The sequence below is a fragment of the Candidatus Alkanophaga liquidiphilum genome (assembly GCF_053996935.1).
In genome coordinates this window covers 1-46,944 of sequence record NZ_JBMXYC010000054.1, presented here as the reverse complement: position 1 = coordinate 46,944, position 46,944 = coordinate 1, and the positions used below count along the sequence as shown (strand labels likewise).

At 51.1% G+C, this 46,944-nt stretch carries 41 protein-coding genes, 2 pseudogenes and 1 CRISPR repeat array; of the genes and pseudogenes, 34 read left to right on the top strand and 9 right to left on the bottom strand.

Annotated features, from left to right (window positions below; genetic code table 11):
* From ACXJJA_RS07410 to ACXJJA_RS07325, 18 genes and pseudogenes are all read left to right on the top strand, one after another.
* Positions 1-326: hypothetical protein (locus tag ACXJJA_RS07410; RefSeq protein WP_456487573.1), on the top strand; the 326-nt coding region annotated here is incomplete at its 5' end.
* 288 nt (positions 327-614) lie between these two features.
* Positions 615-1,433 carry an acetoacetate decarboxylase family protein gene (locus tag ACXJJA_RS07405; RefSeq protein WP_456487572.1) on the top strand — a complete coding sequence of 273 codons (819 nt, stop codon included), beginning with the start codon at positions 615-617 and terminating at the stop codon, positions 1,431-1,433.
* Positions 1,434-1,556: 123 nt separating this feature from the next.
* On the top strand, positions 1,557-3,389 hold the full coding sequence (locus tag ACXJJA_RS07400) for an aldehyde ferredoxin oxidoreductase family protein (RefSeq protein WP_456487571.1): 1,833 nt from the start codon (positions 1,557-1,559) through the stop codon (positions 3,387-3,389).
* 350 nt (positions 3,390-3,739) lie between these two features.
* Positions 3,740-6,160: a type III-A CRISPR-associated protein Cas10/Csm1 gene (gene cas10, locus ACXJJA_RS07395; protein ID WP_456487570.1), complete on the top strand. Its 2,421-nt coding sequence runs from the start codon at positions 3,740-3,742 to the stop codon at positions 6,158-6,160.
* Positions 6,157-6,525 (top strand): type III-A CRISPR-associated protein Csm2, encoded by a 369-nt coding sequence (gene csm2 / locus ACXJJA_RS07390; protein ID WP_456487569.1) that lies wholly within the window; start codon positions 6,157-6,159, stop codon positions 6,523-6,525. Before cas10 ends, csm2 begins: the two co-directional genes overlap by 4 nt.
* Positions 6,526-7,344: pseudogene (gene csm3 / locus ACXJJA_RS07385) on the top strand (type III-A CRISPR-associated RAMP protein Csm3).
* The gene (csm4, locus tag ACXJJA_RS07380) at positions 7,341-8,396 is read left to right on the top strand and encodes a type III-A CRISPR-associated RAMP protein Csm4 (RefSeq protein ID WP_456487568.1); all 1,056 of its coding nucleotides are present in this window, start codon (positions 7,341-7,343) and stop codon (positions 8,394-8,396) included. Before csm3 ends, csm4 begins: the two are co-directional and overlap by 4 nt.
* The gene (gene csm5 / locus ACXJJA_RS07375) at positions 8,383-9,612 is read left to right on the top strand and encodes a type III-A CRISPR-associated RAMP protein Csm5 (protein WP_456487567.1); all 1,230 of its coding nucleotides are present in this window, start codon (positions 8,383-8,385) and stop codon (positions 9,610-9,612) included. The genes csm4 and csm5 overlap by 14 nt, the downstream gene beginning before the upstream one ends.
* A 2-nt stretch (positions 9,613-9,614) precedes the next feature.
* On the top strand, positions 9,615-10,832 hold the full coding sequence (locus ACXJJA_RS07370; RefSeq protein ID WP_456487566.1) for a TIGR02710 family CRISPR-associated CARF protein: 1,218 nt from the start codon (positions 9,615-9,617) through the stop codon (positions 10,830-10,832).
* A complete protein-coding gene (locus ACXJJA_RS07365) occupies positions 10,832-11,488 on the top strand; it encodes a CRISPR-associated endonuclease Cas6 (protein ID WP_456487565.1) in 657 nt (218 codons plus the stop codon). The genes ACXJJA_RS07370 and ACXJJA_RS07365 overlap by 1 nt, the downstream gene beginning before the upstream one ends.
* Positions 11,489-11,536: 48 nt before the next feature.
* On the top strand, positions 11,537-12,529 hold the full coding sequence (gene cas1, locus ACXJJA_RS07360) for a CRISPR-associated endonuclease Cas1 (protein ID WP_456487564.1): 993 nt from the start codon (positions 11,537-11,539) through the stop codon (positions 12,527-12,529).
* Between the two features lie 5 nt (positions 12,530-12,534).
* The gene (gene cas2 / locus ACXJJA_RS07355; protein WP_456487575.1) at positions 12,535-12,816 is read left to right on the top strand and encodes a CRISPR-associated endonuclease Cas2; all 282 of its coding nucleotides are present in this window, start codon (positions 12,535-12,537) and stop codon (positions 12,814-12,816) included.
* Between the two features lie 121 nt (positions 12,817-12,937).
* Positions 12,938-13,771: direct repeats of the CRISPR family, unit length 35 nt; unit sequence GTTGCAGAAAAGTCCAAAAAAACAAGGATTGAAAC.
* 67 nt (positions 13,772-13,838) lie between these two features.
* Positions 13,839-14,924: an AAA family ATPase gene (locus ACXJJA_RS07350; RefSeq protein ID WP_456487563.1), complete on the top strand. Its 1,086-nt coding sequence runs from the start codon at positions 13,839-13,841 to the stop codon at positions 14,922-14,924.
* Between the two features lie 147 nt (positions 14,925-15,071).
* On the top strand, positions 15,072-15,323 hold the full coding sequence (locus ACXJJA_RS07345) for a hypothetical protein (protein ID WP_456487562.1): 252 nt from the start codon (positions 15,072-15,074) through the stop codon (positions 15,321-15,323).
* A 568-nt stretch (positions 15,324-15,891) separates the two neighbouring features.
* The gene (locus ACXJJA_RS07340; RefSeq protein ID WP_456487561.1) at positions 15,892-16,083 is read left to right on the top strand and encodes a 4Fe-4S binding protein; all 192 of its coding nucleotides are present in this window, start codon (positions 15,892-15,894) and stop codon (positions 16,081-16,083) included.
* Positions 16,084-16,137: 54 nt separating this feature from the next.
* Positions 16,138-17,094: an orotidine-5'-phosphate decarboxylase gene (pyrF, locus tag ACXJJA_RS07335; RefSeq protein ID WP_456487560.1), complete on the top strand. Its 957-nt coding sequence runs from the start codon at positions 16,138-16,140 to the stop codon at positions 17,092-17,094.
* 28 nt (positions 17,095-17,122) lie between these two features.
* Positions 17,123-17,671, top strand: a complete 549-nt coding sequence (locus ACXJJA_RS07330) for an AAA family ATPase (protein WP_456487559.1) — start codon at positions 17,123-17,125, stop codon at positions 17,669-17,671.
* 1 nt (position 17,672) lies between these two features.
* A complete protein-coding gene (locus ACXJJA_RS07325; protein WP_456487558.1) occupies positions 17,673-19,040 on the top strand; it encodes a replication factor C large subunit in 1,368 nt (455 codons plus the stop codon).
* A gap of 78 nt (positions 19,041-19,118) precedes the next feature.
* Here ACXJJA_RS07325 and hisF read toward each other — a convergent pair whose 3' ends face one another.
* Positions 19,119-19,958, bottom strand: a complete 840-nt coding sequence (gene hisF / locus ACXJJA_RS07320; protein WP_456487557.1) for an imidazole glycerol phosphate synthase subunit HisF — start codon at positions 19,956-19,958, stop codon at positions 19,119-19,121.
* A gap of 96 nt (positions 19,959-20,054) precedes the next feature.
* Between hisF and ACXJJA_RS07315 the strand changes: the two genes are divergently transcribed.
* From ACXJJA_RS07315 to ACXJJA_RS07285, 7 genes and pseudogenes are all read left to right on the top strand, one after another.
* A complete protein-coding gene (locus tag ACXJJA_RS07315) occupies positions 20,055-23,483 on the top strand; it encodes an FAD-dependent oxidoreductase (RefSeq protein ID WP_456487556.1) in 3,429 nt (1,142 codons plus the stop codon).
* Positions 23,480-25,135, top strand: coding sequence for a hydrogenase iron-sulfur subunit (locus tag ACXJJA_RS07310; protein ID WP_456487555.1), 1,656 nt, complete (start codon positions 23,480-23,482; stop codon positions 25,133-25,135). Before ACXJJA_RS07315 ends, ACXJJA_RS07310 begins: the two co-directional genes overlap by 4 nt.
* 449 nt (positions 25,136-25,584) lie before the next feature.
* Positions 25,585-25,869: pseudogene (locus ACXJJA_RS07305) on the top strand (transposase); the annotation flags it as partial.
* 157 nt (positions 25,870-26,026) lie between these two features.
* Positions 26,027-29,128: an FAD-dependent oxidoreductase gene (locus ACXJJA_RS07300; RefSeq protein WP_456487554.1), complete on the top strand. Its 3,102-nt coding sequence runs from the start codon at positions 26,027-26,029 to the stop codon at positions 29,126-29,128.
* A 16-nt stretch (positions 29,129-29,144) separates the two neighbouring features.
* Positions 29,145-29,888, top strand: a complete 744-nt coding sequence (locus tag ACXJJA_RS07295) for a class I SAM-dependent methyltransferase (RefSeq protein WP_456487553.1) — start codon at positions 29,145-29,147, stop codon at positions 29,886-29,888.
* A 68-nt stretch (positions 29,889-29,956) separates the two neighbouring features.
* On the top strand, positions 29,957-30,706 hold the full coding sequence (locus ACXJJA_RS07290; protein ID WP_456487552.1) for a proteasome assembly chaperone family protein: 750 nt from the start codon (positions 29,957-29,959) through the stop codon (positions 30,704-30,706).
* Positions 30,707-30,752: 46 nt separating this feature from the next.
* Positions 30,753-31,112 carry an Hsp20/alpha crystallin family protein gene (locus ACXJJA_RS07285; RefSeq protein ID WP_456487551.1) on the top strand — a complete coding sequence of 120 codons (360 nt, stop codon included), beginning with the start codon at positions 30,753-30,755 and terminating at the stop codon, positions 31,110-31,112.
* A gap of 38 nt (positions 31,113-31,150) precedes the next feature.
* Here the strand turns inward: ACXJJA_RS07285 and ACXJJA_RS07280 are convergent, their stop codons facing one another.
* From ACXJJA_RS07280 to ACXJJA_RS07270, 3 genes are all read right to left on the bottom strand, one after another.
* Positions 31,151-33,022, bottom strand: a complete 1,872-nt coding sequence (locus ACXJJA_RS07280) for a threonine--tRNA ligase (protein WP_456487550.1) — start codon at positions 33,020-33,022, stop codon at positions 31,151-31,153.
* Positions 33,023-33,026: 4 nt separating this feature from the next.
* A complete protein-coding gene (locus tag ACXJJA_RS07275; protein ID WP_456487549.1) occupies positions 33,027-34,085 on the bottom strand; it encodes an RRXRR domain-containing protein in 1,059 nt (352 codons plus the stop codon).
* A gap of 238 nt (positions 34,086-34,323) precedes the next feature.
* Positions 34,324-34,980, bottom strand: coding sequence for an MBL fold metallo-hydrolase (locus ACXJJA_RS07270; protein WP_456487574.1), 657 nt, complete (start codon positions 34,978-34,980; stop codon positions 34,324-34,326).
* A 184-nt stretch (positions 34,981-35,164) separates the two neighbouring features.
* Between ACXJJA_RS07270 and ACXJJA_RS07265 the strand changes: the two genes are divergently transcribed.
* The 8 genes from ACXJJA_RS07265 (at position 35,165) to ACXJJA_RS07230 (ending at position 42,720) form a co-directional block, all read left to right on the top strand.
* On the top strand, positions 35,165-35,422 hold the full coding sequence (locus ACXJJA_RS07265; protein ID WP_456487548.1) for a hypothetical protein: 258 nt from the start codon (positions 35,165-35,167) through the stop codon (positions 35,420-35,422).
* 34 nt (positions 35,423-35,456) lie between these two features.
* Complete coding sequence (locus ACXJJA_RS07260; protein WP_456487547.1) at positions 35,457-36,530, top strand: (Fe-S)-binding protein; 1,074 nt, start codon at positions 35,457-35,459, stop codon at positions 36,528-36,530.
* A gap of 413 nt (positions 36,531-36,943) precedes the next feature.
* A complete protein-coding gene (locus ACXJJA_RS07255) occupies positions 36,944-37,369 on the top strand; it encodes a hydrogenase iron-sulfur subunit (protein ID WP_456487546.1) in 426 nt (141 codons plus the stop codon).
* Complete coding sequence (locus ACXJJA_RS07250) at positions 37,366-38,358, top strand: 4Fe-4S dicluster domain-containing protein (RefSeq protein WP_456487545.1); 993 nt, start codon at positions 37,366-37,368, stop codon at positions 38,356-38,358. The genes ACXJJA_RS07255 and ACXJJA_RS07250 overlap by 4 nt, the downstream gene beginning before the upstream one ends.
* Before the next feature lie 21 nt (positions 38,359-38,379).
* Complete coding sequence (locus ACXJJA_RS07245; RefSeq protein WP_456487544.1) at positions 38,380-38,976, top strand: 4Fe-4S dicluster domain-containing protein; 597 nt, start codon at positions 38,380-38,382, stop codon at positions 38,974-38,976.
* Positions 38,973-39,812 (top strand): CoB--CoM heterodisulfide reductase iron-sulfur subunit B family protein, encoded by an 840-nt coding sequence (locus ACXJJA_RS07240; RefSeq protein WP_456487543.1) that lies wholly within the window; start codon positions 38,973-38,975, stop codon positions 39,810-39,812. Before ACXJJA_RS07245 ends, ACXJJA_RS07240 begins: the two co-directional genes overlap by 4 nt.
* Positions 39,809-42,364, top strand: a complete 2,556-nt coding sequence (locus ACXJJA_RS07235; RefSeq protein WP_456487542.1) for an FAD-dependent oxidoreductase — start codon at positions 39,809-39,811, stop codon at positions 42,362-42,364. Before ACXJJA_RS07240 ends, ACXJJA_RS07235 begins: the two co-directional genes overlap by 4 nt.
* A 32-nt stretch (positions 42,365-42,396) precedes the next feature.
* Positions 42,397-42,720: a DUF6951 family protein gene (locus tag ACXJJA_RS07230; protein WP_456487541.1), complete on the top strand. Its 324-nt coding sequence runs from the start codon at positions 42,397-42,399 to the stop codon at positions 42,718-42,720.
* Positions 42,721-42,746: 26 nt separating this feature from the next.
* Here ACXJJA_RS07230 and ACXJJA_RS07225 read toward each other — a convergent pair whose 3' ends face one another.
* The 3 genes from ACXJJA_RS07225 to ACXJJA_RS07215 are packed head-to-tail and all read right to left on the bottom strand — an operon-like array spanning position 42,747 to position 43,946.
* A complete protein-coding gene (locus ACXJJA_RS07225; RefSeq protein WP_456487540.1) occupies positions 42,747-43,148 on the bottom strand; it encodes a DUF61 family protein in 402 nt (133 codons plus the stop codon).
* 5 nt (positions 43,149-43,153) lie between these two features.
* Complete coding sequence (locus tag ACXJJA_RS07220) at positions 43,154-43,768, bottom strand: RlmE family RNA methyltransferase (protein WP_456487539.1); 615 nt, start codon at positions 43,766-43,768, stop codon at positions 43,154-43,156.
* Between the two features lie 22 nt (positions 43,769-43,790).
* A complete protein-coding gene (locus ACXJJA_RS07215; RefSeq protein ID WP_456487538.1) occupies positions 43,791-43,946 on the bottom strand; it encodes a hypothetical protein in 156 nt (51 codons plus the stop codon).
* Positions 43,947-44,261: 315 nt separating this feature from the next.
* Between ACXJJA_RS07215 and ACXJJA_RS07210 the strand changes: the two genes are divergently transcribed.
* On the top strand, positions 44,262-44,753 hold the full coding sequence (locus ACXJJA_RS07210; RefSeq protein ID WP_456487537.1) for an HIT family protein: 492 nt from the start codon (positions 44,262-44,264) through the stop codon (positions 44,751-44,753).
* A gap of 286 nt (positions 44,754-45,039) precedes the next feature.
* Here ACXJJA_RS07210 and ACXJJA_RS07205 read toward each other — a convergent pair whose 3' ends face one another.
* Together ACXJJA_RS07205 and ACXJJA_RS07200 are read right to left on the bottom strand one after the other, a co-directional pair.
* Positions 45,040-45,624, bottom strand: coding sequence for a methyltransferase family protein (locus ACXJJA_RS07205; RefSeq protein WP_456487536.1), 585 nt, complete (start codon positions 45,622-45,624; stop codon positions 45,040-45,042).
* Entirely contained in the window at positions 45,611-46,822 is a 1,212-nt protein-coding gene (locus ACXJJA_RS07200; RefSeq protein ID WP_456487535.1) for a hypothetical protein, read from the bottom strand. The genes ACXJJA_RS07205 and ACXJJA_RS07200 overlap by 14 nt, the downstream gene beginning before the upstream one ends.
* Positions 46,823-46,944 lie beyond the last annotated feature (122 nt).

Below are 46,944 nucleotides of genomic sequence, written 5' to 3'. Positions count from 1 at the left end.
TGGAGTTGAGCGGTGCCGTGCCACCGACTTCTTTCTTGAGTTCAACCATGCAAGAAAAATTCGCCATTCTTTATAATGAGTTTAGAACCGCAAATTTCCCACTCCTCGAAGTTGAAAGGTTGATGGGGCTAATGCGACCCGCCTCTAACACCGTGAACGGGAATGCGAGCCCAATACTTGGCGAGTTTGTTATCTGTTTTCCGAATATCCATCAGGTCTTTTCGAATTACAAGAGGATACTCCTTATCAGGGTCAATCTTCCGATAAGTTCTCTTTCCTTGTTGCTTTGTTACAGAATAAACCCCTCTATCTTCCCCTGTCTTTAAGTAGTGTTGAAAATTATCGTATTCCCGATTAAGTAGCTCTAACTTTCGCTTCGTCAATCCTACGAGCCTTGCATCTGATTGTCTTTGTTATTTCCATACATTCTTTATACCGACTTTGAAGTATAATAAATTAATTACCTCTTCGGACAGAACCTTCTTTGCGACTGTAGGTAAACCCTTCAGCATCATCAAATTTTTTAATGAAATATTCTTCGGAATTGTAGAAGTTTGCACGATCATGCCAACTTACCAAAAAATTTTTAAAATATTTGATCATTACAAAACAGCATGAGCAAAGAATTTGAAAGCATAGATATAGCAACTCTGAGGTCTTTTCCGCCAACTTGCCCCGCATTCACAGACAAAGATATCCCGTTAAGGCGCTGGAACTCTCGTTGGTATATATTCTTCTACAGAACTGATAAGGACGCTGTTCGCAGAGCACTCCCACCACCCTTAGAGTATGTAAGCGATATTGTAGAGTTTTGGTGGTCTTGGAATCCTGTTACTACTTGTGCTGCACCAAACGGTATCACGGAAGTAGTAACTCCATTTGGTGAAGCAGGGATAACAATTCCAGCAAAATACAAAGATTATAAGGGCGGGTATTTCGCGTACATGTGGCTGAATTCCGATTTAGCTTTGATTCGCGGAAGAGAAGTCTGGGGGTATCCAAAGTATTTTGCTCAGGTGGATGTAGTTGAATACTCCGATAATTTTTGGATGAACATTGTTCACAACAGATGCTTAGTTGCATCAGCTAAGGGAAAATTCACGAACAAAGATTTTCCAAAACCATTTTGGTTAGAAGACCCTGAATGGGGGAGATTTGTATGGAGGACAATAACAGAACCCGATGGTAGTAAAACTCAGCATGTCTTGGCTTTTCAAGAACCAACATATAAAGGGGGGAGAAGAATTAAAGTTAAACCAGATTCAATAAGAACAGCCGCCCCCGAAGATTTTGATCTCTTGATTCAAGACACACCCTATGATAACCCCGCAACAGTATTGCCAGTACGAGAAATAATAGGGTTGTTTAGTTTTGAGTGCGATCTTGTTGTTCCGTATTCTAAGGTTGTTTGGTCACAACAATTTGAGTTTTAATATTTTTAGACTCCATAACTTTAAATTTTATTTTATAGATAAGATTGTCATTTTTTGGTATCGTCGCAGGACTTAGACAGATTTGGAAAAAGCTTAAAATAGTTGTATGCTATATCGTATCCAATGAATTACACTGGAAAGCTTTTAAGAATTAATCTGACTAAGGGGAAATCCTACGTTGAAGAATTGCGCGAGGACATTTTAAAGCAGTATCTGGGCGGCAAAGGATTAGCGGCGTATCTGCTTTTTAGGGAGCTTAGTAGAGGTATACACCCCTTCAGTCCAGAAAATAAAATCGTAATATCAACTGGACCCCTGACAGGAACTCACGCCCCGAGTGCAGTTAAATTTTGTGTTGCAACTAAATCACCTGCAACTTACGGCTGGACTGATGGTCATGCAAGCGGAACGTGGGGAATTGAATTAAAAAAAGCGGGGTATGATTGTATAATAATAGAGGGTCGGGCGAATAAGCCATCCTATGTGTTAATCAGAGATGGAAAAGTATCAATTATCGATGCCTCAATCGTATGGGGGGCATCGACCTTTGAAACAATGAGAATTCTAAAAGATAGGCACAGCACTACTGGACAGGCAAGAGTACTTTGTATAGGACCTGCAGGAGAAAAGCTATGCACCTTAGCCAATATATTTGCTGAGGGCAGGTCTGCAGGACGAGGTGGTGTCGGGGCGGTTATGGGTTCAAAAAACCTAAAAGCGATAGTAGTAACTGGACACAAAGAAAGAGTCGAACTGTACGATGAAGATTCATTTAACGAAGCAAGAAAAGAAGCCTTTCGAATTCTGTCTAAGCATCCCGTAACAGGTAAAATCCATCCTGAAATGGGGACCGCAAATATTCTTTTAAGTGTGAACGAGGCCGGAGGGTTGCCAACATATAATTTTAGACAAGGAGTTTTTGAATATGCTGACGAAATCTCTGGAGAGGCTTTTAAAAAGCATTTATGGCTGGATGGCAAAAGAAGAAAAGCCTGCCCTTTGTGTGTGAACAAATGCTCACATCTTGCAATAATTGAAAAGGGAAAGTGGAGAGGAGTTGTTGATGAGGGTCCAGATTATGAGAACATCGCAATGTTTGGTTCAAACTGTGGTGTTGCCGAAAGAGAGGCTATTGCTGTAGCAGAATACCTATGCGATTACTACGGCTTGGATGGCATCTCCGTTGGAAATACAATAGCTTTTCTTATGGAGTGTTATGAGAGAGGATTGATAGATAAACATGATACAGGGGGGCTCGATCTCAAATTTGGTAATGCTGATGCTATGGTTGAGGCGGTGATGATGACTGGGACATTTACCGGAATCGGTAAATTGAGTTCTCTTGGAGTAAAAAAAGCTGCAGCAAAGATTGGTAACGGTTCAGAAAATTTTGCAATTCATGTTAAAGGGCTGGAGGTCCCCGCATATGACCCAAGAGCGGCTTTTGGCATGGGACTCGCGTATGCGAGAGCTGATAGAGGTGCTTGTCATCTTCGGCCATTCACTTTTGGTATTGAAATTTCGTCCGAACCATACACAACTGAGGGCAAAGCAAAACTAGTTAAAAAGTTAGGTGATGCTAATGCAGCATTTAACAGTCTCGGACTTTGCTTGTTCGTAACTCTCGCATTAGAAACGGACTTAATTATTCAAATGTTGAACTTTGCAACCGGTATGAATTTATCTAAAGAAGATTACATTAGAATCGGAGAGAGAATTAACAATCTAACCCGAGCTTTTAATGTAAGAGAAGGTTTAGATAGAAGATATGACACCTTACCCAAACGTTTTACTAAAGAGCCAGCTCCTATGGGACCGAATAAGGGAAAAGTAGTTCCACTCGACCCAATGCTTGATGAATATTACCAACTCTATGGATGGGACTCACAGGGAGTACCTAAGAAAGAAACACTTTTAAGGCTTGATCTTGACTTTGTTGCTAGAGAGTTAGGATAAACTTTTTCTCCATTCAATGTATTGTTTGGTTACTGGGCTTGGTATTCTTTTTATCTTCCCGTTGCTTCCAAGACCCCATGGGGATACGGCAAGGGAGGCGGGCGGGTAGTTAAGTTTAAATACTTTGAAGTTGTGTGGTATAACGACCTCGTAACAGCCGTTAAGGCTGGGCAGCCATAAGGCGGGTGTGAAAGTAGCCCGTGAGTCCCGAAGGGGATAACGGGTAGTGGCGGCGTGAACCCGCCTGTGGGGATAAGGCAGCAACGACCTGCAAACTCCCCACGAAGCCCATTGCTAAGCGAGGGGTAGTTCACTAAGCAGCCCTTGTAAGGAAGCAAGGGGGTTGAGACGTGGAAAGCAGGATGGGCGGCGATGAGATTAAATTGATGCTTAGCGCCCTACTGCATGATGTGGGCAAGTTCTGGCAGCGTGCCGGCGGGAGAGGGAAACACTGGGATTTGAGCGATTCATTTATCAACACACACGTCCCGGAGCGTTGGCGGAGCACACTGGCGAAACAGCATCATGACTACGAAAAGTTTCGCTCTACGGGTTATGTGCCGCTTAAACGCTTGATCGTGGCGGACTGGCTCTCCGCTGGCGAGCGTGCCGCTACTGAGGAAGAAGTGGGCAGTAGGGGCGTGAGGGAGACGCCGCTCGTCTCCATTTTTTCTAAGATTGACATCAAAAGGGGGTCTCTGCCCCCAAAGCGATATTATAACGTCGAAAAGCTGACGCTTGACGAGAGCATATTTCCAAGCGAACACGTCACAGACTTGCCTTCCCGCTATGAGGCGCTCTGGAAAGAGTTTGTTGAAGAAGTAGAGGCAATAAAGTGGGTTCCTGACTTTGAAGCTTATTTTAACACGCTGCTTTTCATTTTGAGGAAATATACGTGGTGCGTGCCATCGGCGGTATGGCGGACTGAGCCTGATATTTCCTTATTTGACCATTTGAAGATGACGTGCGCGATAGCCTCTTGTTTAGATGACGTGGATGAAGAATACTGCCGAGCTTTGTTTAAGCGGGAGAAGAAGGAATTAACCAACGAGGAACGAGGTTTGCTCGATGAGAAAAAGTTCATGCTCGTCGCTGGCGATATTTCAGGCGTGCAAAGGTTTATATACTCGATAACCACTAAGGGGGCGGCGAAGGGGCTGCGTGGCAGGTCGCTCTACTTACAACTACTCTCAGAGAGCATGGCGGGATTCATATTGAAAAAGCTGGGCTTACCGCTCACGAACTTACTCTTCTGCGGCGGCGGGCACTTCTACATCTTGGCGCCTTCAGAGGCAGAGAAGCAGCTTGCGAGCGTGCGGGCGGAGGTTGCGGGTAAGTTGCTGGAGGCGCACCGTGGCGAGCTTTATCTGGCGCTGGCAGGCGTCTCATTTTCGACACTTGATATGTTAGAGCGGTTCAACGAGGTCTGGCAGAAAGTGGGCAAGATGCTGGCGAGGGAGAAGCGGCGGAAGTTCGCAGAAATCCTCGACGAGCATAAACGCATCTTTGGACCCGGCGGTGAGACAGGAGCGATATGCGACGTCTGCGGCGGTGAGGGGGGTGTGCGTGAAGAGACCGAGCGAAAAATATGCGAGTTCTGCTGGAGCTTGGAGGAACTGGCGAGAGAACTTCACAATGCGAAATACCTCGTTGAAATAAGAAAGGAAGGCATCATAGCGAGGAAAAAGTGGGAGTCCGTGCCGGCAGATTTCGGTTATAAATATGTGTTTTGCAGGGACGTCGGAAAAGCTAAGCGCATCGTGGAGAGCGAAGGGAAGGACGCCGAACACGTCTTTATTTACAAGTTGAACGAAACCGCAACGGACGAGCTTCGGGAAGCCTTTAGAGACGTGGAAATTCCCGTATCGTTCGGGTTCAAGTTCTTGACGCTGGCGACGCCGTTGAAAGAAGAGACGATAAGAGACGTAGAAGGCAGGGCTTACAAGCGTGAAATAAAGGATTTTGACGGCATTGCGGAAGGGGCGGACGGCGTGCGGAGGTGGGCGGTGCTAAGGGCGGACGTTGACGACCTCGGCATGATATTCTCAGCAGTTGGCAAGGAAGGCGTCTCACGGGTTTCTACGCTTAGCTCCATGCTCTCGTTGTTTTTCGGCGGCTGCGTCGAGAAAATATGCTCGCAAGGAGGCTACAAGGACATTTACGCCATTTATTCCGGCGGAGACGACCTCTTCATCGTCGGTCCTTGGAGCGAGCTGCCAAAGTTGGCTTGCCGCATCTACGAGGACTTTAGAAAGTTCACCTGCGAAAACCCGAACGTAACGCTGTCGTCGGCAATCAGCATGGCGCCAGCCGTGAAATACCCGCTGTATAGGGTTGCGAGAGATGCTGGCGACGCCTTAGACGATAAGTCGAAGCGCATTGAAAACAAGGACGCCATCACATTTCTGGAAATGCCAATGAAATGGGAGAAGTTTAATGCGGTGACGGGCTTAAAGGACGAAATTATAGCTCTATTGGGCTTGGGCGTCTCTCGTTCCCTGCTTCAGAGGTTATACAATGTTTATGCAGAGTTTAGAAGGCAAAGCGAGAAATATGGAGAAGTATTGGCGAGGCATGATGACAGATATGGGCGGTGGAGGTGGCTGCTTGCTTATTCAATAGCGAGAATGCGAAGCGGCAATAGGCATGCGAATGAAAAGCTGGAGGAGTTGAAGATGGGAGTTTGTGAGAACATTGAATATTTAGCTGTAAGTGTGCGATGGGCAGAATTACTAACGAGACGTGAGCGTGTGGAGGAGGTGACGCCGTGAGCATTGTGGATGAAATAAAAAGAGATTTGGACGCAATCTTGGGAGGGGACAGCAAGAAACTCGTGGAGACTGCGGATAAATTTGGAAAGCACTTAAAAAATAAAGGGCTTAGCACGTCGCAAATACGAGCGATATTCACGAGGGTGCAGCGGTTACGGAGGTTTGACGAAAACACGCTGAACGAGCTAAATTTACTGCGCCCTAAGATGGCGTATGCCGTAGGGCGGCACAAGGGAAAGGTAAAAGACCTTCAAGACGTTTTAGATGAAGCGATTCAGAAAATCGACAACGAAACGAAGTTTAAGAACTTCAAAGAGTTTTTCGAGGCTATATTGGCATACCACAGGTATCATGGAGGTGACTGAATGGAAACGCCGCGTCTGCTCGGCAAGATCATAATAAAAGGAATAATAGAGGCGAAAACCGGGCTGCACATCGGCGGGTCGCAGGTGAAATTGGAAATAGGTGGTGTGGACTTACCTGTCGTGAGAGATTCACTGTCCAACAGACCTTACATCCCCGGCTCCTCGCTGAAGGGGAAAATGCGGAGCCTGCTTTAGAAGGCGAAGGGCAAAACGCCCACCGAGAACCTCGCAACTGAGGAGCATCCCATACGGATTCACCTGTGCAAGAGTCCCGAGGAGCTTCAGAAATGCGAGGTGTGCAAGATTTTCGGGATGCCTTCCAGCTCCCCTGAAAAAGGGCAAAAAGCGTTTAACGAGCCGACGAGGCTGATAGTGCGGGATGCGCCGCTGACCGACGAAATCGCTGTGGAGTTAGAGGGTTTGGAGTTGCCATACAGCGAGGTGAAGTGGGAGAACGCCATAGATAGGATAACATCGGCGGCGAACCCGAGGCAGGTGGAACGGGTGCCCGCAGGCGCCGAATTCGAGTTCGAGCTTGTTTACAACGTGTTTGAGGAGGCGGATTTGGAACTTCTTAAACACGTTTGCGAGGCGCTTTCGCTCGTCGAGCATGACTACCTCGGCGGGCATGGTAGTCGTGGCTACGGACAGGTCGTCTTTAAGGACATTAAGATGTGGTGGAACTCAAGAGAGGATTATGAAAGCGGGAACATTGACGTTGCGGAAAAGTCGCCCATAAACGAGGACTACAACACGCCCTCTGCGATTTTAAAGAATTTTGACGGGATTAGAGAGAAAATCGGGATAGGCGGGGCATGACGAGCTTCATTCTGTGCAAACTCGTCCCAGACGCTCCGATGCATCTGGGCGAGAAAGAGGGAGTGCTGGAGGAGACTTTTGAGTACATTCGTTCAGACACGCTATTTAGCGCTATCTGCAATGCGTATCTGCTTCTTTACGGCAGGGAGGAGCTTGAGAGCTTGTTAGAGGGCTTCAAACTCGAACGCCCGCCGTTTTTGATGTCGTCAGCGTTCCCATACGCTGCGGACGTGCTCTTCTTCCCGCTGCCGAAGAACATAGACCTCTCCCCACATATTGACGTGAAAAAGGCGAAGCGTGTAGAACTCGTGTCTGAGAACATTTTTAAAGCCGCTCTGAAAGGGGATGTGGAGGATGTCATCAAAAAGGGCTACTGTTTGATGCAGGGCGGGCGTGTTCTGGTGACGAAGGAAGAGGCGGAACGTCTTAGGGATTATCTCGGCGTGCGAGTCGCTGAAGAAATAAGGATATGGAGGAAGAGAGAAGTGCCGAGGGTCGCACTAGACAGGAAGACCAACGCCTCCAACATCTATTACTTCGGCGAGGTGAAATTCGGCGAGAGCTGCGGGCTTTTCTTCCTGATGAAGGAAAGAAATGGCTTCAAGGGTGTAGAGAAGAGAGTGAAGGCAGCCTTGCGCCTCTTACGAGACGAGGGTATAGGCGGCGACAGAACCTATGGGAAAGGCATGTTCGAAGATGTTCGCTTTGACGGTATTTCGTTCGAGTGTGGGAGAAAAGATTTCTTCGTTACGCTTTCGCTGTATTATCCGAGGAAGGATGAGATTTCTTGTTTAAAAGATGCTTTCTACGATCTTGTGACGAGAGGGGGCTGGATATTTTCATACAGCGGTGTGAGTATGCGGAGGAGGTCCGTGCGAATGCTGGCTGAGGGTTCGGTGGTGCGTTTTGCAATGACGCATGAAGGTGGTGAAGATTTGCTGCACGGCGCCCTCGTTGACGTTACGCCTGCGGACTTCGGCTGGCATCGCATTTACAGGTATGGCTATGCGTTTCCCATACCTTTAGAGGTGGGCGGGCGTGAGCGACTTTAAATACGAGTTAGAGGTGCTTTCGCCGCTGCACGTCGGGAGTGGCGACCTGATAACGCCACTGGAGTATGTTGTAGTGGATGACAAGTTCTATCGAGTTGATATGAGCGCAGTATTCAGGGACGAGGAATTCAACGTTGAGGCTTTCATGGAGGCGGTGGGACGAGATGAGGAGCGCCTTCGCTTTTCAGACTTTTCATCACCTGAGTTAGGAAAGAAGTATGAAAGATATGCGTTAGCGTTGTCTGCCGCTACGAGAAAAGACCTTGAAAGTAGAGCTGGCGACGTTAGGGAGTTCATTAAGACCAAGGAAAGACCTTACGTCCCCGGAAGCTCGATAAAGGGAGCGATAAGGACGGCAATGTTATGGAATGCGTTAAAGGAAGACCCAGGAAAGCTCAGAGCGCTGAAAAATCATTTGCGAAGGCTAATGCGGCAGGACAAAGTAAACAAAAAGAAAGTGGGCGAATACATAGAAAAGCTGGTTTTCGGGAAGGAGCCGCATTGCGAAGTTCTGCGTGCGTTGCAGGTCTCAGATACCGAAGCAGCATCTATAGGGCGTTTAGAAGTATACGAAGTCAGGACGCTGACGACAACACCGAACGGGCACAGGTGGAAGGGTTTTTACACGTTTGTGGAGGCGTTGAAGCCGGGGAGTCGGCTGACGCTGCGTCTGAAGCTTGACGACTTCCTCATGCGAAGGGAAGTTGCAAGCGTGTTGGAAATCGAGGACAAGCTCTGGATGCTTGAAAAAATCCCGCAGGCGTGCAACATGCTCGCAAAATACACAATTGACGGCGAACTATGGTTTTTCAGGAAGTATGCACGTGAGCTTGCTGGCGTTTTGAGATTTTATGAAGATTTGCGCTCAAAAGTTGAGGCGTTGCTTTCGTCAAGCGGCGATGAGCGCTCTTTTCTATTCCATCTGGCATGGGGCGTGGGCTGGCACGGGATGACCGTCGGAAGCCTCCTAAAAGACGATGCCGTATTCTTCTTAAACCTTAGGAAGGCTTTCGAGTTAGGAGAAATTAGACTTTGCGGAAACTGCGGGGGTAAGATCAGAGGGAACTATTGCAGGAGATGTAGGAAAAAGCTAAGCCCCAGAGAAGTCAGGAAGATATATGTTCCAGAATTCCCGAAGACTCGCCGCATAGTGTTTGAAGGCGGAAAGGCGAGATATCCGCTGGGGTGGGTGGAGTTAAGAGTTCGTGATGGGTGAGGATGATGCGGAAGGCGCTTTTAATAACTGTTGGGACGGGGGTTGGAAACGACAAAGAGAAGGCAGTAGAGAGTTTGGCGAGAGGCATCGCTTACTCCATAAAAATTCACAATCCTGATAAAGTGGTGTTTGTTACGACTGCGGAGAGCGAGAGGGACACTCTGCCGAGGGTTTTGAGAGAAGTGGAGCTAGATAACTATGCGGTCAAGCGTCTGAGGGACTTCAGCGACATTGAGAGCATTTATGAGGATATTGTGAGCATCATGCGTGAGTTGCAGGATGAAGGTTTTGCGAGTGAGGACATAGTCGTGGATTATACGAGTGGGACGAAGGCGATGTCTGCAGGCGCTGCGATTGCAGGGGCGTTGTCCGAGGTGGAAACACTAAGCTACATCAATGGGAAAAGGGAAGGGGGGATAGTGGTGCGAGGGACGGAGAAACTGCTTCCAATAAGACCTTACAAGATTTTGATAGACAATAAGCTGAAGACGATAAAAGAGCTGTTCAACACGCACCAATTCGATGCATGTCTCAAGCTAATCGAGGATTTAAAGGCGAAGACCGCAAACAGCGAGGTTCAAGAGAAGTTGGCGTATTACGAGGCGGTGTGCTCTGCTTATTCCGCATGGGACAAGTTCGAACACGAGCGGGCATCTGAAATTTTAAAGGAAGTAAAAGGCGAGTTCGCAGATAACAAGAAATTTCTCGGAAAGATGCTGAAATCAGAAGATAGGGAGCCATTTTTGATAGCTGACCTTTTGAACAATGCAAGGAGAAGGATGGAGGAGGGCAAGTATGACGACGCCGTCGCTCGTCTTTACAGGACGATGGAGTTAATAGCGCAATATGCGCTAAGGAAGAAATACGAAATTGACAGCTCAGACGTGGACACGTGGCATTTGAAGACGCTCGGTGTAGGGCGGCGTGTTATGGAGAAGTATGAGGCATTAAAGGGCGAAGACGGCAGGATAAGGCTCGCCCTGAGACAGGACTATGAGCTGTTAAAGGATTTGGGGGACGAGCTGGGGCAGAGGTTTTCAGAGGACAATGAGATGCAAAATCTGCTCGGCAAGCGGAACGCCTCGATACTGGCGCACGGGCTGGAGCCTGTGAGCAGGGAGGACGCAGAGAGGTTGCTTTTGCGGGTTAAGGAGTATGCGGGCGTGGTTGTAAGCGATTTAGAGGGGCTGAGCACGCAGGCTGAGTTTCCGAGGCTGTAATGCAAGTGAGGATACTCGTTCTGACCATAGAGACCACGAAGCCCATAAAAGAAGACGGTAGCAAGCTTAGAGGGTTCATAGCGAACAAATTCAGAGAATATCCTTTATTGCATCACCACGTAAGCGAGGGGCATATCTACACATATCCAAAGGTGCAGTATAAGGTAATAGAGGGGAATGCTATTATTTTGGGCATTGGGGAGGGCGTAGAGATTCTAAAGAGAATATCAGGGGAGATAGAAGAATTGCAGCTTGGTAAGAGTGCGTATGGAGTGGCGGGCGTGAACATGATGCAAAGGCGTGTAGATTTTGGCGTCAGTCGAAGGAGCAACCAGTATAGGTTCATAACTCCGTGGCTTGCGCTGAGCCCTAACAATTACAGGAAATATAAAACAATAAAAGGGTGGAAAGAGAGGAAGGAATTTTTGAATGGGATTCTTGTTGGGAATATACTTTCTATGTGTAAAGGTCTTAATTACGTGGTGCGGAGGAGATTAGAGGCGCACTCACGCTTGGAAGAGCGTGTAGCGTATTATAAAGGGATACCTCATATCGGTTTTGCTGGCGAGTTTAGGGTAAACTTCAGGATGCCTGACTTCTTTGGTCTCGGGAAGGGCGTCTCCCAAGGCTTCGGCGTGGTGAAGGCGTTTAAATAATTTTACTCGTAGCAAACGTTTTTCAGAGTTTTTAAGGACGAAAGACTTATGATAGAGCGGCGGCTTCGCAATATAGTTATCTCAAGGTTTGGGACGAGCAAGGAGGGGGGATTAATAAAAATAACGACGAGCGACGGTGCGCACGTGCTCGTGTCACCGAGAGAGGTAGAGCAGATAATCATCGCAGGCGAATCCTCAATAACGAGCGGCGTGGTGCGGCTGATGTTGGAGAACGGAGTTGATTTGGTATTCGTCGAACATAAGCCCACAAACTTCTTTGCGAGGGTCGTAAGGAGCGATTATAACATGATAACCGCCCTCTGGAGGAAGCAAATAGCGATGAGTAAGGAAAAACGTCTGGAGATAGCGAGAGAGATCATAGACTGCAGCATATACAACAAAATACGGCTGTTGCAGAGCGTCGCAAAGAACAGATGTGTGGACTTTGAGGGAGAAATTGCGCATCTGGATAGCATGCGTGGTGCTTTACAGGACGCGGATAATGATGGTGCGCTGATGGGCATAGAAGGACGCGCTGCTCGTGCGTATTTCGAGTGTTTGCGGCAGTTATTTCCTGAAGAGTTCGGATTTAGGGCGAGGAGCAAGCATCCCCCCTTGGACCCTATCAATTCGATGCTGAGCTATGGCTACACCGTCCTTCTGTCAAGGGTGGAGTATGGGCTGATGCTGGCGGGCTTGAACCCCTACGAGGGCGTATTGCACGTGGCATACCGGAACAGGCGGGTGCTGAGCTTCGACCTCATAGAAGAGTTCAGGCAGCCGATTGTGGACCGTGTCGTGATAACTCAGGTCGGGCAGAGGAAAATAAAGGTGGAGGACTTTGAGAGACGTCCTGAGATGTGTTACATGAAGGATGGGACGAAACGCAACTTTTTAGATGCTCTCTATCGGCGGTTGGAGGACCAATACACATACAAAGGGAGACGTATGGAGTTTCTGGATATAATCTTCGAGCAGGCGAAGGCGTTAGCGAGGGCGATAGGGGACGATGAGCGTTATGAGGGCTTCAGATATAGGTGAAACGTATGCGGCGACGCCCCATCTATGTGGTCTATGACATAAGGGACGATAAGTTACGAAACGAGCTTGCGAGACGGCTTAGGTATTATGGACTGCACAGGGTGCAGTATAGCGTGTTTGCCGGCGCCGTTCCCCGAAGCGACAAGAACAGGCTCGTGGAGGAGGTGCGTAACATGGCGTTGGACGCTGATGACAAAGTGCATATCCTTGAAATCTGCGAGAGGTGCAAAAAACGAGCCGTGAGCATAGGAAAAACGATGGAACAGCAGGAACATCTCATACTCTGATTGGCTGCTCACCCCGAATCCGGCTAAAATCCGAGCGGTTTGGCGCGCAGCCAACCGCATTCACGATGCGGAAAAGCGAAAATTATAAAAGTAATGGCAAAAAGAAGGATTCTTAGGTAGCGTTGCAGAAAAGTCCAAAAAAACAAGGATTGAAACGTGATACGCTGCTGAGTGCCGTATTGCCTCGACAGTCCCGTTGCAGAAAAGTCCAAAAAAACAAGGATTGAAACACAAAGACGGCGTAAGCTTCCAATGCGGGTTTTCTGTTGCAGAAAAGTCCAAAAAAACAAGGATTGAAACACGAAGATGCCACCGCTCTCTGCGAACACGTCCATTAGTTGCAGAAAAGTCCAAAAAAACAAGGATTGAAACAGTTATAGACGAGCCACCGACCACGCCTGTTCTTTTTTAGTTGCAGAAAAGTCCAAAAAAACAAGGATTGAAACAGAGCAAAAAGGCATATCGGCGGTGGCTACGGTATGGGCACGTTGCAGAAAAGTCCAAAAAAACAAGGATTGAAACAAGGAGCCACTGGCAGCACAGCTCATAAGAACCGCGTTGCAGAAAAGTCCAAAAAAACAAGGATTGAAACGGATGAGAATGAAGGGCGGTGCCAGAATATAAACCAGGTTGCAGAAAAGTCCAAAAAAACAAGGATTGAAACGCGATTAACAAGTCCCTCGAATATCCGCAGAGCCGTTTTGGTTGCAGAAAAGTCCAAAAAAACAAGGATTGAAACGAAGAACTTACCCTCATAGCTCGCGATGCCACCAGAGTTGCAGAAAAGTCCAAAAAAACAAGGATTGAAACTTCATGAGAGGATGAGCATAACAACATGGTTAAACGTGTTGCAGAAAAGTCCAAAAAAACAAGGATTGAAACGAAGCATGAGCGAAGAAGAGCTTAGACCCCCTTCCCCAGTTGCAGAAAAGTCCAGGAAAACAAGGATTGAAACTTGGGATTCCGGCCTCGGAGCGTCGCAAGCAAGTTAAGTAATGGTGCCGTTACCTGGTAACGGGGGCATGATACTAAACCCGAGACCCAAGGAGCGGAGGGAGGACCTCTTCGACAGGGAGGGCGAGAGCGAGGCGCTCAAGAGCGCAATCGGCAAGTTCCCACTTACGCTCCTCTTGGGCATGAGGCGGGTCGGGAAGACGTCCGTGCTCAAGGTGGTGCTCAATGAGGTCGGAGGGGTTTACATCGACGCGAGGGCGCTTTACTTCGCCTCCGGCGGCTGGATCACGAGCGAAGCTCTAACCAACGCCTTCGAGAGGGCTCTGAACGGCTTGAAGTCCCCGCTCAGGCAGGGGGCGGCTGAGGTTTTGAGAAGGGTAAAGGGCGTGAGCGTGGCGGGAGTCAGCATCTCCTTCGATAGTAGTGCGCAGCTTCCGGACGTGCTGGCGGCGCTCAACGACCTCGACGCCGAGGCGGTCATCGCCTTCGACGAGGCACAATATCTCAGGTATTATGGCGGCAGAGGGGGCAGAGCCGTCCTCGCGATGATAGCGTTCGCCTATGACAACTTAGAGAACGTGAGGTTCGTGCTTTCAGGCTCGGAGGTGGGGTTGCTCCACGACTTCATCGGCGTTGATGACTATGAGTCCCCGCTTTACGGTAGGGTTTACGGGGAGGTCACGATTGAGCCCTTTTCACGGGAGCTGTCGAAGGAGTTCCTCGCCGCAGGTCTGAGAGAGGCAGGAGTCGAGATGAGCGAGGGCGAGCTTGAGAGAGCTACGGAACTCCTCGACGGAATTCCGGGCTGGCTCGTCGAGCTCGGCTGGAGATACGTCGAGACGAGAGACCTCGAAAGAGCTTTGCAGGACGTCATCGTGAAAGCGGAGAAGTTCCTCAAAGGGGAGCTGAAGGAGCTTGAGCGGCGGAGTAGGCGTTACGTGCTCATACTGAAGGCGATAGCACGGGGCGTGGACAGGTGGGAGATGATAAAGGACTTCGTGAGCGTGAGGGGAGGGAAGATACAGAACGCAAGGCTCGCAGAACTGCTCAGAAACCTCGAGAAAATGGGCTGGATAAGAAAGATCTACGAAAGGGATGTGCGGAGATACGAGGTCGTGGACCCCGTGGTGCTGAGGGTTCTGAGAAGGCTGTAAGTGCGGCTTTTGCGCTCTTCCTGCACGCGGGCTACTGCGTGCGTTTGAGATGATTTAAGAGAGCAAACTCGGGGGCTCCTAAGCCCGCTCACACGACCGCCGCCGCCGACGGTCTGCGCTTAGCTCCTCTGCTGAATAAGGAGGCTGGTGGCACCGGGGAGACCTGTCGCCGTTGACGAGCGAGGGCGGAAGGCGCTCTTCGTCGAAGTGAAGTGGAGCGAGCTGAACGAGAGGGAAGTCGAAAGGCTGCTCGCAGAACTGGAAAGAAAGGCTGAAGAAACCGGTCTCAACGGATACGAAAAGTTCTACGGCGCCGTCACCAAGGAATCATCGTCCGACTTGGGCGTGGGTCTTAAACGGCTTAGAAAAATACTTTCCGCCAAGAGGCTTGCGCCGTGAACGGCAATCTGGAACTGGATGAACTACAACTTTGTAATGCCATACGAGCTTGTAGTCGGTCGCATAGAAGTGTGGACGAGCGGGAACATTTAAGTAGCCTGCTGCCGTGCGGGATTCTTGGCTCAGCCTCGATTAGGAAAATCTGATTGCGCTCTCGGGCAGAGCTGCTATCGCTTTTGACTCAGATGTTTTTCGCAGGGGTATTGGTAAGCGGCTGCACTTTTAAAATATAAGGGCGTTTGGCATTGTGACCTCCTCCCTCCATTGAGGGCATCCACCGGATGCGCGATGGGGAGTGTGCCAGATACGGCGCTCCCCTCCGGGCGGGCGGGTCACGACGCCCCTGACCGCAGGTATACCCACAGCCTCGTCATATATTCATACGTAAGTATAAATACTTTTTCCCACCTCCCCTGCCCACCTTAAGGAGGGGATTAGCAGCCACATCATTCTAAAGTTGCAGAAACGTCTAGGAAAAGGATTGAAAGCAGGACTGCTTGTCCCTCCTGCAGCGTCACGAGTTTAAGAAGTTAAAAGCGAAATATGCGCCTAAGGGCTATCGACTTAAATGATTGCAGAGATAAGGGTCAACTACGAAAGATGCACTGGTTGTAAGGAGTGCGTCAAAGCCTGCACTTATGGAGTTCTGGAGTGGTTTGAAGACAGGCCCATAGTGGCAAATCCTAATAATTGCGGTGGGTGCAGGGAGTGCCAAAAAAGCTGCCCGCAAGATGCGATTGTGATTATAAGTAAGAAATAAGTCCAACAGCACGTCTCGGTAAAAAGCTTTAAGGATGAGATTTCCGATTATGTTATGCGTAACTTTGCGGACCGTCTAATCGAGCTCGTGGATGCGCTTGAAAATCCTTCATGCGTAGGTTTGGACCCTCGCATCGCTGACATCCCCGCAGCTATAAAGGCTGAAGCCGTCGCCACATGCGGCAACACGCTGGAAGCCGTAGCAAGGGCTTTTCTCGAGTTCAACAAGCGTCTCGTAGATGCTACTTACGACATCGTGCCCGCTTATAAGCTGCAAGCGGCTTTCTACGAAGCTTACGGCGCCCACGGGCTCGACGCCCTCGGAATAACAATCTCGCATATAAAAAAGCGTCGTCGCCTCGTAATTCTCGATGCGAAGCGTGGCGACATCGGCAGCACCGCACAGGCATACGCCGACGCCTACTTGGGCACGGTGGAACTCTGCGACCGTTCGAGAATTTCGGGATTCATAGTCGCCGACGCCATGACCGTAAACCCTTACTTCGGCTACGACGGCGTAAAACCCTTCTTGGACGCTTGCGAGCGGGGGCATGGCGTCTTCATCATCGTTAAAACCTCAAACCCCTCCTCAAAAGAACTTCAGAGCTTGCGGCTTGCAGGCGGCGGCGAGTTCTACGAGGCGGTTGCGCGGAAGGTCTCGGAGTGGGGCGCTTCAGAGCAGGCGCTCGGCAGCAGCGGATACTCTGCCGTCGGTATGGTCGTCGGCGCAACGTTCCCAGCAGAGGCGAAGAGATGCCGGGAAATAGCTAAAAACGCCATCGCCCTCGTGCCCGGCTACGGATACCAGGGAGGACGTGCCGAGGACGTCGTTCCGCTCTTCAACAACGACGGCCTCGGGGCGATAATAAGTTCTTCAAGAAGAATAATTTTTGCATATAAGGACGAGCGGTTCAAGGCTGAAAGCTTTGAAGAATCGGCAAGACGAGCTGCGATGACGATGCGGGAAGACCTCGTGGCGGCGCTGCGGGACGCTGGCATCTGCAGGTGGTAGCCGAGCGGCTGAAACGAGGCTGGAGCTCATGAGGATAATAGCCTTTGTCGGCGCCCCTGCATCCGGGAAGACCGAGGCGGCGAGCGTCGCCCGAGAGCTTGGCATCCCCGTCATCTCAATGGGCGACGTGATAAGAGCGGAACTAAAACGGCGAGGGCTCCCCTTAACCGACGAGAATGCTGGAAAAATGGGCAACGAGCTCAGGCGAAAAGAGGGGATGGATGCGGTGGCGAGGCGTTGCGTCCCTTTAATAAAGGCAGCTAACGCCGATATTGTCGTCGTTGAGGGCGTAAGGGGCATCGCCGAGGTCGAAGCATTCAAAAAGGAGTTTGGCGGCGATTTCCTGCTCGTGCGGGTCGAGGCGTCGTTCCCGACGAGATACGAAAGGATAAGGCGGAGAGGGAGGGGTGACGACGCTCTCCGCCCTGAGGAATTTAAAAGAAGAGAGGAGCGTGAGATGGGCTGGGGCATGGCGGAAGCCATGAGAATTGCTGACATCGTCGTTGAGAACGAGGGGAGTCTTGAAGAGTTTAGGGAAAGGATAAAGGAGCTTTTGGGGAATTTAATGCGGAGTTGAGATGGCGGCTGGAGCAGGAGGAGTAGGAATAGAAGAAAAATGGACCGAAAAATACCGCCCAAGGAGCTTGGCGGAGGTTGTTGGCAACAGGAAGGCGGTGGAAGAGTTGCGGAAGTGGGCGAAGGACTGTGTCGAGCAGCCTGCTATCCTTTACGGACCGCCTGGCTGCGGGAAGACGTCAGCGGCGCACGCACTTGCGGCGGAGCTTGGTTGGGAGGTCATCGAGCTTAATGCCAGCGACCAGCGGAGTGCGCCCGTCATAAAAAGCGTCGTCGGGACGGCGTCCGTGAGCGGGACGTTCAGCAAGAAAAAACGGCTCATCATCCTCGACGAAGCTGACAACATACACGGCAGGGAAGACTACGGCGGCATGCGGGCGCTCTCTGAAGTTTTAAAGAGGACAAGACAGCCCATCATACTCATTGCAAACGACGTTTACAAGCTGCCCAGACCCCTAAGAGACCGCTGCAAGCTCATCCGCTTTTACAGGATAAGAACGGATACAGTCGTAAAATTACTGCGGCGGATTTGCGAGCGTGAGCATCTCGATATTAACGAGGAGCTTTTGCGAGAAGTCGCAGAGAACTCGAACGGCGACCTGCGGTCTGCGATTAACGACCTGCAGGCAGTCGCCGCAGTCAAAGAGATGACTGTCGGCAGGCGGGACGTGCGGGTAACAATTTTTGACGCTCTAAAGAAGATTTTTCACGGAGAAGACCTGCTTACGGCATTGTATGCGCTCTACGACGCCGATGAGAATCCTGAGGACGCCATAATGTGGGTCTATGAGAACATGCCCTTAGAATACGAGGGGAAAGAGCTTCTGAAAGGCTTGCGCAGGCTTAGTCGAGCAGATGTTTTCCTGTGGCGTGCTCGGCGTGTCGGCTATCGGATGTGGAGATATGCATCCTTTCTCATGTCCGCAGGCGTGCTTGCTGCGAAGAGTAGGGAAAAGAAGTATAGGCGCAAGCGGCGTGGCGGCGGCTACGGCGTCCCGTGGCGTGCGAGAGCCGTGAAATTCGAGCATGTTGTGGGGAAAATAGGCGAGCAATGCAACGTCTCAAGGGCTTATGCCCGCCAATTCTTAATTCCACCTCTCAGGGTCATGTTTGAGGACGAAAAAATGGCAGCAGAGGTCTCTGCGGCACTCAGCTTGGACGCTGAGGACGTAGCTGCACTTACGGGCATGAGCGTGGAAGCGGCGAAGAAAATAATTTCCCATGTTGGCGGCGGCAGCGTGGAGGTTAAGAAGGCCAAAAAAGAAAGCGAAGAAGAGGCTGGAGTAGCTAAGGCTCAAGCAAATGCAAACCTTGAGGCTGAAGTCTCTGAAAAAGGGCAAAGAACCCTGTCCGATTTTTTTGAGGCTTGATCGGCTATGGGAGGCGGATAGATGTCATTTTCATGACACTTTTGCTCTCTTCTTAACTCAGTATTTTGGCATCATGCTTCACTCAAACCTGACGGGGATGCCTTTGCTCCTCAAAAACTCTTTAATTTCGCCGATGGAATATTCTGCGTAGTGGAAGATGCTAGCAGCGAGCGCCGCTGACGCCTTTGTCTTCTTGAAAACTTCTTCAAAGTGTTCAAGCGTGCCGCAGCCGCCTGATGCGATTACGGGGATGCGCACACGCTCGCTCACAGCTTTTGTAAGCTCGATGTCGTAGCCGTCCTTCGTTCCGTCTCGGTCCATAGAAGTTAAGAGGATCTCGCCAGCACCAAGTGCTTCGACCTCCATCGCCCACCTTATCGCATCAACACCCGTGAACTTTCTACCGCCATAGACCGAACACTCGAACCAACAAGGACCTTGCGATGTCTCCACAATTATTTTACCTTCCTTCTCCGCTCGCTCCCTTTCTTTGGTGCCGAGGTATCTGCGTTTTGCGTCTATTGCGACGACGCACGCCTGCGAGCCGAAGAATTTTGAGATTTCGGTGACGAGCTTCGGGTTTTTGATGGCGGCGGTGTTTATCGAGACCTTGTCCGCACCCGCCGTAAACAGCTTGCGGGCGTCCTCGACGCTGCGGATGCCTCCGCCGACCGTCAGGGGTATGAAGACGTTCTCCGCAGTTTTTCTCACGACGTTGACCATGGTCTCACGCCGCTCGTGTGACGCCGTGATGTCGAGAAACACTATTTCGTCGGCGCCTTGCTCGTCGTATTTTGCGGCAAGCTCCCACGGGATCCCCGCATACCTTATCCGCTTGAATTCTATACCCTTTACGACTCGCCCTTGTGGGACCGCAAGGTCACAGTCCAAGCACGGAATTATCCGCCTTGCCAGCATCGCTTTTACCTTGGTCAGGCGGAGAATAAAAAGTTAAGCTACTAAACGACGGAAAACGAAAAGTTTAACGTAAGTTTGCCGTGAAGAACCTTAGAGATGAAGGAAAGGCAGCAAGGCGAGGAGCCTCCAAGAATCGGCGTTTTCATCTGCCACTGCGGCACGAATATTGCTGGCGTTTTGGACGTAAAAAGCCTACGTGAGTTCGCTGCGGGGCTTGAGGGCGTGGTCGTCGCCCGGGACTATCCTTACATGTGCTCGGACCCCGGGCAGGAGCTTATCAAGAAAAGCATAGATGAATTTGACCTAAACAGGGTCGTCGTCGCTTCGTGCTCGCCGCGGATGCACGAGCCGACGTTCCGCGGCGTTCTCGAGGAAAAAGGGCTCAATCCCTACTTCTTCGAAATGGCTAACATCCGCGAACACTGCTCCTGGGTGCATGAGGACGTGGAGAAGGCGACTGAGAAGGCTAAACGGCTGATAGCGGCGGCAGTTGCGAAAACGAGGTTGCTTGAGCCTTTGGAGCGCAAGCGTGTGCCTGTGATACCTTCTGTCCTTGTGATAGGCGGAGGAATTGCTGGCATACAAGCGGCGCTCGACATTGCGGACGCTGGTTTCAAGGTCTATCTGGTGGAGCGAGAGCCGAGCATCGGCGGGAAGATGGCGATGTTTGACAAAGTTTTCCCGACGTTAGACTGTGCCGCGTGCATCCTCACGCCGAGGATGGTGGACGTCGCCCGCCACCCGAACATCGAGCTTATTACTTATGCGGAGGTGGAGAGCGTAGAGGGGTATGTTGGTAATTTTAAGGTTAGGGTGAGGAAGAAGCCACGATATGTGGACGAGACGAAATGCACGGGTTGTGGGGAGTGTGCTAAAGTTTGCCCGGTGGAAGTGCCAGATGAATTCAACATGGGTTTTGGCACGAGAAAGGCTATATATGTGCCGTTTCCTCAAGCAGTTCCCCTTAAATATACGATAGAAAAGTTGGACAGTATATCCCCATGTAGGGCGAATTGTCCTGCAGGCTCAAATGTTCAAGGTTATGTGGCGTTGATATCAAAAGGGAAATTCAAAGAGGCTTTGGAGCTTATTATGGAGAAAAATCCGTTACCTTCGGTTTGTGGGCGTGTATGTCACCATCCGTGCGAATTTAATTGTAACAGGAAGGAAATAGACGAACCTATTGCTATAAGGGCTTTAGAAAGATTTGTTGCGGATTGGGTGAGGGAGAAGGGGGAGGAGAAAATAGAGCCTGTGAAGGCGACGAAAGATAAAAAGGTTGCAATTATAGGGGCAGGACCTGCAGGGCTCACTTGTGCGAGGAATCTTCTCATGAAAGGTTATTCTGTGACTGTTTTTGATGAAAATCCCTCCCCTGGAGGGATGATGGTCAATTGTATACCCGATTATCGAGTGCTAAGGGAAGTAGTGGAGTATGATGTAGATCGTATTATCCGGTTAGGGATAGAGTTCCGAAGGGGCGTAAAAATTGGTAGAGATAAAACGATAGAGGAGTTGAGGAAGGAATATGACGCTATTTTTATAGCTATCGGGGCACAGCGACCACGAGAATTGAGGATAGAAGGTGTAAATCTAAAAGGAGTTATCTATGGGATACCCTTTTTGAGGAGGGTTAAAGCACAGAGCGAAATAGAGGATTTCGGTGAGAAGATAATCGTCATCGGTGGGGGTAATGTCGCGATAGATTGTGCTAGATCTGCACTTAGGATTGGAGCTAAAGAAGTGAAGCTTGTTTGTCTTGAAACGAGGGATTTGACCTCAAAGGACAGAATGCCTGCACATGAGTGGGAGATAGAGGAGGCTGAGGAGGAGTGGTTGGTGATACACCCTTGTTTAGGACCGAAGAGGATAGTGGGTGAGAACGGAAGGGTTATCGGATTAGAGGCGGTAGAATGTGTTTCAGTTTATGATGATGCGGGCAGATTTGCGCCAAAATTTAATGAGGAGCGAAAAACATTTATCGAAGGAGATACGGTAATCATTGCTATCGGTCAGGCTGCGGATTTCACAGGGTTTGAAGATGTAGAAATTACGCCCTGGGGGACTATCAAGGTCGATCCGGTTACATTGGAGACAAACATACCTAGCATTTTCGCAGGAGGTGATGTCGTTAGAGGACCCGCGTCCGTCGTAGAAGCCGTAGCTGATGGGAATGAGGCGTCGATCTCGATAGATAGGTATCTAAGAGGTGAAGACCTCAAAAGGGGTAGGAAGGAAGAAAAGAAAATATCCCCATTACCGGAAAGGGAAATAGAGAAGAAGCCTCGACATAAGATACCGAAATTATCGGTTGAAGAGCGTGTAAAGAACTTTAAAGAGATAGAGTTATGTCTTTCTGAAGAGGAGGCGGTGGAGGAAGCGAAAAGATGCTTTAATTGCAGTGTTTGTAGCGAATGTAAGGAATGTGTGAGGGCGTGTGGGGAACGAAATGCGATAAATCATGAGATGAAGGAGGAGATAATAGAGCTGAATGTGGGTGCGATAATAGTGGCGACGGGTTATGATTTGTTTAATCCTAAGCTCAAGCCTGAATATGGATATGAAAAATACGATAACGTGATAACGGGTTTAGAGTTTGAAAGGTTATGTTCGGCAAGTGGTCCTACACGGGGTAAGATAGAGATAAATGGAAAGGAGCCGAAGAGGGTGGTATTTGTACAATGCGTCGGCTCGCGCGACAAGCAGGTCGGGAACGAATACTGCTCGCGGGTGTGCTGCATGTACACGGCGAAGCACGCCCACCTCATCAAAGAGAAAATCCCCGACGCCGAGGTCACCATCTGCTACATGGACGTCCGCGCCTTCGGGAAGGGCTATGAGGAGTTCTACGAGCGGGTGCAGCGTGAGGGCGTCATTTACCGCCGTGGGAACGCCGCCGAGGTTTACAAGAAGAGTCCGGACGAGGACACGCTCATCGTCAGGCTTGAGGACACGCTACTCGGCGTCGTCCGTGAAATCGAGGCGGACCTTGTAGTTTTGGCGGCAGGGCTCGTGCCAAGTCGTGGAGGCGAGAGGATAATGGAGTCTTTGAAGTTGCCCGCCGGCAGAAACCGCTTCCTCCTTGAGGCGCACCCGAAATTGAGACCTGTGGAGACCGTGGTGGATGGCGTGTTCCTTGCGGGCTGCTGCCACTCCCCTAAGGACATCTCGGATACGGTGGCGCAAGCGTCGGCGGCGGCGATGAAGGCTATGATGCTCCTCTCTAAAGGTTACGTAGAGACGGAGCCGACGATAGCGTTCGTGGACGAATTGCGATGTCGTGGCTGCGGCACGTGCGTCGAGAGCTGCGAGTTCGGTGCGGTGAAGCTTGTGGAGCGTAAAAGAGAGACGCCGGCTGGCGTGCTGCTGACGAAGGTTGCGAGCGTGGACGAGACGCTCTGTAAGGGTTGCGGCGCTTGTGCTGCGGCGTGTCCCGTCGGCGCGATGAACATGCGACACTTTAAAGACGAACAACTGATGGCGATGACCGAGGCTGCTGCCACGGCGGCGGGGGTGGAAGGATGAAGAATGATAATAATGCAACGCGTGAAAAGGAGCCTGAGATACTTGCATTTTGCTGCAACTGGTGCGCTTACATCGGCGCCGATCTCGCAGGCGTGTCCCGTCTGAAATACCCGGAGAACGTCAGAATTATAAGGGTAATGTGCACGGGACGTGTCTCTGAGGGCTTGATCATGCGAGCGTTCGAGAGTGGCTTCGAGGGGGTGCTCGTCGCCGGTTGCCACCTCGGCGAATGTCATTACATCAATGGGAACGAGAAAGCGATGCGCAGAGTCGAGAAGCTGCAGAAGCTTCTTGAGCTACTTGGGATTGGAGGTGGGCGACTGAGGTTTGAGGAGATTTCTGCGTCGGAAGGGGGGAAATTTGCGGAGGTTGTGAAGCGGTTCGTTAAGGATTTAGAGGAGATGCCGCCGGTCACCTGCGCCTTCTGCGGCGGGGCGGCGGAGACGGACGTAAAGGCGGAAATTGAGAAAATAGTTGGAGAGACGAAAGCGTTTTACTGCGTGGAGTGCGGGAAGTGCACCGCCTCGTGTCCAGTATCAAGGTTTTTGGAGGACTACTCGCCGAGGACTAACGTCGAGCGTGCAGTTTTCGGGCTGAGCGAGGAGACGCTCTCCGATACGAATATTTGGCAGTGTCTGACGTGTGGGCTTTGCGAGCAGCGATGCCCGGCAGGCGTGGATTACGTGCGGTTTATAAGAGAGATGCGACGGCTGGCGAGCGTCGCCGCTCAGAACAGGTGTTCATGTGCGCACGGCGGCGTCCTCCAAGGAATGATGCGGCTCATGGCTTACGAGAACATCACGCCAAGGAAGTTCGACGTTTTCGACGGGCTTAAAGTTTCGAGGCGTGGCGAACTGATGTATTTTATGGGGTGCTTGCCGTTCTTCGACGTGATTCTGGACGAGGCGTCGCCGGGCGGTGTAGAAATTGCAAGAAGCGTCGTTTATATTATGAACAGACTGGGGATAAGCCCCGTGATTCTGGAAAGCGAGCTTTGCTGCGGGCATGACCTGCTGTGGACTGGCGACGTCGAAGCTTTCCAGAGGCTTGCTGCGAGGAACGTCGCCGCCATAGAAAAAGCAGGCGTCAAGAAAGTAATTTTCTCGTGTGCGGAGTGCTACCGGACCTTCAAGAAGGATTATCCGGAGTTTTTGGGCGATTTGGATTTTGAGCTGATGCATATTTCTGAGTTTTTGAGCGAGGAGTTGGAAAAAAGAAGCATTGAGCTCTCGCTTGAGGGCGTTACGGCGGCAGGGGAAGCAGGACGAGAGGTTACGGAGCTGAGAGTCATATATCACGACCCATGTAGGCTGGGTAGGCATCTTGGCATCTACGACGCTCCGAGGAACGTGCTTTCTAGAATAAAGGGCGTGCGACTCGTGGAATTTGAGGATTCGAAGGAGAGCGCGCAATGCTGTGGAACGAGCGCATGGGCGAGCTGCGACTTCGTCTCTGAAGAACTTAGAATACATCGCCTCAGGGAGGCTCGTAGCAAAGCCTCGATTCTCGTGACGGCATGCCCGAAGTGCAAGACGCACTTCCGGTGCACGCAGAATCGTAAAGATTTGCCTTTGAAGCTGGAGGAAATAGATATAGAAGTCAAGGATTTTGCGGAGATCGTGGCAGCGGCGCTGCGCGGCAGCCTAAGTTAGCTCTAAGGTGTTTGCCATGTTCATCTACCAGCGACAAGTTTCTCCTAGACCCCTACGTGCCAGCAGAACATTACGAAAAACCGGAAAAGTGCTGCTGCTCATCGTAGCGATGCTGCCCGCTCTTGCAAGGCGTCCATTTCGATTTCGAGAGAGCTCCGAGCATTACTGACGTCAGGACTTGGGCTCATCGGCTTCAGAACGCTGATCCTCACCTCATTGCGTCCTCCGGTTTCGATCTAATAATCATGGGCTATTCTCAGGACGGCACCGACGAGAACAGATACACAAAGGACATCGAGGTGATAAAGAAGAGCGGCGGCATTCCGATCGCATACATCAGCATCGGCGAAGCAGAAGATTATCGGTTTTATCGTTCTGTTGCTTGCAAGACCCTTCCGAGCGGGAGGGCAAGGGGAGGCGGGTGGGTGGTTAAATTTAATACTTCAAGCTTTGCTAAGGAGTTTGGAGTTAGGTTTTTGGAGTTCAAACTTCCCAAAACAGTCGTTGGTAAAAAGATCAAGGGGGTGAGAATTCTACCAAGGTGTAAGGATTTGTGGTTTGAAATTGAGCACGTTTATGAAGTTGAGCCAGAAAAAGTGGATTTAGGCAACAAGTATTTATCGATTGACTTAGGCTTAGACAACTTTGCTACTTGCATTTCCACCAGCGGGACTCCCTTCATCATCGAAGGGAGGGGTTTGAAATCTTTTAATCGCTGGTGGAATAAGGAGAAGGTGCCGGGGATAACGGGAGAATAGATGATTATCGTATGAAGGCTCTGGTAAAGGGGTATATTCCTTTTACGTAGCTATATCTAATATGGGGCTTGACGAATTTAATGTCATTGAAGGGGTCAATCATAGCTTCCGTCCATAGTTGTAGGGGGTTCGAATGACTGAAGCTGCTGGAGTCACAGGGGCGGTCGCCGTCGTCGGCGGCGGGATTGCAGGAATTCAAGCGGCGCTCGACCTTGCGGAGCAGGGCTTCAAGGTTTACTTGCTGGAGGAAAAGCCTTCCATCGGCGGGCACATGGCGCAGTTAGACAAGACGTTCCCGACGCTCGACTGCTCGATTTGCATCGAAGCTCCGAAAATGGTGGAGGCAGCACGCCACCCTAACATTGAGATTTTAACCGGCTGCGAACCTCTCTCGCTGGAGGGCACCCCCGGAAACTTCAAGCTCAAAGTGCTGAAGCGGGCACGCCTCGTCGCCGAGGACAAATGCAGGGGCTGCGGGAGCTGCGCCGAAGCCTGTAGGATGCGCTCTAAGCTCTCTAACGAATTTGATGAGGGGCGAAGCAAGCGCTCTGCCATTTATCTTTACTTCGCACAAGCTGTGCCGATGATCGCCGCCGTGGACCCGGATGCATGTCTTTACGTGCGCAAAGGCATCTGTGGGAAGGTCACGAGGCGTTATTTAAAGAAGTTTTGGGAGATGCGGGGTGTGTCGCTCGATATTGATGAGCGGGAAGCGTTGCCAGCTTGCGAGGCGGCGTGCGAGGCGGAAGCTATTGATTTTTCGCAAAAAGACGAAATTTTGGAGCTGAACGTCGGCGCCGTAATTCTGGCGACCGGTTACGAGCTTTTCGACCCCTCGTCGCTTTCAGAATACGGCTACGGAAGGTATGCGAACGTCGTGACCGCCATGGAATTCGAGCGGATGATATGCGCCTCAGGACCGTTCGCAGGGCATCTTGTCAGACCTTCTGACGGGCGTGAGCCGAAAAGCGTCGCTTTTATTCAGTGCGTCGGCTCTCGTGACGTGAAACACGCAAGATACTGCTCAGCGGTCTGCTGCATGTTCGCGGTGAAGGAGGCAATCCTCCTGAAGGAACACTACCCCAACGCGGAGGTTTATATTTTCTACGTTGACCTACGGGCGTTTGGGAAGGGGTTTGAGGAGTTTGTGCGGCGTGCTGCCGCCAATTACGGGATAAATTTCGTGCGGGCACGCCCCGGTGAGCTTGAGGAGGACGCTGAGCGCAACATCGTTATCTGGTATGAGGACACGGCGAAAGGCGAGCTCCGACGCCTGAAAGTAGATTTGGCGGTGTTGTGCACGGCGTTGCTCCCCCACTCCGTCAAACTCAAGCTTGAGACCGATGAGGATGGCTTCGTGCGCACGCCTCCGCTTTCGCCTGTGGAGACGTCCACCGAGGGCGTCTACGTCTGCGGCTTCGCCTCAGGTCCGAAGGACATACCAGAAAGCGTCGCTCAAGCCTCTGCAGCAGCGGCGAAGGCGGCAGCACGGCTCAGCGCAGCAAGAGGCTCTCTTGTTACCGAAAAAGAGTTGCCGCCAGAAGTTGACATTTCAGGGAAGCCTCCAAGAATCGGCGTTTTCATCTGCCACTGCGGCACGAATATTGCTGGCGTTTTGGACGTGAAGGCGCTTGCGGAATATGTTAAAAAGCTGCCGGGCGTAGTCTTCACGAACGTAAGCGTTTATACATGCTCGCATGAGACGAACGAGCTAATTAAGAAGGCGATAGATGAGCACGATTTGAACAGGGTGGTCGTGGCGGCGTGCACGCCGAGGACGCACGAGCCACTTTTTCAGAACACTCTTACGGAAGCCGGTCTGAATCCCTACCTTTTCGAGTTCGTAAACATTCGAGAGCAGTGCTCGTGGACACATGCGAGGACGCCTGAAGAAGCTACTGAGAAGGCGAAAGACTTAATAAGGATGGGCGTGGCGAAGGCGAGGCTTTTAAAGCCACTGAGGCGTGGGAAGGTTCCGGTGACGCCTGTCGCTCTTGTTATCGGCGGGGGCGTCGCTGGGATGACGGCGGCGCTCGACATTGCAGAACAAGGCTTCAGAGTTTTCCTCGTGGAGAAAGAAGGTGAGCTTGGTGGTATGCTCCGCCGAATATCCGAGCTTCATGACGGCACGGAGCCTTCTGCGATCTTGGATGAGCTGGTGCAGAAGGTGGAAAGGCACGAGCGCATAGAAGTGCTTAAGAGTGCTGAGGTCGAGAGCGTGCAGGGCTTTGTTGGGAATTTCGAGGTCTGCGTGCGTGTCAGCTCGCAGCCGCGCCGTGATTTAAGAGTCGGCGTCATTGTGATCGCAACGGGCGCCGAGCTCCTCAAACCGCACGGCTACTACCGTTATGGCGAAGATGAGCAGGTAATGACGCAGCTTGAGTTTGAAAAAATCTTAGCTGACGCTAAGCAAGGCGGCGAGAACGATGCAGCGAGGCTCAAAGGCAAAACGGTCGTGATGATACAGTGCGTCGGTGCCCGCAACGACGAGCGTCCATACTGCGGACGGATTTGCTGCGTTGTCGCCGTGAAGAACGCTATTCGTGCGAGGCAGCTCGGCGCTAAAGTTTACGTGCTCTATGAGGACATGAGAACATACGGAAAGCTTGAGAACCTTTACTTGAGGGCGAAAGAGCTGGGCGTCGTCTTCATAAGATGCGAGGGTGAACCAACTTTTGATGGCGGCGCTCTAAAGGGTTATAACACGCTGTTCCGTCGAGACTTCGAGCTTAAGCCCGACTTCCTCGTGCTGAGCACGCCACTCGTGCCGTGTGAAACGAACGAGAGACTTTCTGAGATGCTAAGGGTGCCGCTGGACAGCAACGGCTTCTTCCTCGAGGCACACATGAAACTAAGGCCGGTGGACTTTGCGACTGACGGTATTTTCCTCTGTGGCACCGCCCACTCCCCAAAGCTAGTTGAAGAATGCATTTCACAGGCGTCGGCGGCGGCTGCTCGCGCTTGTATAATCCTGTCTAAGGAGGAGATCGAAACTGAGGGCATTGTCGCAAGGGTGGATGTTTCAAAATGTGTCGGCTGCGGGCTTTGCGTTGCGCAGTGCGCGTACGGTGCGATTTCGCTCGAGGGGGGAAAGGCGAAGCTCGTGGAGGCGCTCTGCAAGGGCTGCGGGACGTGCGTCGCCGCTTGCCCCACCGGCGCTCTCGAGCAAGGACGCTTTGAAAATGCGGAGATTGCGGCGCAGGTAAAAGGCTTGTTCGAATTACACGGAAGCTAACCGACACGTGGATGTGGTGAAATTGCACGCGTGGGGAGAGCGGAATAGACAGAAAGAGTATTATGAGGATTACTGGGAGAGGGGAGGAGTAATACAAGGTCCCCAGTTAGAGGATAAGAGAGCATTTATAAAGGAGCATGTGGGTAGGGGTAAGAAGGTATTGGACGTGGGCTGTGGGGATGGTTATGTTTCTTCCATCTTGGTTGGCGACAATGAAGTATTCGGATTGGATATAGCAGAGTCAGCGATAGAGGAGGCGAGGAGAAGAGGCATCAAAGCCGTCGTTTCAAATTTAGAAAGTATACCCTTTCCAGATAAGAGTTTTGACGTGATCCTGGCGCTTGATATATTAGAGCATCTTTTTGACCCAATTCGTGTATTAAGAGAGGCAGGGCGGGTGTTGAAAGATGATGGTATTTTATTAGTTTCAGTTCCAAATGCCGCTAACATTTATAGCAGGATAATATTCCTTCTCACGGGAGAGTTGATGGATGCGGCAGAAATAAGCGAGAGAAGGACGCCAGAATTCTTGTTTTCCGAACACATTAGGTTCTTCTCTGCGAATAAGATAAGAAAGGTATTACAATTGACAGGGTTTAAAACAACAACATTCCGCCCCTATCTCCAACCTTACTTTGTCAACCCGACATATACGAGGTTTAATTGGCTGCTAAGGGTTGTCCATCTGCTAAAACTCCCAAAAGTATTTCCTTCTCTGTTTTCGACATGGTTTTTGTTATGTGCAAAGAAATACTCGTAATGAATTTTGGAGCCGACGTGCGAGACCCTTAAAATAGAAAATGTTCCAAGCATATCTTAGGGGGTTTTATGGGGGAAGTAAGTGTTATAGAGGAAGAGGAGGTAAGGTTTGAGAAGCCGGTAGTGGTGGAGGGTTTGCCGGACGTCGGATTGGTCGGCACGATTGCCGTTTCATACCTCGTGGATAAGCTTGAATTCAGAGAAATAGGCTACGTGGAGTCCGAACTTTTCCCGCCGCTGATGGTGATCCACGACGGCGAGCTGAAGAGCCCTGTCAGGATATACGGGAGCGATGAGGGCGTTCTTGCAATTCTATCCGAAGTTGCAATCCCACCCGCCGCCGTTTATCCTCTGACGAGGGCACTGACCGACTGGTTCAAAGAGAGGGACGTTGGGTTCGTTGTTTCAATCACGGGGCTGCCGGCGCCGAACCGGCTTGAGATCGAGGAGCCAGAGGTCGTTGGCGTCGGGAACTGCGAGGATGCGGTCACGAGGCTGAAGGAGAAAGGCGTAGAGCTGATGCTTGAGGGCTTCATTGTCGGAACTTACGCCGTGCTTCTCAAGGAATGTCAGAAGCGAGGCGTGCCCGCGGTCTCGCTGCTTGCGCAGTGCTTTCCTGTCTATCCAGACCCCGGAGCGGCAGCAGCTGCCCTCCGCACGCTGGAGAGGATGACAGGGCTTGAAATAGAGCTGGGAGAGCTTCTGGAGAGGGCGGAAGAGATAAAGCTGAAGGCGAGGGATCTGATGCGGCAGACGAGCACGTCGCTTGCGGAAATGCAAAAGAACATGGAGCAAGACCTTCCAATCATGTATAGATAAATTTAAGTCATGTCTAAGCCATAAAAATACTATTAGGAGAGGGAGCATGCTTAAGAAGGATATATGGGCGATGTGGAGGCATGATGGCTGCCTGGAACCGCTTTATGAGATGGAAAATCGGGAGAACGAAATCGTGGTGACCATAGACCTGCCCTATGTGCGCAAGGACGATATAAAAGTCTATGTTACCGAGAACATGCTTGAGGTCTCTGCGGAGATGCGGAGTGCAGTTTCTTGGGAACGCTGGGGCTCCATCCAACGAAGAATAACCTTCAGCCGCTTCAAGAAGCAAATCCATCTCCCAGAAAAGGTAAATCCCGACGAGGTGTCTGCTACCTTCAAAAACGGGGTCCTCAGAATCACTCTCCCTAAAGTGCGGCGGCATGTCCCTATAAAAGTGGAGTAATCCTAACCGCTGGCTGTTCCCAACCATCCATAGCCACGTTAGCTTGCGCCCACGAACTTCGGTCTTTTTGAGAGTCGCTGTGGCAGCGGCAAGACTCGGAACGGGAAGCCCTCCGTTTCCCTTTTCATTCGTTCTTTTAGCTCTTCAGCTGTTATTCCTATACGTTTCTGTTCCTTCATGCTCGATTCTTCACGAACTGTTACCGTGAGGATGTTGTTTTCAAGTTCCTTGTCGCCGACGACCGCCACGTATGGAACCCACTCCCGTCCGGCGTCCCGTATCTTCCTCGAAACGGTTTCGTCCCTATCGTCCAAGTCCGCACGGACGCCCTCAAAGCCCTTTAAAATGTTCTCAGCGAAGCCGACGTGCCTATCCGCCACGGGTATGATACGGAGCTGTGTCGGTGAGAGCCAGAGCGGAAGCGTTGGTAACCGACCTTCGTTCTCCATCTTCATATACGCCTTTTCAAGGAGAGCGTAAACGCAACGCTCCAGTGCACCGCTTGGTGAGCAGTGCAGGATTATCGGGAATTTCTTCTCGCCGTTAGCATCCACGTATGTAATGTTGTAGCGTTTGGCGTTCTCCACGTCTATCTGCACGGTGCTCAGCGCCGAAGCCTTGCTCAAGGCGTCCACGAAGTTGAATTCGAACTTCAGCACGAAGTAGAAGAAGCGGCGCTCCCAGATTTCCACCAGGACGGGCTTGTTCACCATCGAGACGAGACTCTCGATGAGGTCTTTATGCGCATCATAAAAGTCCTTAGTGAAGCGGATCGCAACCTCGTAATCGCTCGTGTTGAAGCCTATGCCTCGGAGAACATTCATACAGAGACGGAACTGCGAGCGGAACTCTTCAACCGCCTGCTCCATGTCTTTGCAGAGCGTGTGCATGTCCGGCATCGTGAAGTTGCGGAGGCGGCGGAGCCCAACCAGCTCACCACGCTTCTCCAGCCTGAAGCTCGATGCTATCTCAAACATCCGCAGAGGAAGATGCCTGTATGAGATTTCCATATCCTTGCCCATCATAAACTGCCCGAAGCACGCCGCAAACCTCAAAAACAAGCTATGGTTCTCCTCTGGGAGCTTGCTGACGGAGTATTGTCGTGCTGGAAACCTATCGAGGTAACTCCGCAGCGTCGGATGGTCCATGGAATACATGAGCGGCGTTTCTACCCGCATCGCTCCGCATTCTTCGAGCGCTTGCGAGACATAGCTCTTTATGAGCTCTTTTATGAGCGTGCCCCTCGGGTAGAACCGCAGGTTTCCGGGGTCTGACGAAGGTTCGTAGTCGGCGATTTCGAGACGCCGCATCAACTCGACATGCGGCGGCATCCTGTCAACGACACGGCTGCGTGCCGCCTCGTATTCGTAAAACTTGCGTAGGTTTTCAAGCCCTAAGAAGTCGAAGCTCTGCGGCTCGTGGAGCGTGCCATCACAGTCCATAATATAAAAACGAGACTCACCACGCTCCTCCGCTCTCAGAGCGGCGGATTCATGCCGCCCCCTGATTCTTCTTGAAAGTTCCGAGAGTGGATGCCCTTTGCAGCGGAGTGTGAACGCTTTATACCAGCCGAACGGCGCCCTGTGCACTTCAAATTCATAGTTTTTGAGACGCTCCTCCAACGCTTTTAGAAGGTTAACGCTGAGTTCCGGCGCCGCCAGATTCGAGCTCAAGTGAGCATAAGGATATATCAAAATGTTTTTTGCGTGCACGGTGCGTGCGACACCGAGGGTCTCTTGAGCTGCTTGTTCAACGACGGCGTCATCGTCGCCGCTCTCCACAGCAACGAGCACCGCAAGAACCTCCTCGACACGCCTTCGCTTCCTCTCATCCTCGATGTCCTCAGCGACCTTCGTCCGCTCCTTAGCTTCGTATTCCATGAAGTCTGCGTGTATCAGGAGTAGCTGCATACCCTCACACCTCCCCGCAAGGAAGCTCTTTAGAGCTGGGAGGAATTGCGGTATACATGATGCGCTGGTTGAACAGCCTTATGCAATCCTCTGGTTTTGCATTTTGCGTAAAGCGTTTGTTGTCCACGTCGAAAGTGTGTAGGGAGATTGTTCTTCTGTGCTCAAGATAACCGCCTACTCTTGCCAGTTTGCCTCTCCACAACACTACATCCCCCTTCTTGAAACTTAAGCTCATGCTTCCACCTTCTCTCCTCCTTCTTCCTCCCTTCTCAAACTGGAATTTATGGAGTTGCCTTCTCGGATATTGATACCGTTTCCAGACGAAGAAGGACGGCACTTTTAATTTTTTCAGCCCTATTTCGTTTGCCGAAATAACCAACGCATCTATGGCATGTGAATTTATAGAGCGCTCTCTTTTATCTCTTGCTTTTTTGGCGTTATATTCTTTTCTGAGCCTCGCTGTTTCTATGCCTTCTACGAGTTTCGGCTCTCCAAACCAAGCTCGTAGCGTGTTATACACTTTGGTCTTCCCTATTTCAACAGTGGAGAAGTGTCTGCCCCCCCTCTTGCGATAGTGGTCAAACCTGACATCCTCCCCCACCGCCTTGTTAATCGGATACAGCTTCTTTAGCTCTTCTACAATTTTCAGCCTGAAATCCACCTTTGCCTTCTGCGAAGGCGCAATCCACCCCTCTCTGCGCTTGCGATTGCTAAACCGGCATGGGCGCCTTCTGCACTTCCTGTATCTGCGGAATCTTCTCTGCCGCCTTCTTTGTTCCATCTTTCTAGCTATCCCCTTTGGAAGCTCAAGCATTCCCGTCTGCAAGACCTCCTTTGCGGATACAACCGCTACACCATCGAACTTTGAACCCGGATCCAAACCCAGCACTACATCCTGCGCTTCATCCCCCGCGGCCACGGTGAGCTGAACATAGAATATTCCCAGTTTTGACCACTTTGGTATCGCTTTTCCTTGCTTAATCCACCTCCTCGCCCTTGATGCCTTCGTCGGCATCCTCGGCTTCCCTTCCTTCCCTACTACAGGAACTCTTGGGTTTTGCACGGTATAACCCTCCTCTCGATGAGGAGTTTAGCGCCCCTCGGGGTTGCCCCGGCGGCTTAGTTGTCCGACGGCAACACCGAGCCTGCCAAGCCCAGCAGTGCCCGGGACTGGGGCGTTTGACGCATCCCGGGGTGCTTGTAGCCCCCGGGGCGGCTGCTCCTTCCGGAGCCCCCTAGTCAGCTCTTCGTTGCCCTAGCATTCGGGCAAGCTCCACCCCTTTTAGGTGGAGCAGCTGACCTCAAAGCCAGTCGAAATAATACTTCCTGACGAATTCAAAATTGTTTATCACATTTCTCTTGCCTTCAACCACGCTCATGTGTCCCGGCAGGAGATATTCGGTGTCGAACGTGGAGAGCTTGTTTATAGAGGCTTTGAGTTCTTCGCCGCTACCGCCGGGGAGGTCGGTGCGTCCGACACTCCTGTCGAAGATGACGTCGCCGCTCACCAGGATTTTGAGTTCGGGGGAGTAAAAGCAGATGCTGTCTGGGGAGTGCCCTGGCGTCTTTATGATATCGAGCGTCACGCTGCCCAAGCTCAGCCGCTCGCCGAGGTGGAAATCTTCGGAGAATTTAGGCGTTTTGATGCCGAAAAAGCTCGAAACTTCGCCCGCCAGCGGCAGGTATTGCTTCTGTATGGGGTGGATGGCTATCTTCGCCCCCGAGAGTTCTTTGAAAACGCTCGCCGCCCCGTAATGATCGATGTGCAAGTGCGTTATCGTGATTACGTCGACGTCCCGCGGCTCAAAGCCGTCGCCCCGCATGTCCTTCACAAGACGCTTCACGTATTTATGTAACCCCGGGTCTATAAGAACAGTCAGCTCGTCATCTATAAGATACGTGTTTGCATCGAGCAGTCCTCGCTCCGGGAACCAATAGACGTTCTTCGTGACCCTCATCTCATTCACCACAACAGATGTTGTCTTTTTTTATTTACTCCTCGGTTTGAGTTGGAAGCCCCTGCCATGGCCCGCAACTCACGCTTCGGATTAAGTTAAAGTCAAGCTCGCTCCTTGAAATAATTTCGTAAGACGGAAGACCATGAAGACAAAAAAATGGCATGAAGGCTGGAGGCGTGAACATATGAGTGCGATGGAGGAGTGGCTCGAAAAAGAGCGGGGCAAACCCCTGACGGAACATGAGAAAAAGGTCGTAGAAAGACTAAAAGAGGGCGCCAAGCTCTCCCTTTATTGCCAAATGGGCGGTGGGCAGTGCATGGCAAGATTCGGGCAAGAAGTTGCGCACTATGCGGCAGCGCTCGGCGTGAAGCCAGCGGACCTATTTAGGAAGTTGCTTGACGAGGCTTCAGAAGCTTTGAGCGAGGGGGACTTTGATTTTTGAGCGTGTAGGCGTGCCGAGCGTAGGTGGTGGGAGAATGGAGGAGATAGAAAAGTGCACGAGGTGCGAGCTTTGCGTGGACGTGTGCCCCATTTACGAGGCCACGGGTAAGGAGGCGTTCTCACCGCTCGCTCGCATAAATGCTGCGAAACGCATATTTGAGGGAGGAAGTGCCCCGCCGGAGATGGTAGAAGCCATTTACAATTGTCCGGAATGCGGGCGGTGCGAAGTGGCGTGCCCGAGTGTCGTAAATGTCACGAGTATCGTGGAAACTGCACGGGCGGAGCTTGTGAGGCGGGGCGTTGCCCCTTTGGAGGGGCACAAACGCATAGTGAGTTGGATTCTGGAGCTTGGGAACTCAGTCGGCGGCGACCCTGAAAAGAGGTTGGAATGGCTCTCGGAGGAGTTTGAGGAAGGGGAAAGCAGCACATTACTCTACTTTGGTTGTCTCCCTTCATACTTGGTAAAGGAGAGCGCAAAATCCACATATCTTGCCCTAAAGCGTGCAGGTGTGGACTTCATGATATTCCGGAATGAGGGCTGTTGCGGCGTTTACCTTTACGATGCGGGTCTACGAGACTTGGCAGAGAAGGTGTTCAGGCAGAACGCCGAACGCTTCGGGAAATTGGGTATAGAAAGGATAATCACGCCATGTGCAGGATGTTACCGCTGTTTTAAGAGATATTATCCAAAGGTCCTTGGCGAAAAATTTGAGGTCGAAGTGCATCATGTGGTCGAAGTTTTGGACGAGTTGATGAGAAAGGGGCGGATGAAGCTGGAGAAAAAGGAGATGGAAGTGACATATCACGACCCTTGCCGCTTGGGCAGGAAAGAAGGTTTGTATGAGGCGCCTCGGAGGATATTAGAAAGGTGCGGGGTGAAAATAAGAGAGATGAGCGAGAGCAGGGAGAATGGTATGTGCTGCGGCGCCGGCGCCGGAATAAGGTCGCTTTACAAAGAGCTCTCGATGGAAGTGGCGGCGAAGGTGCTGCGGGCGGCGCCGTCGGAAACCCTCGTCACTTCCTGCCCCTTCTGCGTTTTTAACTTTAAATACGCCGCAAGGAAAGGGGGAATAAAGAAGGATACAAAATACATAACAGAATTGCTCTGACCGGGAAGCAAGCCTGTAGAACCAAGGAGCTGATGGGGCTGATGATTTTTATTCAACCTGAAGAACTTTGGCACGCCTTGGGAGGTTCAGATGGTGCAGTGAGAATAGTAAGCTCTACGGGCACACCGTAGAAATCCAGCTCAAGCTCGACGGCGATATGATCAGGGACTGTAAATTCCCGACCGACGGTTCACCCCGTAGTCGTATGTGAGAGCGTAATCACAGAACTGGTCAAAGGGAAGATTGCTTAACAATCTTAGGAGAGCCGCCTAAGGAGCACATCTGCTGCCTTCTTTTCGCCTTTTTACTTTTAAGAAACTTGGAATGCTGTAAAGCCTCGTATTGAGGAGCCTGACAACAGCAATGAAAAAGCTCTTATTATTTATAAAGCTTGAAACGAATTAAACGTTGAAATGGAATCAGGAACAGGATTCGAGCCGAAAGTTGTAGGCTTCACGTGCAACTGGTGCACGTATGCGGGCGCCGACCTCGCAGGAACTTCCAGAACGAAATACCCACCGAACATCCGCATTGTCAGGGTGATGTGCTCAGGACGCATAGACCCGATATTCGTGATAAAGGCGTTGGTGAACGGCGCAGATGCAGTTTTCATCGGCGGCTGCCACCCCGGCGACTGTCATTACATCCAGGGCAACTACTTCGCACGACGCCGGATCAACGCTTTAAAGAAAATTTTGGAGAACTTCGGACTTGACAGGAGGTTGCGAATGGAGTGGATTTCTGCCTCCGAGGGCGCAAAGTTCGCAGAAGTCATGAAGGAACTGGTTGAGCGCGCAAAAACCCTCGGACCGAACCCGCTGAGGGAGGAGCTGCTATGAAAGTTGCAGAGCTCGGCTTTGAGGAGCTGCTGAAGACGCTTCTCCCGACGCTCGACGGCATAGTTGTGCCGCAGAAGTTGAATGGCGGCGTCTTTTACACGCTCGTGACGAGCGAAGAGAAGCTGAAAAATGCGACTCTTGAACCTTATTTCGGTGTAAACTGCGCAAACATCCTCAAGGGCTTTTTGAGCGGCGAGAAGCGAAGGGTTGCCGCCGTCGTGCGTCCGTGCGAGGCGAGAGCCGTCATCGAGCTTGTGAAGCTGAACCAGATTAGCAGGGACGCAGTCGTTTTAATCTGCGTGGACTGCGAGGGCACTTATGACACGTTGGAGCTTGCGGCAAAGGGCGGCTTTGAGAATCAAAGAGTGGCATGCAAGATTTGCGAGAGACGACTTGCGGAGTTTGGCGACATCGCTTACGTCAGGCTCGGCGTTGAGAAGCCGTTTTTTGTGACGCTGACACCGAAAGGCGAGGAAGTGCTTTCAGCTGCCGGTGTGCCGTTGAAAGAGCGGGGAGTTTCGAGGGCGCCGCAGTCGCTTAAGGAAGTGCAGAAAGCAAAAGAAGAGATAAAGAGGCAGTTAGCGGAGGTTAACAGCGTCGAGAAGCTTCTTGACGTGCTGAGGGAGTGTATTCTCTGTAAGAACTGCCGGGATGTGTGCCCGATATGCTACTGCAAGGAGTGCTTTTTCGAGAAGCCAGTAGGGGCGCCGATGGGCGATGCTCTTTTGAATATTGCGGAGTTGCGGGGCGGCATCAGGCTGCCAGCGAACCTCTTGCTCTTCCATCTCGTCAGGATGTATCACGTGAGCGTGAGCTGTGTGGGCTGTGGCGCTTGCGAGAGCGCTTGTCCTAAAGATTTGCCGCTGACCATGCTCTTTCCTGTAGGGACTGAAAGCGTGCGTGAGCTTTTCGATTATGTGCCCGGAAGGGACGAAACGGAGCCAATACCCCTACTCACATACGAAGAGGACGAGCTTGAGCCGAGATAGGCTAACAAGGAGGCATAGCGAATGACGATGCGTGTGGACCCTGAATTTAGGGACAAGGTAGTTGGCGAGTTGGGGGCGGAGCGGTTGCTGCGCTGCGTCCAGTGCTCGACGTGCACCGTTAGTTGTCCAATTTCTGAGTTCGTGGACTGGAACCCGAGGCTCGTGGTGGAGAAGTGCCTTCTTGGCTTGAGGGACGTGCTGGACGAGGAGGGGCTGTGGCTCTGCACTTCGTGCCAGAACTGCTACGAGCGTTGCCCGCAGGACGTCCGCTTTTCGGAAATCGTGCTGGCGTTGCGGCGACTCGCCGCCGAGGAAGCAAAAGCAGGTCGCTTAAAACTCGAAAGCACAAAGCCGGCATTTGACGAGTGCTTTCTTGAAATGGTTGCCAAATATGGCAGGCAATACGAAGCTGGACTTCTTAGGACGTTTGCCAAGCGTTCGGGGCTTGGTTTCAAGCTGTTCCTTTCTTACAAGGGGATAGGCATGCGCCTCTTCAAAAAAGGCAAGGTGGCGCTACGTCCTGACAAAATAAAGCGTGTCAAAGAGATCAGGGAGGTCTTCAAGAGGTTCAGCGGTTCGCCGTCCTCCAGCGTGGAAACAGGAGGTGAACACAAATGAAGAAGTTCTCTTATTATCCGGGGTGCACGTCGCACACCTCTTCGAAGGAATACGACATGTCGGTGCGTGCAGTATTTTCGGTGTTGGGCGTCGAACTTGTCGAAATTGAGGACTGGAACTGCTGTGGCGCCCTAGAGGTTGAAAGCCCGCTACTCGCATACGCTCTGAACGCAAGGAACTTAGTGCTTGCGGAGAAGACTGGACTTGACCTTGTGGTGCCATGCAGCGCTTGTTTCTACAATTTGAGAAGAACGGATTATGCGTTGAGGGACGAGGAGCTGCGCCGCCGAATAGGAACGAGCTACGCTCGCAGGATAAAAGTGCGGCACGTTCTCGACGTGCTTGCGAACGACTTCCTTGAGGAAATTAAGACGAGGTCGAAAAAGAAGCTGGACGTGCGTGTTGTGCCCTACTACGGCTGTCTGACAGTCCGCCCTTCAGATTTCGGCTTTGACGACCCTGATTATCCAGAAAGCATGGACAGGCTGCTTTCAGCGCTCGGCGCCGACGTTCCTGAGTTTTCGTTGAAGGCAAGGTGCTGTGGCGGTCCGATTTTGATGACCGCTGAAGAAATCCCGCTGAAAATGACGGCACAGATATTAGAGGAGGCAAAAAAGGCGGGCGCCGACGCAATTTCGGTGGCGTGCCCGCTTTGCCATTTGATGCTCGATGCAAAGCAGCCGGATATCGAAGCAGCGCTCGGAAAGGAATTCAAAATGCCGGTCCTCTATTTCACGCAGCTCGTCGGTCTCACCTTAGGCATAAAGCCGAAGAAACTTGGACTACACAAAAACATCATCTCGACGAGAGAGATTATTAGAAAGGTGCTGAGATGAGTGCGGAGTTGAAGACGCAAGTTGTGGTGGTGGGCGGAGGCGTTGCAGGACTTTCTGCCTCTCTTGCGCTCGCAAACTCCGGCATAAAAGTCTGCATCATCGAAAAGGGCAAGCTTGGTGGGCATGTGGCGAGGCTTGCGGAATGCCTTACTGGGCTGAACCCGTTGTTAATGGAGGCGAGGCTTCATGAAAACATTGAAATTGTCGAGAAAGCAGAGCTGAAGGGCGTTGAAGGAGCGGAGGGAAATTTCAGGCTCAAGCTTCAGACGAGCGGCGGTGAGGAGCGTGAAGTTGTGGCAGAGCGTATTCTCCTGACGACGGGCTACGAGACCGCGACGCCGGAGCGTCGCTACCGCCCTGAGCTTAAAAACGTGCTCACGTCGCTCGAATTTGAAGATTTGATAAGCGGCTGCGGCGAGCTTGAAATTAACGGGCGGCGTCCGAGGAGAATAGGCTTTGTGCAGTGCGTAGGCTCAAGGTGCAAGGACTTCGAGCTTTGTTCGGCGGCTTGCTGCGCCTACACCGCTAAGGAGGTTTGGGTCGTAAAAAGCCGTTACCCCGACGCTGAAGTCTTCGTCTTCTACATGGACGTCCGCACTTTCGGCAGGGACGACAAACTCGTAGAGCGGCTGAAGAACGCCGGCGTTAAATACATCAGGACGAGAGTGGCGGAGGTGCTGGAACATGACGGTAAGCTCGTCGTCCGCTACGAAGAAGGAAGAAAGACCAAGGAGCTGGAGCTTGACATGCTCGTGCTCGCTGTCGGGCTTCGTTCTACTGGAATTGCGGGGCGTTTCGGCGTCGAGACCAACGAGTTCGGCTTCGTCAAAGCGGATGCGCGTGGAAGAACCTCAGTTTCGGGAATCTTTGCAGGCGGCGCCGCAATCATGCCGCTGAAGGTTGAGGAGAGCGTCATAACCGCACTTGCGGCTGCGGCAGAAGCTGCTAAAGGGCTGGAACGTGGGAAAGAAGGATTTGAAACATTAGAAAAAGGCAGGGGGCTGGGCGTCGTCGTTTGCGATTGCGGCGGCGAAATTCCGTTTGCAGCGAGTATCGTTGAATTCACAAGGAGATTCGGCGACGTGAGGATGGCGTCAAGCTGCGAGGGGGCGGTGAAGGCTGTTAAAGAGCTCGCTGCAGAGCGTCGTAGCATATTGTTCGTCGGCTGCAGCCCAAGGTTCTGCGAGCGTCTCTTAAAACGTGTCTGCGCCCGTTCAGGGCTCGATCCATCGTTTCTTGAAATTGTGAACGTTAGGGAGGGTTGCGCATGGGTCGGCGGCGACGAGAAAATGGCGAGGGAGCTTGTCAGGCTCGGTATCGAGCGACTCGGCTTTGCAGAGGCGAAAAGCGTAAAAGTGTCCGTTGTGAAAAAAGCTTTAGTGGTCGGCGGTGGACCTGCGGGGCTCTCTGCGGCTGCAACGCTTTCTGAACTCGGCTTCGATGTATGCCTTGTTGAAAAGGAGGAAATAGGCGGGATGCTCAACAGGCTTCGGAGTGTCGGCGATAGAGCGGCGGCTGAGGTGCTGAGCGACCTGAAGAGGCGGATAGAAGGTGTGGAGGTGCGGAAGGGCGAGGTTTTAGCGCTTGAGGGCACCGTCGGGAACTTCGTGGCACATCTCAGCGATGGCTCCGCAGTAGAAGCTGGCGTCGTCATCGTCGCTACCGGCGTGAGCGAGCTGCCGCAAGCATGGAAAGCGGAGAGCGTGATGACGCTGCTCGACTTCGAGTGTTATGACGACTTAGAGGGGAGGACTGTCGCCATGCTTTTATGCGCTGAGCGTGAAAAAGTCGGCTACTGCTCGAAGCTTTGCTGTCTTTCTGCCTTAAAGAATGCATTGCGTGCGAGGAACGCCGGCGCCGAAGTCTTCGTCTTCTACGAGGACATTAAGGCTTACGGGCACTGGGAACTGCTTTACAACGAAGCGAGAGAGAAAGGCGTCGTTTTCATCAAGAGTGGGGACGTGAAGTTCGAAGACGGCGTGCTTACAGCGTTTAACGAGTTCCTCGGCGACTACATCGAGCTGCGACCGGACGTGTTGGTGCTTTGTCTGCCGCTCGTGCCCAACGCCGTTGGCTTTAAGCTGCCTACGGAAGATGGCTTCGTTGTTGATTCTGTCGAAAATCCGAGCTTACGACTAAAGCCGCTTGTCACGCTTGTTGACGGCGTTTTCGTCTGCGGCTCTGCCGCAAAGCCAAAGACTGTTGAGGAGTGCGTAGTCTCCGGGGCGGCAGCGGCGTTGCGAGCGCTCGAAATCCTTTCGAAGGATGCGCTTGTGGTGCAGCGTGTCGTTTCCGTCGTGGACGAGCGTGCCTGCAGTGGCTGCGGCGTCTGCGAGTCTGTCTGCCCGAATGCTGCCATCTCGCTGGAGGAGCGGAAAGTGGGCGTGTCAACATACGGGACGGTTTTAGAAACTGTTGTAAGGGTGTCGCATGTTGACGAGACGCTATGTAAGGGCTGTGGCGCATGCGTCGCGGCGTGTCCTTCCGGGGCTGTGGCGGCGGCTCTTAAAGACGAAACGCTCCTTCGGTCTCTTGACATCCTACTTTCTTAATTTTTACTTCATCACGGAGCACCGGTGAGAACATGGCAACGAAAGTAATTGTGGATATGCCGATATGCGGATACAAGGCAGTGATCAGAGCTGAGAAGAGCGGAAGCTCTGTGAAGGTAGAAATCAAGAGCGATTGCGAACACGTGAAGCGGTTCAACGAAGCCTTAGGGGAGGTGGGAATAAAGGACGTGATGCATTTCTCTAGAAATAAAATCATGGAAGTTGCGGGCGATTATCTTACGCCATCGTGCCTCGTTCCGTGCGGCGTCATGAACGCGGCAAGGCTTGAGCTCGGACTTATCTCAAGGAGCCATGCTTTGAAGAGCAGGGAACTTAAAATCGTGTTTGAGGAGTAGTAGCAAGCGGCTTGGCTGATGTGGCGTTAAAAGCTGAAGAAAAATGCATACTGCGTGGTCGTCGGCAGCTTCTTGCGAAGTTCTCTAACTTCAGGCCTGTAGATTATCATCTCGTCGCTTTGCTTTACGTTTTTTCCAATAATCTTGCCGACAACCTCGCATTCGAGCTTGCCATGTATTCTTGCGGCACCCCGCCCGTAGTTCGGCGCAAACTCTATGTATATCGGCAGGAAAAGTCGCTCGTGCAGCTCCTCAGGCAAAATGCTCGCAAGCAGCCGCAATTCCTCCTTTTTGAACCTGTGGGGGGAGCCATCCCGTCCGTAAACTCTCGGAGCTCCTTCTCGTAAAAGCGTGGCGAGCGACTTCCTCCGCTCTGGCAGGTGCTTGTTCAGGGAGCGAACGAGCTTCACCAGTGTTCTCTCGTCCATGAATATCACTTAAGCTTAAACCCTTTTCCGATGATGTAGATTTCGGCGCTGTGCTTTCTTGATGCTTGCGGCGAGTATGCCTTTGTGAATGCGAAGTTGCGGCGGACTTCTTCGTAAAAATCTCGGTAAGCCTCACCCTGAAACATTTTCGTGACGAAGTTTCCGCCGCTCCTTAAAAGCTTCGTGGCTATTTTTAACGCAGCTTCGCAAAGCTCGTAAGACCGAAAATGGTCGTAGCTCCAGATGCCTGAGATGTTCGGCGACGCGTCTGAAAGCACAACGTCAACGTGCTCGCACGAGAATTTCCTCAAAACTTCCTTAATTTTCTCAAAGGCATCCTCGCTCGTGATGTCGTAGCGTAGCGTCTCGACGCCCTCTATCTTTGCGATAGGCTGCAAGTCCACGCCGATGACCACGCCGCCTGAAATTTCTTTTGCGACCTGCAGCCAGCCCCCCGGCGCAGCGCCGAGGTCAACTACAGCGTATCCCTTCTTTATTACATTAAACTTGGAGTTTATTTGCAGAAGCTTGAACGCCGCCCGTGAGCGGTAGCCCTGTTCCTTTGCCATCCTGTAAAATGCGTCCTTCCTCCTTTCTGCTGCCCTTCTTGCTTTTCCCATTTCTTCAAGCTTGGCTGCGTTGCTATTCTTCCTTAGATGCGAACAACTCGATGCGTTTCCAGTCCTCTTCGACACCATGTAACGCAGAAACGGCGCCCGCAAGCATTCTGCCCAGCATTTCCTGCACGAATTTGTTCAGAGTTACGTCCTTACCGTCAACGACGAGCTTTACTTGCATGTTTTTTAATACGATGGAGGGGAAGAAAAGGTTTGGGTTAGCTCATCCATCTACGTCGCTACCAAGTCCGCGGCATCGCTTGCTCTCAACTGCTCCACAAAGACAATGCAGCTTGTCACTTCCTTTCCAGACATTTCAGCTATCTTCACTTTTCACTTTGCTGTCTTGAGAGAAATTTGCTAACCTTTACCCACACGTCTTTGAGCGAGTCAACGGCGACGCCCCAAATAACGACTGCCACAAATCCTCGCTGAACTCCGACCGTGATGCGAAACGAAGGTAAAATGCTTTATGCCCGAGGACAAACAGGGAAACATGAAGCGGCTGTGGGCGCCCTGGCGCATAACTTACATACTCACGGCGGATAAATCTGAGGGCTGTTTCCTATGTGAGAAGCCCCGTGAGCGAAAAGACGAGGAAAACCTCATCCTCCTGAGGGGCGAGCACAATTTCCTCATCCTCAACTCTTTTCCTTACAACCCCGGACACCTCTTAATCGCTCCTTACAGACATATCGGCGACGTCGGACAGCTCACGCTCGAAGAGGCTACCGAACACTTCCTCTTCTTACAACGTGTGCTGAAAGCCATGAAGCAAGCGTTTAACCCCGACGGCTTCAATATCGGCTTGAACTTAGGGAGGGCGGCAGGCGCCGGCGTCGAAGACCACATTCACACGCACGTCGTCCCCCGCTGGAACGGCGACACGAACTTCATGCCCGTGCTCGCAGACGTCAAAGTTATCCCGGAAGCGCTGGCGGACACCTACAAGAAGCTGAAAAGGGCGCTGGGGGAGCTGCAGGAGTGAGAGTAGAACGGAGGCGCGAAGGCTACTGAGTATTGGCGGGAATTTTCTTAGCCGAATTTAAAAGCCGAAAGTTTGAGGGCCGGAACTTTTTGGTATTTATGAAGCAAGCTTCGCCATTTATCATCTAAAATTGCTATAACGGCTCGCGGGTATGCGAAGTTCTAGTAGCGAGAGGCTTAGGTGGGCGGTAACAACTGCATACCCGCTGTCAAGTGACCCGAGGAGCAAGGTGCGAAGCACCGCAGAGTGCCCAAGCCCGCTCATTTTAAACTTTTATCACCAATCTTTATTCTCTCTTGCTATGTATTTGCTTAATAATTCCGGCTATTAAATTTATTCTCGGAACTCTTTTCATATAATCGCTGTATGCGTCGCCAAACTTTTCTATGTTTCTCTTTTCTTCTTCTATCATGGCAAGACACAGTAGAACAATTAAGATTGCGCCAACAATCAAGCCGATCCAGTGTTGTGAAATAATAACCAAAGCAAAAATTATCAATATATGACCAAGGAATTCAGGATGGCGAACAAAAGCATACACTCCACTTTCAACAAGAGATCCTCTACCAATACCCTCTTTATGCCCTTCCTTTCGTGATTTGCTTGACCACAACAGAAAAATAATTCCCGATGCCAAGATTATCCATCCTGCATATACCAATTTCGCTAAATTAGCAGAATTATAAAGAAAAATGGTAGATATTATCAATACTCCATATAAACCAATATATGCTATGTGACCAATTAAGTGACCTATACCTTTCTTATGCATAATCCTGGGTATTAATCTTGCGGGCTTGGGCATTTCACTTAACAGCTGGCGGACATACGAAGTTGCCATCGATTCATTAGCTGCCTCATTGCCACTCATAGACATAGATCTTAGCTGTTTGTCCTACAACACTCCTTGTTGACATAGGAACGCCCGGTGGCGTTGGTCCCTGACCAGCAGCAACACCAACATAAATTCTATCGTCGGTGACTTCCAATGATGATTTTAAGCTCTCTCCTCTACTAGCGGCTTTCCTAACAATATCGGAAAGAACCAAATTGAAATTTTGGTCGTAAGCCTTCAAGCGTAATACATAAGACCATTTTGAGCCTTCCTTATGCCCCTGCTTGTAGGTTATAAAGAAATAGCCATTGTAAACTTGAAATCCTGTAACAAAAGTTTCCACATCATCAGGTGTTTCCACATCATCGGGTTCTTGAGAAATGAATTTAGATTCTACAATCTGCCAATCCTGATTAAGCTTTACCAGGAGCAAATCGGAAGGGGTAATCATATCAAGGTCATAATCTCCGCTTTCTGTTGTAGTTGGCACTACCATGTAATAGTAGCCATTATAATAAATAGCGCTGGCTTGTCTCGGGCTACCGCCAGCCACACTCGATAGATCGAGGTCAAATTCAGCAAGCTTGGTTTGCAAATCGCTGGTAAATTCTCTGACCCTGTAAATCATGGGTTCTTCTTTAGAAAATGATTCCTGCTTTATTCTGGTTATGACAAAAACAGAATTAGAGCCTATTAAAGGTATTGGGTCATCGACTAGTTCATCTCCTGGCTGAGCTTTGAGCCATATAGGTCCTGTTGCAATCGGTTCTGGGGTATAAGCCACCTTTTCAAAATTGTCATCTAAGGTGTATTTTGCTCCAAAGAGATAACTACTGTCCATAAAAGTTGTCTGATAAAACACATAAAGATAATTACCGTCTGAGGCAATTCTAACATCTATCGGACTACCATATTTTGAAGAGTATGAAACTAAATCCTTTGAAGCAATTTCTTGTGTTAAATCCCTATTGAGTATCTTTAGGCTATGGGTTTTAGCATTTGGATTTTGAGTGCTTATATTAGCCAAGTAAACCACAAAAACTCGATCATCAGTGGCCACAACTTCAGGTCTGGCACCAGCGCCTATGTCAACTGTTTTTAGAAGACTTATCGAGATACTTGATTCGTCAGATGGGGATAACGAATTTTGTCTTGTGAAACCAAAAAAGATGGCAACAGATAGCATGGAGAGAATCAAACATATTCCTAATAATGTTTTTGATATTTTACTCATCGCTTTTTCCTTCTAAAGGCAATTTCGCACAATGTTCTGGGGATATGTGAAGTTTGCGATAGCAAATTTGGGCGTAGCCGAAAGCGGAGCCACATATCCACTCGTTGTCTGAGTGCGGTAGC

Bases quoted from the DNA above. Each gene is read 5' to 3' on its own strand.
- ACXJJA_RS07245 (WP_456487544.1), top strand. From the start codon at position 38,380: ATGACGATGCGTGTGGACCCTGAATTTAGGGACAAGGTAGTTGGCGAG.
- ACXJJA_RS07315 (WP_456487556.1), top strand. From the start codon at position 20,055: ATGAAGGAAAGGCAGCAAGGCGAGGAGCCTCCAAGAATCGGCGTTTTC.
- ACXJJA_RS07250 (WP_456487545.1), top strand. From the start codon at position 37,366: ATGAAAGTTGCAGAGCTCGGCTTTGAGGAGCTGCTGAAGACGCTTCTC.
- cas1 (WP_456487564.1), top strand. From the start codon at position 11,537: ATGATAGAGCGGCGGCTTCGCAATATAGTTATCTCAAGGTTTGGGACG.
- ACXJJA_RS07255 (WP_456487546.1), top strand. From the start codon at position 36,944: ATGGAATCAGGAACAGGATTCGAGCCGAAAGTTGTAGGCTTCACGTGC.
- cas2 (WP_456487575.1), top strand. From the start codon at position 12,535: ATGCGGCGACGCCCCATCTATGTGGTCTATGACATAAGGGACGATAAG.
- ACXJJA_RS07285 (WP_456487551.1), top strand. From the start codon at position 30,753: ATGCTTAAGAAGGATATATGGGCGATGTGGAGGCATGATGGCTGCCTG.
- ACXJJA_RS07205 (WP_456487536.1), bottom strand. From the start codon at position 45,624: ATGAGTGGCAATGAGGCAGCTAATGAATCGATGGCAACTTCGTATGTC.
- pyrF (WP_456487560.1), top strand. From the start codon at position 16,138: ATGCGTAACTTTGCGGACCGTCTAATCGAGCTCGTGGATGCGCTTGAA.
- csm4 (WP_456487568.1), top strand. From the start codon at position 7,341: ATGACGAGCTTCATTCTGTGCAAACTCGTCCCAGACGCTCCGATGCAT.
- ACXJJA_RS07325 (WP_456487558.1), top strand. From the start codon at position 17,673: ATGGCGGCTGGAGCAGGAGGAGTAGGAATAGAAGAAAAATGGACCGAA.
- ACXJJA_RS07330 (WP_456487559.1), top strand. From the start codon at position 17,123: ATGAGGATAATAGCCTTTGTCGGCGCCCCTGCATCCGGGAAGACCGAG.
- ACXJJA_RS07265 (WP_456487548.1), top strand. From the start codon at position 35,165: ATGAGTGCGATGGAGGAGTGGCTCGAAAAAGAGCGGGGCAAACCCCTG.
- ACXJJA_RS07280 (WP_456487550.1), bottom strand. From the start codon at position 33,022: ATGCAGCTACTCCTGATACACGCAGACTTCATGGAATACGAAGCTAAG.
- ACXJJA_RS07225 (WP_456487540.1), bottom strand. From the start codon at position 43,148: ATGGACGAGAGAACACTGGTGAAGCTCGTTCGCTCCCTGAACAAGCAC.
- ACXJJA_RS07215 (WP_456487538.1), bottom strand. From the start codon at position 43,946: ATGCAAGTAAAGCTCGTCGTTGACGGTAAGGACGTAACTCTGAACAAA.
- ACXJJA_RS07350 (WP_456487563.1), top strand. From the start codon at position 13,839: ATGATACTAAACCCGAGACCCAAGGAGCGGAGGGAGGACCTCTTCGAC.
- ACXJJA_RS07235 (WP_456487542.1), top strand. From the start codon at position 39,809: ATGAGTGCGGAGTTGAAGACGCAAGTTGTGGTGGTGGGCGGAGGCGTT.
- ACXJJA_RS07240 (WP_456487543.1), top strand. From the start codon at position 38,973: ATGAAGAAGTTCTCTTATTATCCGGGGTGCACGTCGCACACCTCTTCG.
- ACXJJA_RS07405 (WP_456487572.1), top strand. From the start codon at position 615: ATGAGCAAAGAATTTGAAAGCATAGATATAGCAACTCTGAGGTCTTTT.
- ACXJJA_RS07210 (WP_456487537.1), top strand. From the start codon at position 44,262: ATGAAGCGGCTGTGGGCGCCCTGGCGCATAACTTACATACTCACGGCG.
- ACXJJA_RS07310 (WP_456487555.1), top strand. From the start codon at position 23,480: ATGAAGAATGATAATAATGCAACGCGTGAAAAGGAGCCTGAGATACTT.
- ACXJJA_RS07340 (WP_456487561.1), top strand. From the start codon at position 15,892: ATGATTGCAGAGATAAGGGTCAACTACGAAAGATGCACTGGTTGTAAG.
- hisF (WP_456487557.1), bottom strand. From the start codon at position 19,958: ATGCTGGCAAGGCGGATAATTCCGTGCTTGGACTGTGACCTTGCGGTC.
- ACXJJA_RS07270 (WP_456487574.1), bottom strand. From the start codon at position 34,980: ATGAGGGTCACGAAGAACGTCTATTGGTTCCCGGAGCGAGGACTGCTC.
- ACXJJA_RS07230 (WP_456487541.1), top strand. From the start codon at position 42,397: ATGGCAACGAAAGTAATTGTGGATATGCCGATATGCGGATACAAGGCA.
- ACXJJA_RS07300 (WP_456487554.1), top strand. From the start codon at position 26,027: ATGACTGAAGCTGCTGGAGTCACAGGGGCGGTCGCCGTCGTCGGCGGC.
- ACXJJA_RS07370 (WP_456487566.1), top strand. From the start codon at position 9,615: ATGATGCGGAAGGCGCTTTTAATAACTGTTGGGACGGGGGTTGGAAAC.
- ACXJJA_RS07200 (WP_456487535.1), bottom strand. From the start codon at position 46,822: ATGAGTAAAATATCAAAAACATTATTAGGAATATGTTTGATTCTCTCC.
- ACXJJA_RS07260 (WP_456487547.1), top strand. From the start codon at position 35,457: ATGGAGGAGATAGAAAAGTGCACGAGGTGCGAGCTTTGCGTGGACGTG.
- ACXJJA_RS07220 (WP_456487539.1), bottom strand. From the start codon at position 43,768: ATGGGAAAAGCAAGAAGGGCAGCAGAAAGGAGGAAGGACGCATTTTAC.
- ACXJJA_RS07290 (WP_456487552.1), top strand. From the start codon at position 29,957: ATGGGGGAAGTAAGTGTTATAGAGGAAGAGGAGGTAAGGTTTGAGAAG.
- ACXJJA_RS07365 (WP_456487565.1), top strand. From the start codon at position 10,832: ATGCAAGTGAGGATACTCGTTCTGACCATAGAGACCACGAAGCCCATA.
- ACXJJA_RS07400 (WP_456487571.1), top strand. From the start codon at position 1,557: ATGAATTACACTGGAAAGCTTTTAAGAATTAATCTGACTAAGGGGAAA.